The 55,998-nt window shown below is 71.4% G+C and carries 50 protein-coding genes (1 of these 50 only partly in view); 26 read left to right on the top strand and 24 right to left on the bottom strand.

The genetic code is table 11. The features are described 5' to 3' along the window. Nucleotides 1-376, top strand: partial view of a methyltransferase gene (locus tag AB0F17_RS48595; protein WP_358038137.1) — the 3' portion only. The gene continues 860 nt to the left of window position 1, outside the view; only the last 376 of its 1,236 coding nucleotides appear in the window; the start codon falls outside the window, past its left edge; it ends in the stop codon at nucleotides 374-376. Between the two features lie 40 nt (nucleotides 377-416). On the opposite strand, the gene AB0F17_RS48590 is transcribed toward AB0F17_RS48595, so the two are convergent. Then, on the bottom strand, nucleotides 417-2,372 hold the full coding sequence (locus AB0F17_RS48590) for an AfsR/SARP family transcriptional regulator (RefSeq protein ID WP_358038381.1): 1,956 nt from the start codon (nucleotides 2,370-2,372) through the stop codon (nucleotides 417-419). Nucleotides 2,373-2,465: 93 nt separating this feature from the next. Here AB0F17_RS48590 and AB0F17_RS48585 point away from each other — a divergent pair, with 93 nt between their 5' ends. Both AB0F17_RS48585 and AB0F17_RS48580 read left to right on the top strand, forming a co-directional pair. After that, nucleotides 2,466-3,344 (top strand): alpha/beta hydrolase, encoded by an 879-nt coding sequence (locus AB0F17_RS48585; protein WP_358038134.1) that lies wholly within the window; start codon nucleotides 2,466-2,468, stop codon nucleotides 3,342-3,344. A 209-nt stretch (nucleotides 3,345-3,553) separates the two neighbouring features. Beyond that, a complete protein-coding gene (locus AB0F17_RS48580; RefSeq protein ID WP_358038131.1) occupies nucleotides 3,554-4,162 on the top strand; it encodes a TetR/AcrR family transcriptional regulator in 609 nt (202 codons plus the stop codon). Between the two features lie 8 nt (nucleotides 4,163-4,170). Here the strand turns inward: AB0F17_RS48580 and AB0F17_RS48575 are convergent, their stop codons facing one another. Both AB0F17_RS48575 and AB0F17_RS48570 read right to left on the bottom strand, forming a co-directional pair. Beyond that, on the bottom strand, nucleotides 4,171-4,827 hold the full coding sequence (locus AB0F17_RS48575; protein ID WP_358038126.1) for a response regulator transcription factor: 657 nt from the start codon (nucleotides 4,825-4,827) through the stop codon (nucleotides 4,171-4,173). Next, nucleotides 4,824-6,008 (bottom strand): HAMP domain-containing sensor histidine kinase, encoded by a 1,185-nt coding sequence (locus tag AB0F17_RS48570; RefSeq protein ID WP_358038123.1) that lies wholly within the window; start codon nucleotides 6,006-6,008, stop codon nucleotides 4,824-4,826. The genes AB0F17_RS48575 and AB0F17_RS48570 overlap by 4 nt, the downstream gene beginning before the upstream one ends. A 109-nt stretch (nucleotides 6,009-6,117) precedes the next feature. On the opposite strand from AB0F17_RS48570, the gene AB0F17_RS48565 reads away from it, so the two are divergent. From AB0F17_RS48565 to AB0F17_RS48555, 3 genes are read left to right on the top strand one after another with little or no spacing between them, the layout of a single operon-like run. Beyond that, the gene (locus tag AB0F17_RS48565) at nucleotides 6,118-7,047 is read left to right on the top strand and encodes an ATP-binding cassette domain-containing protein (RefSeq protein WP_358038120.1); all 930 of its coding nucleotides are present in this window, start codon (nucleotides 6,118-6,120) and stop codon (nucleotides 7,045-7,047) included. Next, nucleotides 7,044-8,588, top strand: coding sequence for an ABC transporter permease subunit (locus AB0F17_RS48560; RefSeq protein ID WP_358038118.1), 1,545 nt, complete (start codon nucleotides 7,044-7,046; stop codon nucleotides 8,586-8,588). Before AB0F17_RS48565 ends, AB0F17_RS48560 begins: the two co-directional genes overlap by 4 nt. Then, complete coding sequence (locus AB0F17_RS48555; protein ID WP_358038116.1) at nucleotides 8,585-9,361, top strand: ABC transporter permease; 777 nt, start codon at nucleotides 8,585-8,587, stop codon at nucleotides 9,359-9,361. The genes AB0F17_RS48560 and AB0F17_RS48555 overlap by 4 nt, the downstream gene beginning before the upstream one ends. Before the next feature lies 1 nt (nucleotide 9,362). On the opposite strand, the gene AB0F17_RS48550 is transcribed toward AB0F17_RS48555, so the two are convergent. From AB0F17_RS48550 to AB0F17_RS48525, 6 genes are all read right to left on the bottom strand, one after another. Then, entirely contained in the window at nucleotides 9,363-10,463 is a 1,101-nt protein-coding gene (locus AB0F17_RS48550) for a hypothetical protein (protein ID WP_358038113.1), read from the bottom strand. Further along, nucleotides 10,460-10,978, bottom strand: coding sequence for a SigE family RNA polymerase sigma factor (locus AB0F17_RS48545; protein WP_358038110.1), 519 nt, complete (start codon nucleotides 10,976-10,978; stop codon nucleotides 10,460-10,462). Before AB0F17_RS48545 ends, AB0F17_RS48550 begins: the two co-directional genes overlap by 4 nt. 108 nt (nucleotides 10,979-11,086) lie before the next feature. After that, nucleotides 11,087-11,647 (bottom strand): GNAT family protein, encoded by a 561-nt coding sequence (locus tag AB0F17_RS48540; protein ID WP_358038107.1) that lies wholly within the window; start codon nucleotides 11,645-11,647, stop codon nucleotides 11,087-11,089. Between the two features lie 91 nt (nucleotides 11,648-11,738). Beyond that, nucleotides 11,739-12,839, bottom strand: a complete 1,101-nt coding sequence (locus tag AB0F17_RS48535; RefSeq protein ID WP_358038104.1) for an alpha/beta hydrolase — start codon at nucleotides 12,837-12,839, stop codon at nucleotides 11,739-11,741. Between the two features lie 117 nt (nucleotides 12,840-12,956). Continuing rightward, nucleotides 12,957-13,280: a hypothetical protein gene (locus AB0F17_RS48530; protein ID WP_358038101.1), complete on the bottom strand. Its 324-nt coding sequence runs from the start codon at nucleotides 13,278-13,280 to the stop codon at nucleotides 12,957-12,959. A gap of 100 nt (nucleotides 13,281-13,380) precedes the next feature. Then, nucleotides 13,381-14,034, bottom strand: coding sequence for a TetR/AcrR family transcriptional regulator (locus tag AB0F17_RS48525; RefSeq protein WP_358038098.1), 654 nt, complete (start codon nucleotides 14,032-14,034; stop codon nucleotides 13,381-13,383). A 108-nt stretch (nucleotides 14,035-14,142) separates the two neighbouring features. On the opposite strand from AB0F17_RS48525, the gene AB0F17_RS48520 reads away from it, so the two are divergent. The 3 genes from AB0F17_RS48520 (at nucleotide 14,143) to AB0F17_RS48510 (ending at nucleotide 16,514) form a co-directional block, all read left to right on the top strand. After that, complete coding sequence (locus AB0F17_RS48520; protein WP_358038378.1) at nucleotides 14,143-15,090, top strand: NAD(P)-dependent alcohol dehydrogenase; 948 nt, start codon at nucleotides 14,143-14,145, stop codon at nucleotides 15,088-15,090. Nucleotides 15,091-15,198: 108 nt separating this feature from the next. Further along, entirely contained in the window at nucleotides 15,199-16,044 is an 846-nt protein-coding gene (locus AB0F17_RS48515; RefSeq protein ID WP_358038095.1) for a universal stress protein, read from the top strand. Then, the gene (locus AB0F17_RS48510; protein WP_358038092.1) at nucleotides 16,041-16,514 is read left to right on the top strand and encodes a CBS domain-containing protein; all 474 of its coding nucleotides are present in this window, start codon (nucleotides 16,041-16,043) and stop codon (nucleotides 16,512-16,514) included. The genes AB0F17_RS48515 and AB0F17_RS48510 overlap by 4 nt, the downstream gene beginning before the upstream one ends. Nucleotides 16,515-16,535: 21 nt before the next feature. Here the strand turns inward: AB0F17_RS48510 and AB0F17_RS48505 are convergent, their stop codons facing one another. Further along, the gene (locus AB0F17_RS48505) at nucleotides 16,536-17,576 is read right to left on the bottom strand and encodes an amidohydrolase family protein (RefSeq protein WP_358038090.1); all 1,041 of its coding nucleotides are present in this window, start codon (nucleotides 17,574-17,576) and stop codon (nucleotides 16,536-16,538) included. A gap of 86 nt (nucleotides 17,577-17,662) precedes the next feature. Here AB0F17_RS48505 and AB0F17_RS48500 point away from each other — a divergent pair, with 86 nt between their 5' ends. Beyond that, on the top strand, nucleotides 17,663-18,394 hold the full coding sequence (locus tag AB0F17_RS48500; protein ID WP_358038087.1) for a TetR/AcrR family transcriptional regulator: 732 nt from the start codon (nucleotides 17,663-17,665) through the stop codon (nucleotides 18,392-18,394). A 45-nt stretch (nucleotides 18,395-18,439) separates the two neighbouring features. On the opposite strand, the gene AB0F17_RS48495 is transcribed toward AB0F17_RS48500, so the two are convergent. Continuing rightward, nucleotides 18,440-18,934, bottom strand: coding sequence for an FBP domain-containing protein (locus AB0F17_RS48495; RefSeq protein ID WP_358038084.1), 495 nt, complete (start codon nucleotides 18,932-18,934; stop codon nucleotides 18,440-18,442). A gap of 74 nt (nucleotides 18,935-19,008) precedes the next feature. Here AB0F17_RS48495 and AB0F17_RS48490 point away from each other — a divergent pair, with 74 nt between their 5' ends. Next, the gene (locus tag AB0F17_RS48490) at nucleotides 19,009-19,584 is read left to right on the top strand and encodes a WHG domain-containing protein (RefSeq protein WP_358038082.1); all 576 of its coding nucleotides are present in this window, start codon (nucleotides 19,009-19,011) and stop codon (nucleotides 19,582-19,584) included. Nucleotides 19,585-19,607: 23 nt separating this feature from the next. On the opposite strand, the gene AB0F17_RS48485 is transcribed toward AB0F17_RS48490, so the two are convergent. Next, a complete protein-coding gene (locus tag AB0F17_RS48485; protein WP_358038079.1) occupies nucleotides 19,608-20,459 on the bottom strand; it encodes an NAD-dependent protein deacetylase in 852 nt (283 codons plus the stop codon). A 109-nt stretch (nucleotides 20,460-20,568) separates the two neighbouring features. On the opposite strand from AB0F17_RS48485, the gene AB0F17_RS48480 reads away from it, so the two are divergent. Then, nucleotides 20,569-22,128, top strand: a complete 1,560-nt coding sequence (locus AB0F17_RS48480; RefSeq protein ID WP_358038077.1) for a PucR family transcriptional regulator ligand-binding domain-containing protein — start codon at nucleotides 20,569-20,571, stop codon at nucleotides 22,126-22,128. Nucleotides 22,129-22,160: 32 nt separating this feature from the next. On the opposite strand, the gene AB0F17_RS48475 is transcribed toward AB0F17_RS48480, so the two are convergent. The 3 genes from AB0F17_RS48475 to AB0F17_RS48465 form a co-directional block, all read right to left on the bottom strand. Continuing rightward, nucleotides 22,161-23,288, bottom strand: coding sequence for an NADH:flavin oxidoreductase (locus AB0F17_RS48475; RefSeq protein ID WP_358038074.1), 1,128 nt, complete (start codon nucleotides 23,286-23,288; stop codon nucleotides 22,161-22,163). Beyond that, nucleotides 23,285-23,893, bottom strand: a complete 609-nt coding sequence (locus AB0F17_RS48470; protein ID WP_358038071.1) for an urea carboxylase-associated family protein — start codon at nucleotides 23,891-23,893, stop codon at nucleotides 23,285-23,287. Before AB0F17_RS48470 ends, AB0F17_RS48475 begins: the two co-directional genes overlap by 4 nt. A 164-nt stretch (nucleotides 23,894-24,057) precedes the next feature. Beyond that, the gene (locus AB0F17_RS48465; protein WP_358038068.1) at nucleotides 24,058-25,014 is read right to left on the bottom strand and encodes a hypothetical protein; all 957 of its coding nucleotides are present in this window, start codon (nucleotides 25,012-25,014) and stop codon (nucleotides 24,058-24,060) included. A 261-nt stretch (nucleotides 25,015-25,275) separates the two neighbouring features. Between AB0F17_RS48465 and AB0F17_RS48460 the strand changes: the two genes are divergently transcribed. Both AB0F17_RS48460 and AB0F17_RS48455 read left to right on the top strand, forming a co-directional pair. Next, on the top strand, nucleotides 25,276-27,459 hold the full coding sequence (locus tag AB0F17_RS48460) for an NACHT domain-containing protein (RefSeq protein ID WP_358038065.1): 2,184 nt from the start codon (nucleotides 25,276-25,278) through the stop codon (nucleotides 27,457-27,459). 499 nt (nucleotides 27,460-27,958) lie between these two features. Beyond that, nucleotides 27,959-28,495, top strand: coding sequence for a MerR family transcriptional regulator (locus AB0F17_RS48455; RefSeq protein WP_358038062.1), 537 nt, complete (start codon nucleotides 27,959-27,961; stop codon nucleotides 28,493-28,495). 75 nt (nucleotides 28,496-28,570) lie between these two features. Here the strand turns inward: AB0F17_RS48455 and AB0F17_RS48450 are convergent, their stop codons facing one another. Next, complete coding sequence (locus AB0F17_RS48450; RefSeq protein ID WP_358038059.1) at nucleotides 28,571-29,602, bottom strand: saccharopine dehydrogenase NADP-binding domain-containing protein; 1,032 nt, start codon at nucleotides 29,600-29,602, stop codon at nucleotides 28,571-28,573. Between the two features lie 101 nt (nucleotides 29,603-29,703). Between AB0F17_RS48450 and AB0F17_RS48445 the strand changes: the two genes are divergently transcribed. After that, nucleotides 29,704-30,696 (top strand): helix-turn-helix domain-containing protein, encoded by a 993-nt coding sequence (locus AB0F17_RS48445; protein WP_358038056.1) that lies wholly within the window; start codon nucleotides 29,704-29,706, stop codon nucleotides 30,694-30,696. Nucleotides 30,697-30,717: 21 nt separating this feature from the next. Here AB0F17_RS48445 and AB0F17_RS48440 read toward each other — a convergent pair whose 3' ends face one another. Next, nucleotides 30,718-31,482: an SDR family oxidoreductase gene (locus AB0F17_RS48440; RefSeq protein WP_358038054.1), complete on the bottom strand. Its 765-nt coding sequence runs from the start codon at nucleotides 31,480-31,482 to the stop codon at nucleotides 30,718-30,720. 136 nt (nucleotides 31,483-31,618) lie between these two features. Here AB0F17_RS48440 and AB0F17_RS48435 point away from each other — a divergent pair, with 136 nt between their 5' ends. Both AB0F17_RS48435 and AB0F17_RS48430 read left to right on the top strand, forming a co-directional pair. Next, nucleotides 31,619-32,158 (top strand): helix-turn-helix domain-containing protein, encoded by a 540-nt coding sequence (locus tag AB0F17_RS48435; protein ID WP_358038051.1) that lies wholly within the window; start codon nucleotides 31,619-31,621, stop codon nucleotides 32,156-32,158. Nucleotides 32,159-32,417: 259 nt separating this feature from the next. Then, a complete protein-coding gene (locus tag AB0F17_RS48430; RefSeq protein ID WP_358038048.1) occupies nucleotides 32,418-37,907 on the top strand; it encodes a biotin carboxylase N-terminal domain-containing protein in 5,490 nt (1,829 codons plus the stop codon). Between the two features lie 43 nt (nucleotides 37,908-37,950). Here AB0F17_RS48430 and AB0F17_RS48425 read toward each other — a convergent pair whose 3' ends face one another. Continuing rightward, entirely contained in the window at nucleotides 37,951-38,940 is a 990-nt protein-coding gene (locus tag AB0F17_RS48425) for a hypothetical protein (protein ID WP_358038045.1), read from the bottom strand. Between the two features lie 264 nt (nucleotides 38,941-39,204). On the opposite strand from AB0F17_RS48425, the gene AB0F17_RS48420 reads away from it, so the two are divergent. After that, entirely contained in the window at nucleotides 39,205-39,507 is a 303-nt protein-coding gene (locus AB0F17_RS48420) for a hypothetical protein (protein WP_358038042.1), read from the top strand. 262 nt (nucleotides 39,508-39,769) lie between these two features. After that, nucleotides 39,770-40,597: a hypothetical protein gene (locus AB0F17_RS48415; RefSeq protein WP_358038039.1), complete on the top strand. Its 828-nt coding sequence runs from the start codon at nucleotides 39,770-39,772 to the stop codon at nucleotides 40,595-40,597. A 121-nt stretch (nucleotides 40,598-40,718) separates the two neighbouring features. On the opposite strand, the gene AB0F17_RS48410 is transcribed toward AB0F17_RS48415, so the two are convergent. From AB0F17_RS48410 to AB0F17_RS48390, 5 genes are read right to left on the bottom strand one after another with little or no spacing between them, the layout of a single operon-like run. Continuing rightward, on the bottom strand, nucleotides 40,719-41,567 hold the full coding sequence (locus AB0F17_RS48410; RefSeq protein ID WP_358038037.1) for a phytanoyl-CoA dioxygenase family protein: 849 nt from the start codon (nucleotides 41,565-41,567) through the stop codon (nucleotides 40,719-40,721). Further along, entirely contained in the window at nucleotides 41,564-43,402 is a 1,839-nt protein-coding gene (locus tag AB0F17_RS48405; protein WP_358038034.1) for a trehalase family glycosidase, read from the bottom strand. The genes AB0F17_RS48410 and AB0F17_RS48405 overlap by 4 nt, the downstream gene beginning before the upstream one ends. Next, on the bottom strand, nucleotides 43,399-45,297 hold the full coding sequence (locus AB0F17_RS48400; protein WP_358038031.1) for a beta-L-arabinofuranosidase domain-containing protein: 1,899 nt from the start codon (nucleotides 45,295-45,297) through the stop codon (nucleotides 43,399-43,401). Before AB0F17_RS48400 ends, AB0F17_RS48405 begins: the two co-directional genes overlap by 4 nt. Continuing rightward, nucleotides 45,294-47,378 (bottom strand): exo-alpha-sialidase, encoded by a 2,085-nt coding sequence (locus AB0F17_RS48395; RefSeq protein WP_358038029.1) that lies wholly within the window; start codon nucleotides 47,376-47,378, stop codon nucleotides 45,294-45,296. Before AB0F17_RS48395 ends, AB0F17_RS48400 begins: the two co-directional genes overlap by 4 nt. A 44-nt stretch (nucleotides 47,379-47,422) precedes the next feature. Continuing rightward, nucleotides 47,423-48,391, bottom strand: coding sequence for a dihydrodipicolinate synthase family protein (locus AB0F17_RS48390; protein WP_358038026.1), 969 nt, complete (start codon nucleotides 48,389-48,391; stop codon nucleotides 47,423-47,425). 185 nt (nucleotides 48,392-48,576) lie between these two features. Here AB0F17_RS48390 and AB0F17_RS48385 point away from each other — a divergent pair, with 185 nt between their 5' ends. The 7 genes from AB0F17_RS48385 (at nucleotide 48,577) to AB0F17_RS48355 (ending at nucleotide 55,154) form a co-directional block, all read left to right on the top strand. Then, nucleotides 48,577-49,623, top strand: a complete 1,047-nt coding sequence (locus AB0F17_RS48385; protein ID WP_358038023.1) for a LacI family DNA-binding transcriptional regulator — start codon at nucleotides 48,577-48,579, stop codon at nucleotides 49,621-49,623. Between the two features lie 43 nt (nucleotides 49,624-49,666). Continuing rightward, the gene (locus AB0F17_RS48380) at nucleotides 49,667-50,596 is read left to right on the top strand and encodes an ABC transporter permease (protein ID WP_358038020.1); all 930 of its coding nucleotides are present in this window, start codon (nucleotides 49,667-49,669) and stop codon (nucleotides 50,594-50,596) included. Continuing rightward, entirely contained in the window at nucleotides 50,593-51,465 is an 873-nt protein-coding gene (locus AB0F17_RS48375) for an ABC transporter permease (protein ID WP_358038017.1), read from the top strand. Before AB0F17_RS48380 ends, AB0F17_RS48375 begins: the two co-directional genes overlap by 4 nt. An 83-nt stretch (nucleotides 51,466-51,548) precedes the next feature. Next, nucleotides 51,549-53,087 carry an ABC transporter substrate-binding protein gene (locus AB0F17_RS48370; RefSeq protein WP_358038014.1) on the top strand — a complete coding sequence of 513 codons (1,539 nt, stop codon included), beginning with the start codon at nucleotides 51,549-51,551 and terminating at the stop codon, nucleotides 53,085-53,087. Beyond that, a complete protein-coding gene (locus tag AB0F17_RS48365) occupies nucleotides 53,084-54,160 on the top strand; it encodes an ABC transporter ATP-binding protein (RefSeq protein WP_358038011.1) in 1,077 nt (358 codons plus the stop codon). The genes AB0F17_RS48370 and AB0F17_RS48365 overlap by 4 nt, the downstream gene beginning before the upstream one ends. Beyond that, nucleotides 54,157-54,975 (top strand): ABC transporter ATP-binding protein, encoded by an 819-nt coding sequence (locus AB0F17_RS48360; protein WP_358038008.1) that lies wholly within the window; start codon nucleotides 54,157-54,159, stop codon nucleotides 54,973-54,975. The genes AB0F17_RS48365 and AB0F17_RS48360 overlap by 4 nt, the downstream gene beginning before the upstream one ends. Nucleotides 54,976-54,977: 2 nt before the next feature. Next, entirely contained in the window at nucleotides 54,978-55,154 is a 177-nt protein-coding gene (locus tag AB0F17_RS48355) for a TetR family transcriptional regulator (protein WP_358038005.1), read from the top strand. A 74-nt stretch (nucleotides 55,155-55,228) separates the two neighbouring features. Here the strand turns inward: AB0F17_RS48355 and AB0F17_RS48350 are convergent, their stop codons facing one another. Continuing rightward, nucleotides 55,229-55,834, bottom strand: a complete 606-nt coding sequence (locus AB0F17_RS48350; protein WP_358038002.1) for a CHRD domain-containing protein — start codon at nucleotides 55,832-55,834, stop codon at nucleotides 55,229-55,231. Nucleotides 55,835-55,998 lie beyond the last annotated feature (164 nt).

Here is a 55,998-nt window from a genome sequence, read left to right as displayed (position 1 = left end):
GAGCTATCGTGACCAGGTACGCCCCTGGCTGCCCCGGATCCGCCCCTACACCGGCCTGCCGCACGCCGACGTCTACGTGGCCGCGACCTGCGATCGATGCAGCGCACTCGGCCGTTGGATCGCCCACCGGCGGCCGGTCTCGCTGCGGATCCGGCCCGCCGAGGGCTGTCCGCACGGCCTGCGCCGGATGACCTACGAACGCGCCGACGGGCTGCGCGCCCAGGGAGTGGCGGCCTTCGCCCACGTGGCCCAGCACCTCCACCTGGGCTGGGCGCTCCTCGGCTGGCTGCTCCTGCTGCCGGGGCTGGGCTGGTTCGCCCAGCTGTGCGCGGACGCCTTCGGCGCCGGCCCCGCACGGGCCGCGAGACCAACCTGATACGCAGCGGGGTCACAGTCGCTGCCTGTGTGGTGCGAGCTCACAGCGGGCGGCGGAGGGCGGTGGCGAGGTCGTTGAGATGTCCGGAGACCGGGCCGAGGGTGAGCAGGCCGCTGCCCGCCCCCGCCAGTTCCGCCGCCGCGGGGAGGAGCTCGGTGTGGGCGCGTTCCATCGTCTCCCGGTCGCCGACGGCGATGGCCGCCCGCGCGGTGAGGCACCACAGCGCCTCGTACAGCAGGTCGCGGGGCGGTTCCGGGACCAGGCGCAGTGCCGCCGCGGCCTCGCCCGGGCGGTCTCGGGCCAGCAGCACCAGGGGACGGGCCCACGGCTCGTAGGGTCCCCAGTCGATGCCCGCGTCGGCCTGGGCGGGCCGTGCGTGCCGCAGGCGCAGGCACAGCAGCGCAAGCGGCAACAGCCCGGACCGCAGTCCGGGCATGCCGGCGCCGTCCAGCCGCGCGGCGGCGTCCCGGTAGGCAGCCTCCGCCACCGGTGCCTGCTCGGTGGCGGCGAGCCGCAGTGCCCGATACCACTGGGCGAACACGCCTGCCAGTGGCAGTTCGTGACGTTCGGCCAGGCGGTCGGCGGCGGCCGCGTGCTCGTCGGCGCCGGGGAAGTCCGCGAGCGCGCTGCGGGCTTGGAGACGGATGAGGTGCCCGAGCACCTCGAAGGTGACCAGGCCATGCCGGGCTGACAGGGTGACCAGCTCGGCGCCGAGCTCGTCCCGGCGCGGTGCCAGACCCGCCCGGTGGAAGGTCTGCATGAACACGCCGTTGAGGGCGAACGCCAGCAGCGCCGGATCGTCCAGGCGGCGGGCGATCGCCTCCGCCTGCCCTGCCGCCCGGGGTCCGCGCTCCGCACGGGTGCCGCGCGACTCCAGGGCGATCGTGGCCAGCAGCCGGGCCCGCGCCGCCTGGTGCGCGGCGGGCGGGAGGGCGGTCAGGGTGCGTTCGGCCGCCGCCACGATCTGGGCCGCCTGTTCCGGGTCGTCCGAGCGGGTCCAGATCGCCGGTACGTCGTACGCGCCGATCACGCGGGCGGTCAGCTCCGCGTCGCCCAGTTCCTCCGCCGCCGCGACGGCCGCCACGCGATACCGGCGGGCCGCCTCCAGGCCGCCACCCCCGGTCACCGCCAGATTACGCAGCAGGCCAACCGTCGACTCCAGCCGCGCCCGGGCGCCGGAGGCCACGGTCCGGTCATAGGCGGCGGCCGTCTGCGCCCACACCCGGCCCGCCGACCCAGCCGGGTCGAGATGGCCGGACTGGTGCAGGATGTCGCTCTCCAGGCCGCGCAGTGCCGGGCCCGGATCCACCCCCAGCTGCTCGACCAGGAGCGTTCGTGCCCGGCGCAGCACCGCCAGCGCGTCACCCTGGCGGCCGGTACGGTACAGCGCGAGGGCCAGCAGCCGCCACGCGTCCTCGCGCCAAGGATGCTCGGCCACGTGCGCGTCCAGATCCGGCACCGCCTCGGCGGCAAGGCCCAGGTCCAGGCGGGCCTCGGCCCGGCGTTCCACCGCCCGCAGCCGCAGCTCCGCCAGGCGGGCACGCTCCGCCCGGGCCCAGTCCTCCTCGGCGAACTCGGCGTAAGCAGGCCCGCGCCACCATCCCAGCGCCTCCTCCAGCCGGGCGAGCAGACCTTCGGGCGGCAGCGTCGCGGCCACCGCCTCCTCGAACCGCCAGGCGTCCACCGCGTCCGGCTCGGCGCGCAGGGCGTACCCGGGCCCCTCGGTGACCAGCAGCCGGGCGGCGGCGCGCGGCGGGCGCTCGGGCTCCAGCGCGCGGCGCAGCGCGGCCACGAAGGTGCGAACGGCACCCACCGCGCCTGGCGGCGGATCGAGCCACAGGTCCTCGACCAGGCGGGAGACCGGGACGACGCGGCGGCGGGCGACGATCAGCCGGGCCAGCACCGCGCGGTGCCGCGGCCCCTTCAAGGCGATCGCGCCCCCGGCATCGTCCCAGGCCGTCACCGGCCCCAGCACCCCGAACACCTTCCGCGTCATCGCCACCCCGGCCACGCTATAGCGCGCTCATCCGATGCTCATCGGCGCCCGGCAGTCTGGAGACACCCGCTCACCCACGGAAAGGGCTCGACCATGACGCCTGCCATCGCCGGCTTCGACCACCGGCGCGTCCCCGTCGCCGACGGCGTGTCCCTGAACGCGGCCGTCGCCGGCTCGGGCACACCGATCGTGCTGCTGCACGGCTTCCCGCAGACCCACCTGATGTGGCGGCACGTCGCCGCCGACCTCGCGGCCGACCACACCGTGATCTGCCCCGACCTGCGCGGCTACGGCGCCAGCGACAAACCCGCCGAGACCGACGGCACCACCTACGCCAAGCGGACCATGGCCGCCGACATCGTCGCCCTGGCCCACGCGCTGGGACATGAGCGCTTCGCGCTGGCCGGGCACGACCGCGGCGCCCTGGTCGCCTTCCGCGCCGCACTCGATCACCCCGAGACGATCACGCACCTGGCCTGCCTCGACGTACTGCCGACCCTGGACATGTGGGACGTGATGCACGGCGCCGGCGCCGCCGTCGGCTTCCACCTCTATCTGATGGCCCAGCCGCCGGGCCTGCCCGAGAAGCTGATCGCCGCCGGCTCGGACGCCTTCTTCGGCCACTTCCTCGACATCTGGGCCACCGACCCGCAGGCGATCCCCGCCGAGGTCCGGGCCGCCTACCTGGCCGCCTGCCGCGAGGCGGTCCCCTCGATCGTGGCCGACTACCGCGCCTCCGCCGGCATCGACGTCGTGCACGACCAGGCCGACCGGGACGCCGGCAACCGGCTGCGGATGCCGGTCACCGTGATCCAGCAGGACTGGGGCGCCGCCCTCGGCTTCGACGCGGCCGCCCGGTGGCGCGCCTGGGCGCCCGACCTGCGGCATGACACGGTCACCTGCGGTCACTTCATGGCCGAGGAAGCCCCCGCCGACATCACCAAGGCCCTCCGCGACCTCCTCACCCGCTGAACGCCTGCTGGGGGCTGCTCACCCTGCTGGTGGTCGCTTCGGCGGGGGCGGCTCGCCGTACCAGACGCAAGATCTGACAGCGTTACCGGCACCTGCCCACGCGGCAGGAGTGGACCTTGCCCTTGGGTGAAGGCGCAGGATCGTGGTGCCGGCCGCCCTGGCGCCTCAGCTTTGGCGCTACAGGTCGCCCAGCGCCTATAGTTAGTTAGGTGACTGACTCGAAAACTTCCCGGGTGCAGGCCGCGTCCGCCAAGCGGCAGCGGCTGATGGCCGCCGCCGCCCGTGTCGTGCACCAGCAGGGCGCGGAGCGCACCACCATCGCCGACATCGCCCACGCCGCCGACGTCCCGGTGGGCAACGTGTACTACTACTTCAAGACCAAGGACGACCTGGTCGCGGCCGCGCTCACCGAGCACGTCCGGCAACTGGGCCTGCTCACCGGTCAACTGGATCTCCTTGCCGACCCGAGGGAGCGCCTCAAGGGACTCGTGGAGGGGTGGGCCAGTCAGCGTGAGATCGCGGCCCGCTACGGCTGCCCGACCGGGACATTGGCCGCCGAGCTGGACAAACGCACCGAGGGTGGCCTGGACGTGGCGGCGGGCAAGGCCATCCGGGTGCTGCTGGACTGGGCCGAACGCCAGTTCCGCGAGCTCGGGCTGCCTGATCCCGACGGGCTCGCCCTGACCCTGGTGGGCGCCTACCAGGGCATGTCGCTGCTGGCCAACGCCCTGCGTGACCCCGAGATCATGACGCGGCAGTGCGCGAGCCTGGTCGGCTGGCTGGACTCCTTGTCCGCCGAAGGCTCCGAGCGGAGCTGAGCAGCCGCCTAACCGATGCGGTAGCCCACGCCGGGGGTGGTGATGATGATCGGGGGGTCGCCGAGTTTGCGGCGCAGGCGGCCGATGGTGACGGTCACGGTGTTGGTGAACGGGTCGGCGTGCTCGTCCCAGACCTGTTCCAGCAGGTCCTCGGTGCTGAGGAAGGCCGGGGTGGCGCGCAGGAGGGCTTCGAGGAGGGCGAATTCCTTGACCGACAGGTCGAGCCGGTCGCCGTCGCGGGTGGCCGTACGGCGCAGGGGGTCGAGTTCGAGGCCCGCCGCGCGCAGGATACGGGCGCGGGCGGCGGGCCGTCGGCGGGCCAGGGAGCGGATGCGCAGGACCAGTTCGGGGAAGTGGAACGGCTTGGCGAGGTAGTCGTCGGCGCCCAGGGTCAGGCCGCTGACCCGGTCACCGGGCGAGCCGGCCGCGGTCAGCATGAGGACCATGACGCGGTCGTCGCGTTCGGTGATCATCTGGCAGAGGGTGTCGCCGTGGATCCCCGGCAGGTCCCGGTCGAGCACGACCACGTCGTAGGTGTTGAGGTCGAGTTTGGCCGCCGCCTCCAGTCCGTCGTACGCCACGTCCACGGCCATGCCCTGATCACCCAGGCCCTCGACCAGGACGGCGGCGAGGGAGCGCGCGTCCTCGACCACCAGCACCCTCATGCCGCGACACCGGCCCGCGCCGACGCCAGAGGCAGCGAGATGGCGACCCGGAGGCCGCCTTCGGGCCGGGCACGCAGGTCCAGGCCACCGCCGTGCGCCGCGGCGATGGCCGCGACGATCGACAGCCCCAGCCCGGAGCCGTTGCCGGAGCCGGTCCGGTCCGTGCCGAGCCGCTGGAACGGCTGGGCCAGCCGCGCGACCTGCTCCTGGTCGAGCACCGGACCGCCCGTCTCCACGACGAGCAGCGCGCTCGCGCCGTCGGCCGTGGCGGTCAGCCGGATCCAGCCGCCGTCGTGGTTGTGGGTGATCGCGTTGTCGATCACGTTGCCGGCCATGCGGGTCAGGAGCGTCCGGCTGCCCTGCGTCCAGGCGCCGTCATGGACGTCGTCGTCGTGGACGGTCAGGTTCTTGGCCGTGATGTCAGTGGCCCGGGCGACCAGGGCCGCGGCCACCACGCGGCCGAGCGAGAGCGTCGCCCGGTCGGAAAGGGCGCCGTGCTGGGTGCGGGCGAGCATGAGGAAGCCTTCCAGAAGCTGGTCCACCTGGTCGAGTTCGGTGCGGATCCGGTCGGCCAGCGCGATCGTCTGCGCCGGTACGGGCTCCGGCTTGGCCACGGCCACGTCCAGCGAGGCCCGCATGGTCGCCAGCGGGGTACGCAGTTCGTGGGAGGCGTTGGCGACGAAGCGGCGCTGCGCGGCGAAGGAGCCCTCCAAGCGCTCCAGCAGCCCGTCGATGGTGTCGGCCAGGTCCTTCACCTCGTCGGCGGGGCCCGGCGCGGCCAGCCGCTCGTGCAGGTTGTCGGCGGAGATCCGCCGCGTGGTCGCGGTGATCGTCCGCAGCGGGCGCAGCACCCGGCCCGCGACGATCCGGCCCAGCACGACCGACACCACGGCCATGACGGCGAGCGCGACCGCCGAGCCGATCAGGAGCTGGCGCGCCTGGAGCGCCTCGATCTCCGACAACTGGGTCTGGAGCCGGCCGATGAGGTCCTGGGCGGCCCCGAGCGTGAGTTGCTCGCCCGCCGGCATCTGGGCGGGGGAGGCGATCCGCGACCCGAGGCTCACGAGGTTGGTGATGGCCAGCAGCCCGACGCCGGACAGCAGGAACAGGGCACCGTACAGGGCGGTGAAGCGCAGTCGTACGGTGCGGTCGGCCAGCGCCAGACGTCGCAGCTTCCTCATCGGTCCTCTCTCGTTCCATGCCGGCCTCCAGGATGCCGCGCCGGACCTAACAACGACATGACGGCCTCCGTTCGGCCCACGTTATGGCCACGCACGTAGAACCGAACCCATGCAAGCAACCATCGAAGTCGCCGGGCTGCGTAAGCGGTTCGGCCACACCATGGCGCTGGACGGGATGTCCTTCACCGTGACGCCGGGGCAGGTCACCGGTTTCGTCGGCCCGAACGGCGCGGGCAAGTCCACCACGATGCGGGTGATCCTCGGCCTGGACGCGGCCGACGCGGGCACCGCGCTGGTGGGCGGGCGGCCGTACGCCGGTCTGCGCGACCCGCTGCGTCACGTCGGCGCGCTGCTGGACGCCTCGGCCCTGCAGCCCAGCCGCACCGCCCGTAACCACCTGCTGTGGCTGGCCCACTCCCAGGGCCTGGGCGCCGGACGCGTCGATGAGGTGATCGAGCAGGTCGGGCTCGGCTCGGCGGCCCAGCGCAAGGCGGGCGGCTTCTCCCTGGGCATGCGGCAGCGGCTCGGCATCGCCGCCGCGCTGCTCGGCGACCCGCCGGTGCTCATGCTCGACGAACCGTCCAACGGCCTCGATCCCGAGGGCATCATCTGGATGCGCGGTTTCCTGCGGTCGCTGGCCGCCGAGGGCCGCGCCGTGCTGGTCTCCAGCCACCTGATGAGCGAGCTCGAGGACACCGCCGACCACCTCGTGGTGGTGGGCCGCGGCCGGGTGGTCGCCGACACCAGCGTGGCCGGCCTGATCGCGACCGCCTCCGGCGGCCGGGTCGCCCTGCGTACCTCGGCGCCGTCGGAGGCGATGGCGGCGCTGACGCACGCCGGCGCCACCGCGACCGCCACCGGCCGCGACACCCTGACCGTGACCGGTCTGGCGGGCGAGCACATCGTGGCGCTCCTCAACCGGTACGCCGTGCCGTTCTCGGAGGTGTCGGCGCATCGCGCGACGCTGGAGGAGGCGTACATGGAGCTGACCCGGGACGCCGTCGAGTTCCGCGCCGCCGGGCAGGAGGCGGCACGATGACCACCACCGCCCCACACCGAGCTGGGCGTGGCGGCTTCGCGCGGCTGCTGCTCGCCGAGTGGACCAAGTTCCGGACGGTCCGCGGCTGGGTGCTCGCCATGGCGGCCGCGGCGCTGGTCACCGTGCTGCTCGGGCTGCTGTCCGCCTCGGGCAGCCACCAGTCGTGCGACGGTGTCTGCCCCGCGGTCCCGGTGGGGCCGGGCGGCGAAGCGGTGGAGGACAAGTTCTACTTCGTCCACCGGCCGCTGGACGGGGACGGCAGCATCACCGTCCGCGTGACCTCCATGACCGGCCAGATCCGCCTGCCCGACGTCACTCCAGGGAACCGCCGCGTCATCTCCGGGGTCGTGCCGTGGGCGAAGGCCGGAGTCATGATCAAGGAGAGCATGAAGCAGGGCTCCGCCTACGCGGCGGTGATGGTCACCGGTGAGCACGGGGTGCGGATGCAGCACGACTTCACCCAGGATGTGGCCGGCCGCCCGGGCGGCGTCTCGAAGCAGTCCCCGCGCTGGCTGCGGCTGACCCGCTCCGGCGAGGAGCTCACCGGCTACGAGTCCACCGACGGCCGGCAGTGGACCAAGGTCGGCACCGCGCGCCTGACCGGGCTGCCGGCCGCGGTGCAGGTCGGGCTTTTCGCCGCCTCTCCCGGCGACCTGACGGTGACGCAGGGCGACTTCGGCGGGTCCAGCGCGGCATCGCGCTTCGCCGAGGCCACCGCGGTCTTCGACCAGGTGAGCCTCCAGGGGCCGGTCGGCGGTGGTGCATGGCGCCCCGACGATGTCGGAGTCACCCTGAATCCCGATGGGTCGGCGCACCATCCGGGCGGGTTCAAGGAGTCCGGCAGCACGTACACCGTGACCGGGGTCGGCGACATCGCGCCCCTGTCGGACGGCCAGCAGATCGAGAACACCCTCAGCGGTGTACTGACCGGGCTGATCGTGGTGATCGTGGTGGCGGTCATGTTCATCACCGCCGAGTACCGGCGCGGACTGATCCGCACCACCCTGCTCGCCGGGCCGCGACGCGGCCGGACGCTGGCGGCCAAGGCCCTCGCGATCGGCATGGTCACCTTCGTCGCCGGACTGGCAGCCACCACGGCCGCGGTCACGTTCGGTGGGCAGGTCCTGCGCGCCAACGGCAACTACATCCTCCCGGTGACCGCGTTCACCGAACTGCGCGTCATCGTCGGCACGGCGGTGCTGTTCGCGGCCGCCGCCGTCCTCGCCCTCGCGGTGGGCACGTTGTTCCGGCGCAGCGTCGCCGCGGTCATCGTCGCCATCGTGGTGATCGTCGTCCCCTATATCCTCGCGACCGCCTCCGTCCTGCCCGCGGGTGCGGCGCGGTGGCTGCTGCGGCTCACCCCGGCCGCCGGCTTCGCGATCCAGCAGAGCATTCCCGAGTACGCGCACGTGCTCGGCAACTACGCCCCGTCGGCCGGCTACTACCCGCTGGCACCCTGGGCCGGCCTCGCCGTGCTCTGCGGCTACGCCGCGCTCGCGCTCGGCCTGGCCGTCTTCCAACTCCGTCGGAGGGACGCATGAGACAACAGCTTCACGCGGAGTGGACGAAACTCCGTACCCTGGCGGGCACCGGCTGGCTGCTGCTCGGGCTCATCATCCTCACCGTCACCGTGAGCGTCGTGGCGGCCGCCGCCGTGTCCTGCACATCGGCCGGGTGTGACTACGACCCGGCCAAGATCAGTCTTTTCGGAGTCCAGGTAGGCCAGGCGATGGTCGCCATCCTGGCCGTCCTGGCGATCAGCGGCGAGTACAGCACCGGCATGATCCGCACCACTCTGGCGGCGCGGCCGCGCCGGGTCACCGTCCTTGCCGCCAAGGCGGCCGTCGTCACCGGGCTGACGCTGGCCGCGGGCACCGTCGCCGTGCTCGCCTCGATGACGGTCGGGCGGCGTATCCTGCTCGACAACGGCTTCACCCGCGGTCCCGGCAGCCCGATGCTGTCCCTGGCCGAAGGACCGATGCTGCGCGCCGCTTTCGGCTCGATCCTCTACCTCGCGTTGATCGCGCTGCTCAGCCTCGGCATCGCCGCCGCCGTACGGGATTCGGCGACGGCCATCGGAGCCGTGCTCGGCCTGCTCTACATCCTCTCGATCCTGCCCTTCATGATCGCCGACCCGGCCTGGCAGAAGCTCCTCTGGCAGCTCTCACCGATGAACGCCGGGCTCGCCGTCCAGGCCACCACCCACCTGTCCACCCTGCCCCTCAGCCCATGGGCGGGGCTCGGCGTACTCGCCGCATGGGCCGCAGCGGCGCTCCTGGGCGGCGGCCTGCTGCTACGGCTGCGCGACGCGTGACCTACCGATCGGCGGCGCCCGGCAAGGTCACGCGCGGGAATTTGCCGGGGTAGCGGGCCAGTTGCCGGAGCCGCCCAGTGCGGACGTCGACGGCATAGATGAGCTTGGAACCCTTGGTGTCGGAAAAGGCGATGGTGACCTCGGATCCGCTCTCCCAGATCGAGGTGCCCCCGAGGCTGCCGTTTTCCGGCAGGCCGCGGATGGCCACCTTCCGCAGGGTCCGCCCGCTCTTGGTGTCGAGAAGGGTGAGCGTGCGCTTCTTCAGGTCCCGGAACTCGACGGCGGCCACCGTACGGCCGTCCGGGGCGAGCTCGCTGAACATGATGAACGTGCCAGGGAAGCGCACCGGCGCGCCTCCACCGGTGACGGGCATCAGCCACAAGTCGGTCTTGATGTACCGGACCAGTTCGGCGACGCCGTCCTTGACGCTGACCGCCTCGTATTTGCCGGGCACCTGCACCGTCTTGCCCGTGTGCATGTCGATCAGCGATCCGGGCTCCTTGCTCCCCACATGAGGGTCGAAGACCACGTAGCGGCCGTCGTCGGAGACCACGAGCATCGAACCTAGGCCGATCCGTTCCTCCTTCACCGTGACCGGGGAGGTCACCTCGGATCCGGTCATCAGGTCGCGGACCACATGCGCCTGGGCTTGATGGCTGTAGTAGGCGAGCATGCGCCCGTCCCGGCTGATCGCGACGGGCACGCGCCGCTGCTTGGTGGTGTTGACGAGGGCCTGCGGCACCCGGTAGGTCGTGCCGGCGCGGGTGACCACCCGCCACTCGACGGCACTGCAGTCGACTCGCCGGGCCATGTCGTCGACCTCGCAGGGTGTCTGGTAAGCGCTGCCGATCAACCCCACCTTGCCGTCGGGCAGGTCGGGCACCGTGTCGGCGCCGCGCGGCGTGGCGGTGCGGTCGCCCCACGACCACGGCAGCGCCGCGGCGGTGGTCCCCGCGCCCAGCAGCACCACGACCGCGGCGACCGCGGCCACTGTCCGGGTGGTGCGCCGCCTGCGCCGGTGGCCCGCGATGGCCAGGTCGACCAGGCTCACCATGGGGGCCTCGTCGGCGAGGTCGTTCAGCGCCTCACGCAGCCTCGTCATCGGATCACCTCCTCGATCTCGGAATCGGACAGCAGATGCGCCAACTCGGGCGCGACCATGCGCAGGCGGGCCAGCGCGTGATGGACCTGGCTTTTCACGGTGCCGACCGCGCAGCCGAGCACCTCGGCCGTCTGCGCCTCGGTGAGGTCCTCCCAGAAACGCAGCACGACCACGGCACGCTGCTTGGGCGTCAACTTGGCCAGCGCCTGGCGCAGCACGATCCGGTCGAGTGCGGCTCCGTCGTAGGAGGTGCCGCGTTCGGGCGGGTCGGCGCTCGGTGACTCGGGACGTGGCCGGCGCCTCCAGGAGATGTACTGGTTGACCAGTGCCTTGCGCGTGTAGGCCTCGGGGTTGCCGCCTTTGGACAGCTTGGACCACTGCCCGAGAACCTTGATGAGGACGCTCTGCAGCAGGTCCTCGGCGAGGTGGGCGTCTCCCGTGAGCAGGTACGCGTTCCGCATCAGCGCTTGCTGGCGGGCGAGGACGAACTCGCGGAAGCCGACATGACGATCCAATGTGATCTCCTCTCGCTCGTTGCCAACGCGACTCGGCGGGCGAAAGGTTGCAGTCCCTCCTCGCTTTTCTCCGGCTGTGCGATCGACGTGGCCTCCGGCGCTGAGGTTCTAAGAGGCCGGCCGGGCCGCCCGCCACTCCGGCGCGAGTACCGACCAGACCTCGATGTCGTGCCGCTTCCCCCGGTACCAGTAGCTCTCCCGCAGCACGCCGTCCTTGGTCATCCCGAGCCGCCGGGCCACCGCGATGCTGGCCGCGTTCGCGGCCGAGACCTGCCACTCCACGCGGTGGATGCCCCGCTCCTCGACGGCCCAGTCGATGATCACGCGGATGGCCCTGGTCACCAGGCCCCTGCCCGCCGCCGACGGCTCCAGCCAGCAGCCCGCCTCCGCGGTGCCGTGCTCGAGGTCCATCGTCCGGAAGATGACCCCGCCGACCAGCGTGCCGTCCGCCCAGATGCCGTGGATCCGCCCGGCGTCGGCCGCGGCCTTCTCCGCGTACGCCCGCAGGAACGAGCGGCTCGACTCCAGATCCGTGACCCTGTCCGGCATCGCGACGTGCTGCCCGATGAACTCCCGTCCCCGATCTATGTGGGTCAGGAACTCCTCGGCCTGCCACGGCTCAAGCGGCCGCAACTCCGCGCCGTCGTCACCCAGGGATATCGCGTACATGGCCCTCTTCCACCCTCGAAACCATCACCTATCGCCACGGATCTTCTCACGTGGGCGATGCGGAGCCTTCACCTGGCCGGAGCAGGACGAACTACAGACGCAGCTGGGCGGCGGTCGCCCGCCAGATGCCGGAGGCGGGATCGATGACGGCGAAATGGTCGCCTCGCTGCTCGACATGGACCAGCTCGTCACCGGCCTGCCGCCCCCTGGCGGCGTAGCGGCGGTTGAAGTCGACGAGGTCGAGGTCGTCGTCCAGCCCTTGCACGATCAACTGCGGCACGCCCAGCGGCAGCCGGGTCAGCGGGTCGGCGGCCGCGTACACCTCGGGGATCTCGTCCGGAGCGCCGCCCAGGGCAGCCGGGACGGCGCCCGAGCTGATCCGCCGCCGGGCGCCTTCGCCGAGGTCCAGCACCCCGGCCAGCGAGACCGCCAGCGCGATCCCGGCCACGTCGGCGGCCAGTCGCAGGGCGAGCTGCCCGCCCGCCGAATGGCCGATCACCGCGGTCCGGCCGAGGTCGAGCGGGTGCTCGCGGGCCGCGGTGGCCAGCGCGGCGAATCCGGCGGCGACGTCCGCGGTGGTCGCGTCCCAGCCATGCCGGTCCGGGCGGCGGTATTCGAGGTTCCAGGCGGCGTAGCCGCGCCCGGCCAGATCGATGCTCAGCGCGTCCATCAGGTCGGCGCCCCAGATCGAGCGCCAGTATCCGCCGTGCAGCATGACGGCGACCGGCAGCGGCCGGGTGTCATGATCGGGCGGCAGGCGGAGCTCGGCCCACTGGTCGGTGTGCGGGCCGTAGGAGATCCTGCGCGCCGGGTGGCGCAGCCGGTGTACGGCGTGCCGGATCGCCCAGGTCAGCCCCGCTATCCCGCGGCCGAAGAGGTGAACGGAGCCGGCGGCGACCTCGGCCGGCCCGGTGTCGGTCACGTCGTACCACACGGTCCGGGAAGTGTGGGATCCGGGCCGCGTGAGCATCGACCGGATGGCGGGGTCGGCTCCCGGCAGCGCCACGATCGCGCAGGTGTCGTCACGGCCGCCGTCGAGGAGCAGTTTCCCCAGCGCCTCGACGTCGGCGGCGGCCTCCAGCCGGCCGGGCAGCCCGAGCGCGTCGCAGGCGGTCGCCACGATCTGCCGGAGCAGCCCCAGGTCGGCGACGAGCCGCGGGCCGGTGACGACCACGAGATGAAGGTCCGTCACGGTTTCTCCAGACAAGGGCGAGGAAGCGCGGCGCGTTGCCGGACACCAGTCTGCCGCGCCGCTCGCCCGCCAGGAAGCCGGCCGTACGCACGACGCGCCGGGCGGGGCCGGTGGGCTTCAGACCCAGAGGTAGCTGACTCTGACCTGCAGCGCCCCGTTGAACTCGATGCTGACCCGGGTGTCGACGCCGCCCTCGAAGGCGCGGACGTTGTGCACGGTCATACGGGCGCCGCCGATGAAGGGGCGACCGTTGGCGTCGACCTCCGTGATCGACACGGTGACCGGGGTGAACGGTGTGACTCCGATCAGCGGGGCGCGGAGGATGACCTCGCCGCCGGCGTTGAAGAGGACGTTCCAGCCGGTGGCCTGGTCGGTGGCCGTGGCGGGCGGGTTGGTGTCGGCTTCGATGATGGGGATGACGCCGACGGCTTCCGTGGACATGGGGGCCCCTTTCTGGACGAGCCCGTCTGGCTCTCTCCCATAGTCGGCAGCTTCCTGGTCTTCCACATCCCCCCTGATCTGGGGGGATAGGGCGCTGGAGCTAGTGGCGGCGCGGGGGGTGGTGGATCTGGTGCAGTTCCAGCGGTGCGGGCGGCGCCAGGGGTTCGGCGTGGCCGGCCCGGAAGGACTGGAGGAGGTAGGTGACCAGGCGCCGGGACGCGGCCGGCGAGACCTGCTGGGACCCTTCGACGACGCCGCAGTTGGCGAGGAGCAGGAGAGGGATGTCGGTGGGGTCGAAGTCGTCGCGCAACTGCCCGGTGTCTTTGGCCCGCCGTACCAGCTCGGCCAGGCCGTCCTCGGCGCGGGTGCGTTCGCGGTCGTAGTCGATGGCGTCGGGGAACTGGGAGAGGAACGCGCCGGTGAAGCCCCGGTCGGTGGCCTGCATGGCGCACACCTTTTCGATGACGGAGCAGAAGCCGCGCCAGGGATCGGGGTCCGCCAGCGCCTCGTCGAGGATCGCGACGCAGTGGGCGAACTGTTCGGCGAAGGCTTCGTTGATGAGTGTGGCGCGGGTGGGGAAGTGCCGGTAGAGGGTGGCCGCGCCGACGCCGGCCCGGCGGGCGATCGTGGTGACGGGCACGTCGATTCCCCGGACGGCGTACGCCTCGCGGGCGGCTCGGAGGATGCGCTCGCGGTTGTGCCGGGCGTCGGCACGCATGGCCGCAGGGGGCTTCTGAGAGGGCTGAGCGGGCATATCTCTCACTTTACCGTAAATGGAATGGGTCATCCGTTTAAGGCTTTAGCTTGGGCGAGCAAGCGGAACATCCCTCCGCTGACAGAACAGGATGAGATCGTGAACGAGATGCGCGCGGCCCTCTACGACCGGTACGGGCCCCCGGAGGTGCTGTACGAGGGCAAGGTCCCCGTGCCGGCCGTCAAGCCCGACCAGGTGCTGGTCCGCGTGCACGCGGCCAGCGTCAACGGCGGCGAGCTGCACGGCCGGGCCGGGCGGGTGCGGTTGGTGACCGGGCGCCGCTTCCCCCAGCGCACCGGGATCGACTTCGCCGGCGAGATCGCCGAGGTCGGCTCCTCGGTGACCGGACCGCGGGAAGGGGAACGGGTGTGGGGCGCCCTGCCGCGGCGGTTCGGCAGCGCGGCGGAGTACGTGGCCGTCCACCCGCGGCAGATCTCCCTCGCCCCCGCCGACCTCACCCCGGTGCAGGCCGTCTCCCTCCCGGCGGGCGGAACGACCGCGATCACCGCCCTGCGCGCCAAAGCCCGGCTCAAGCCCGGCGAACGCCTTCTGGTGCGCGGCGCCAGCGGCGGGGTCGGCAGCGTCGCGGTCCAGCTCGGCAAGGCCCTCGGTGCTCACGTGACCGCTCTCGCGGGTTCGCGGAACCTGGACTTCGTCCGCGGCCTGGGTGCCGACGAGGTGCTCGACTACCGGACGGCCCACCCGTCGGAGCTGGGCAGGTTCGACGTCATCATGGACACCGTCGGCACTCAGCACTCCCTCTACCGCGGGCTGCTGGCTCCGGGCGGACGCATGGTGGCCATCGCCTTCGACATCGAGAACGTCCTCGCCAGCCTCTCCTACGTCCTCGCCTCGACCGTCCACGGCTCCCGGCGGGTGCGTTTCTTCAGCGGCAACCCCCGGCACGAGCTGTTCGCCGAGCTGACCCGGTACGCGGAGAACGGCGACATCCGCCCCGTCGTCGACACCGTCCACCCCCTCGCCGGCATCGCCGCGGCCCACCGCGCCCTGGAGGCCGGTGGCGTACGCGGAAAGCACATCATCCAGATCGGGTGAGCGCCCTTGGGACCAATGGCACCCGAATTCGGGACTTCGTCCTCCGGTGGCCGGGTCCCTGTTTCGCGAGCCTGGAGGTGGAAGGCGGGCTCGTGAAGGGAGACCGGGATGAACGGACGGATCGTTGCCGGGGTGGACGGCTCCGCTCCGGCGACGGCGGCGGCGGAGTGGGCCGCCGCCGACGCGCGGCGCCGGGGGCTGGATCTGCGGATCGTGCACATCTGCGAGCAGTGGCCGCACGGAGTCGGTGACTTCAGCACGGAGTACTGCGCGGGTGCGCTGGAGGCCGCCGCCGATCGGGCCCGCGAGCTGGCCGGTGAGGTCGAGGTGACGACGGACCTGCGCGCGGGGAACGTGATCGACGAGCTGATCGGCGAGTCCGCGTCGGCTGACAGCCTGGTGCTGGGCAGCCGGGGGCTCGGCGGCTTCGAGGGCATGGTGCTCGGCTCGGTCAGCACGGCCGTCGCGGGCCACGCGCGGGGTCCGGTGGTGATCGTACGCGGGGCCAGGCGGGAAGAGTACGGCCGGATCGTCGTCGGCTACGACGGGTCGGCGCATTCCGAGGCGGCCATGCAGTACGCCATCGAGCAGGCCCGCGCGTGCCATGCGCGGCTGCACGTCCTGTACGCCTGGCAACTGCCGGTCTTCTCGCCGTACGCGGCCGCCTACGACAGCCTGCTGGAGAAGGCCTTCCAGCACGAGGTTCATGCGGCGGGCGAGCGGGTAGCGCCTTGGCGGGAGAAGAACCCGGATGTCGAGATCACCGACGAGAACCTGTGCGAGCACCCGGCCGGCGCCCTGATCAGGGCCGCGGCCACGGCCGACCTGGTCGTGGTCGGGTCGCGGGGGCTGGGCGGCTTCGCTTCGGCGGTGCTGGGCTCGGTCGGTCACGCCGTGCTGCACCACGTGACCTGCCCGGTCGCGGTCGTACGGGCCCGCCAGGAGGGACCATGAACCTGAGCATCGAGTCGCTGACCGCCGAGCTGGTGATGAGCCGCATCCTGGTGGCCGTCAGGGCGGATGAGTCGCCGCTGATGGCCTGGGAACTGATGCGCCGCGCCGACGTGCGCCATCTGCCGGTGGTCGAGGGGCAGCACGTCCTGGGCATCCTGTCGCGCGAGCAACTGGCGGCCTCCTGGTCGGGCGGTCCGCAGGAACAGTCGAACCGCCGGGTGAGCGAGCTGCTGGCCGGCGAACGCAGGCCGCGCGTGCAGCCGGACGACCTGCTGACCCGGGTCGCGGCCGTCATGATGGACGCCGGCTGTGACGCCGTACCCGTCGTGTCCGACCGGGGACTGGTCGGGATGATCACCGCTCGCGATGTCGTGTCGGCGGTGGCGGGCCGTACCCAGCACGTGAAGGAGCGCGGCGAGGTGGTGACCGGCATGTTCCACCTCGAGCCCGTCATACCGGCGCGGAGCTGAGTCCTGAGGAGAAGCGTGGCGCTAGTGATGCCCGCCAGTGGCTGCGACGTGCCCGGTCAGCCGCTCCCAGTTGCCGGACCCGATCGCGGCCTTCTGCTCCTCGGTGAACGGCGCTCCCTCCAGGAACGACCGTGCGACCCCGCCGCTGGTGTCGAGGTACGGGAAGCCGCCGGGCCGCGTCCCGTAGGTGTAGGGGTAGTCGGTGGAGTACAGCATGCGTTCGGTCCCGACGACCTCCGCGGTCCACCGCAGGTAGCGCTCGCTCACCGTGCCGCTGCCCGCTACCCAGAAGTTCTGGCGGAAGTAGTCGGCCAGGGGCCGCTCCAGCTTCGCGTCGCGCGCCAGGATGCCCGTGTGGTCGAGGTAGAAGAGGATGACCTCACCCCAGTGCCCGGCGATCACCTGCAGCTCGGGGTGGCGGTCGAACACCCCGGAGAAGATCATCCGTAGGTACTGAACGCCCAGGTCGTAGTACCAGCCCAGCCCCGCGGTGGCCAGCCCCATGCCGACGTCGCCCAACCCCGAGTAGTACGCGTCCAGGACCGGCTGCGCGGGGGTCTGCGGGTGGAAGTGCAGGGGTACCCGGAGCCGCGCGGCGGCCGCGTAGAGGTCGTCGAACTCCGGCGCGTCGGCCAGCCTGTCCCCGGTGCGCCCGTACAGCATCGCGCCGCGGAAGCCGAGCCGCGTGACCGCGCGTTCCAGCTCCTCGACGGCGGCTTCGGGCGCCGGCGTCGGGATGGCCGCGAGCGCCTGGAACCGCTCCGGGTTGCCGGCGACGACCTCGGCGAGCGCGTCGTTCGCCTCACGCGCGACGCTCACGGCGTCCGCCGCCGCGAGGTTCTGTACGCCCGGTGTGGCCAGGGACAGCACCGCGACGTCCACGCCCTGATCGTCCATGTCGGCCAGGCGCCGATCGGAGACGTCGCGCAGCCGCCGCGCGATCGGCTCGTCGCCGTAGCCGCGCTGCGGAATCTGCGGCATCCCCGCCCGCGTCCAGGCGTCGAGCACCACCGGCAGGGCGACGTGTTCCTCAAGCCCGATGATGCGGATTTTCGCTGGCATCTCATACTCCTGACATTTCCAGTGGCAACACTTTGACGGTATCACTGATACTAGCGACGGTACATCGATGGCCGTATCATTGATTCATGCCTCGAGGAGCGAAGGACGACGCGTCCGAGACCGCGGCCGGCGGGCGCGAGCTCATCCGCCGGCGCGTGATCGAGGCCGCCGCGGACCTGCTCGCGCGTGAGGGCCGCGACGCGGTCACCACCCGCGCGGTCGCGGCGGCGGCCGGGTTGCAGCCCCCGGCGATCTATCGCCACTTCGCCGACATGGACGCGCTGCTCGAGGCGGTGGCCGAGCACGGCTACGTCACCTTCCTGGCGGCCAAGCGCGTCGATCCCCACCCGCCCGACCCGATCGAGGACCTGCGCGCGGGCTGGGACCTCGCCGTCGAGTTCGGCCTCGCCAACCCCGCGCTGTACGTGCTGATGTACGGCGAGCCCAGACGCGGCACGACGTCAGCCGCTTTCCAGGCCGGCATGGAGATCCTGCTGGGGCGCATCCGGCGCCTCGCCGCCGGCGGCTGGCTGCGCGTCGACGAACGGCTCGCGGCCGCCCTCATCCACGCGACGGCGCGCGGCGCCGTGCTCACCTGGCTGTCGCTGCCCGCCGATCAACGCGACCCGGCCCTGCTGACCGCCATGCGGGAGTCGATGGTCACCGCCGTCACCAACGAGAAGCCCGCCGTGCGGGACGCGGGCCCGGCCGGCGCGGCTCGGGCCTTGCGTGCCGCACTGCCCGAGCAGACAACGCTGAGCGGCGCGGAGCGGCACCTCCTCAGCGAATGGCTCGACCGCCTGGCCGCCGACGGCTAGGAGTTCAGAGCGGTCGTCTTTGTACGACGTCGGCGATGACCGTGGTCACCCGACCACCTTGTCCAGGAACCCGGCCAGGTTGGCCGTGGTCCGCTCGATCTGCTCCTCCAGCGTGAGCGACTCGTGCAGCCGCCCGCCGGGCCCGGCCTCCTTCTTCCCGCGCAGGTAGAGCGAGCAGGCCAGATCGGTGCAGATGTAGGCGCCCACCGAGTTGCCCTGCTGCCCGGTCCGCCCCGCTCTGCGCGCGGTCATCAGCGAGACGCCGTCTCCCGTGTGCATGGTCAGGCAGAACGAGCACATGCTGCGCCGTACATGCCCGGCATGCGGCGCGGCCCGGCGCAGCGCCACCCCCACGAACCCGTCGCCGGACTCGGCGACCAGATAGGCCCGTTCCGGCGAGGCGGGGTCCCGCCACCCGAGGAAGTCCAGGTCGTCCCACGGCCGCGCGGCCAGATCCCTGGGCACGGACAGGCGCTTCGCCTCGCCCTTGGTGCAATTGACCAGTGAAGCGCGGATGTCACGCTCGGAAACCGCTCTCATAGGTGGGGAAGCTAGCTTCCCTAGGAGTATTATGCAAATACTTAATGCCTCTAGGTAAGCGAGAAGGGCGGCACATGGCACGCGCGGGGCTGACCGCCGAACGCCTGACCCAGGCGGCGGCGGAACTGGCCGACGAGGTCGGCTTCGAGAACGTGACCGTCTCGGCGCTCGCGCGCAGATTCGGCGTCACGGATCCGAGCCTGTACTCCCACATCAAGAACGCGCGGGACCTGAGGACGAGGGTGGCGGCACTGGCCCTGGCGGAGCTCGCCGACAGGGCCGCCGCCGCGCTGGCCGGCCGCGCGGGCAAGGACGCGCTGGCCGCCTTCGCGGGCGCGTACCGGGACTATGCGAAGGAGCATCCGGGCAGGTACGCCGCGGCGCAGATCGAGCTCGACCCCGAGTCGGCGGCCGCCGACGCCGCGCGCCGGCACGCGGAGATGACGCGGGCGATACTGCGCGCCTATGAGCTTCAGGAGCCCGACCAGACGGATGCGGTACGGCTGCTGGGCAGCACGTTCCACGGGTATGTGAGCCTGGAGCGGGCGGGCGGGTTCAGCCACCACCCGCGCGACGTGGACGCCTCGTGGTCCAGAGCTCTGGACGCCCTCGACTCCGTTCTCAGAAACTGGCCGCCGGCTGACGAGTGACCGCGCCCTGGGCTCGGTGTGTTTCAGAGCCGGGCGGCGAGGTGGGTCAGTGTCACGCCGAGGGGTGCGTCCAGGGTGAGCACGGCTTCGGCGTCACCGCCGGTCGGCCCCTGGTTCACGATGGCGATCGGGATGCCGAGCGCGGCGGCCTTGGTGACGAATCGCAGGCCGGATCGGACCGTCAGCGACGACCCGAGGATCAGCAGCGCCCGCGCCCCCGCGACGAGCGCGAAGCACTCGTCCACCCGGGTCCTGGGCACGTTCTCGCCGAAGAACACCACGTCGGGCTTGAGCAGCCCCCCGCACGTCGCGCAGTCCACCACCCGAAACCTCTCGACCTGCTCATCGGCGAGCACGGCGTCACCGTCAGGGTTGATCTGCCCGCTGGCCTCCCAGCCGGGATTGGCTGAGCGCAGGCGGTCCTCCAGCTCCGTACGGGAGGTCCGCTCCCGGCAGGTCAGGCACACGACCCGGTCGAGCCCGCCGTGCAACTCGATCACCCGCCGCGCGCCGGCCGCCTGGTGCAGGCCGTCCACATTCTGCGTGACGATCCCCTCGATGAGCCCGCGCCCCTCCAACTCGGCCACCGCCCGATGCCCCGCGTTGGGCGCGGCCAGGCCGATCTGCCGCCACCCGACGTGACTGCGCGCCCAGTAGCGCCGCCGCGCCTCCGCGCTGCCGACGAACCGCTGGTACGTCATGGGCTCCGCCCGCCGGGCCCGGCCTGTCGGCCCCCGGTAGTCAGGGATCCCCGACTCCGTCGACAGCCCCGCCCCGCTGAGCACCGCCACACCGCCCCCGGCCACCAACTCGGCCAGCGACGCGAGCGGCGAACGGCCGAGCACGCTCCTGGGGCCTCCCGCACTTTCGGTCACAGCACCATGGTGCCCGACGCGTCACGATGCCCGGGTACGAGCCTGCCGATCTCCAGAGGGGGTGGACGAAGTTCCACAGAAATAGCTGTCTGCTGTATAGAGTCACACCGTGTTCACGATCCAATCCCTGGTCGATCGCTCCTCGCTCGAACTCGGCGTGCTGGTGCCGGGCCGTCCGGGCGCGCTGGAGGAGCCCATCGCCTGGGTGCACAACACCGAGCTGCCCGACCCGTCGGCTTACGTACGTGAAGGCGAGCTCGTGCTGACGAACGGCGTGTGGCTCGACCGGGTGGATCCGGAGCGGTTCGTCCGCCACGTCAAGAAGGCCGGGGCCGGCGGCATCGTGTTCGGCCTCCGCGCCGAGCTGCCCGCCACTCCGCCCGCGCTCATCGAGGCCTGCCGCGAGGAGGAGCTGCCGCTGCTGGAGATCTCCATCGCGGTTCCGTTCACGGCGGTCTCGGAGGCCGTCGCCGACATGCTGGCCGACGAGCGCAAGCAGTCGCTGGTTGGCATGGTGCGCAGGGGAGACGCCCTGGCCACGGCGATCTCCCGGGGCGCCGGCGCCTCCGGCGTGCTCGACGTCCTGCGGCGCGACCACGACCTGCCGCTCGCGGTGGTCGACCGGATGGCTCGCTCGCTCGCGGTGGCCGGCGCCGACCTCGCGGCGGACCAGCTGCACGCCGTGGCCGCGGGGCTGGCCAGGCATCCGCCTGCCCTGGAGGTGGATCTGGGGGAGGTGGGACGCGTGGCGCTGTTCCCGGTGGGCGCCGTCGGCGACATCGACGCGGCCCTCATCTGCCTGCGCCCCTTGCGCGAGCTCGCGGCGGCCGAGCGGGCGGCGCTGGAGCAGACGGCCCGGTTCCTGAGCCTGGAGGTCGCCAAGCAGCAGGCCGTCCAGGCGATCGAGATGCGCTTCGCGTGCGAGCTCCTGGAGATGATCCTGTCGGGCGGCCGGCGCGCCACGGAGGTCCCCGGCCGGCTGCGCGCCTTCGGGGTCGATCCGGGCGGCCCGCTGGCCGTGTGCGCCGTGGCGTTCGCGCAGGGCGAGGCCGCCACGATGCACGGGCTCGCCGAGGTGATCGGGGAGCTCTTCGCGGCCGAAGGCGTGCCGGCGGTCGTCGCCGGCGGCACGCAGGACGTAGTCGCCGTGCTGCCCTGGCGCCATCCCGAGCGCGAGCTGCCGCTGCTCGCCCAGCGCCTGGTGCGCGGCGTCGAGCGGCGCTTCCCCGGCCGCCGCCCGGTCGCGGGGCTGAGCGGCATCGCCGCCCAGACGGCCGAGCTGCGACCCCGGCTCCTGCAGTCCAGGGAGGCCTGCCGCGTGCTGCGGCGCACCTCCACGGGACCTTCCGTACGGGCCTTCGCCGAGCTGGGGACGCACCGGCTGCTCCTCGGAATGCTCGACGCGGAGACTACGCACCAGTTCTCCGGCGAGCTCCTCGGGGCGATGAAAGACCATGACGCGCGGCGGGATGGTGAGCTCGAGCTGACGCTACGGACGTTCCTCGATCACGATGGGCAGTGGGGGGCGACGGCCGCAGCGCTGCACGTCCATGTCAACACGCTGCGCAACCGGCTGGCCAAGATCACCGAGCTCACCGGCCGGGACGTGGGCCGCACCGAGGACCGGGTGGACCTGTTCCTGGCGCTGACCATCGACGCGATGGACTGAGCTCCACCGGGGAGACCCGCCTGCTGCCGTGCTCAAGCGGTCACCCCGGCGCCCTGCCGCCACTGGCGGGCGTTGCTCAGCGTCGCCATCGGCTGGAGCATCTGATCGTCGAAGGGTGCCATGGGCAGCCCTTGGGCCAGGCGTCGCGGGAAGTCCGGGTTGGCGAGCGCCCCCCGGCCGACGGCCAGGACGTCGGCGTGGCCGTCCGCCAGCGCCGTGGCCGCCTGGGCCGGGTCGTGCATGCCGCCGTTGGCCAGCACGGGCAGCCCGGTGACCTTCCGGGCCAGGCCCGTGATCGTCATCGCTCCGTCCAGGGTCGCCGTCTCCACCCAGTCCCGGCCTTCGCTGGCGATGTGCAGGTAGCTCGCGCCTGCCTCGGCGAGCGCGGCGAAGATGGTCTCCGCGTCCCTGGAGCCGCCCGCCCATCGGTGCGTGAAGTCGTTGACCTTGCCCTGCGACAGCCGGATGCCCACGCAGAAGTCCGGGCCGAGCTCCGCGCGGATGGCGGAGACGATCTCCGCCGCCAGCCGTACCCGGTGGGCGACCGTGCCGCCGTAGCGGTCGTCGCGCCTGTTGGTGTAGTCGGTCAGGAACTGGTCGACCAGGTAGCCGTTGGCGCCGTGCACCTCGACCCCGTCGAAGCCGGCCCGCCTGGCGCGGACGGCCGCGGCCACGAAGCCCCGCACCGCGCGGTCGATGTCGTCCTGGTCCATCGCCCGGGGCGTGGGCCACGGGCCGTGCCCGCCGTATTCGGGCATCTTCGCACCGCGCGGCCGGACGGCCGACGGCGCGACGGTGTCGTCGCGGTGGCGGTTGCCCTGCGACAGCGCTCCGGCGTGCATGAGCTGGAGGACGAAGGCCGCGCCGGCCGCGCGCACCTGGCCGGCGATCTCCCGCCACGCGGCCTCGTGGCCGTCGGTGACGATGCCGGGCTGGTTGGCGTACCCCTGGCTGTGCCAGATGTCGGTGTAGGTTCCCTCGGTCACCACGAGGGAGAAGCCGCCGCGGGCGAACTCCGCGTAGTAGCCGGCCATCTCGCCGGTCGGTGTGCCGTCGGCGGTGGCGGACACCCTGGTCATGGGGGAGACCGCCAGCCGGTTGGCGAGGCTGAGACCGCCGATGCGCTCCGGGCGCAGAGCGGGGTGCAGGACGTCGTTCATCGTTCACTCATTTCTTGGCCGGGGTTGAGCAGGTCGATCGCCAATGCCGTCGGGTGGTGCCCGTTGATCCCCTTCAGGTCCTGCGGACAGGCCGAGACCACGAGAACGCAGTCCATCGCCGCCTCGAACGTGATCGCGTCACCGGGGCGGCTGATCGAGCTCAGCCAGCTCAGCCGGCCGTCGCCGGCCACCGGGATCCGCATGAACACGTTGACGGGCTGCGGGACGACCGGCACGGACAGGCCGAGCGCGGCCAGGCTCGCGCGCAGGTTGTCCGCGCACGAGGCGTGGCCGGGCACGCCCAGGGCGCGATAGCGCTCCGGGTCGCAGGCCGCGATGAGCATGTCGTGGCAGCCGGGGGAGGTGTCCTCCACCAGGGTGAGGATGGGCCTGCGCCGGCTGGTGACGAACTTCTCGCCGGCCACCGGGAACAGGCGGCTGGTGGCGGCCCGCGTGTGCGACGCGCTGAGGTGCTCGTCGACGTCGTCCGCGGCGACCGCGAACACATCGCCGACCTGGCCGCCTTCGAGGTCTGTGACGCGTACGCGCCGGCCGGCGCCGACCCTTACCGCCCGCCCTTCGGCGGCGGGCACGATGACTCGCATGCCCACAGCCAACCAACCGGGACACGAGCCGGACCATGGAGATTGCCACCGCATTCAGCGCTGCTGAAAGAGGAATCTCCATCATGGGAGGTCGTCCATCGGCCGTCAGGCGACGAGCTACTCGCTCTGAGTGGAGTCCGGCCAGTACGGGGGCGGGGACTGAGTCAGGGGCAGTCCGCGAGTTCGGTCACCGTGATGGCGCGCATCAGGTGCGGGCGCAGGAGTTCGGCCCGCTGCCTGCGCACACCGGCGGCGAGGGCGGCGTCGGTGAGCGCGGCCCCGATCCACTCGGCATCCACGCTCCGGCCGTCGCCCCGGCAGATCAGCGGCTCTCCAGCGGCCCGGCTGCCGCACAGCGCGCGCAACAGGTGGCGGATCTCTGGCGACACCGGGAACGCGACGATGCCGTCACGGCCACCGCGCAAGGTGATCAGGGCGAGCTGGTCGTCGCTCGTCAGGGGGTGGACGTCGTGGGCGGTCAAAGCGGCCAGCGCCTCCACGGAGGTGCCGGTGGCCTCCAGCAGCGCGACGGCGAGAGCCTCGGCCCAGCGGCCGTCGTCGGCCAGCCGCATGACCCCTTTTCGCAGCAGGCGCCGCTCCGCCGGGGTGGGCGGAGGCGTGCCGGTCACGTCGCGGCGGGGCCGCACCGCGCCGTATCGCCGGGCGAAGGCGTAGAAGGAGGCCAGCGTGGCGCGCCGCCTGATCACCGTCGCCCTGGCCAAGGGCTTGCCGGGCGTGCCCACGCCGGTGATGAGGGCGGCATAGCAGTACGCGTCCAACTGGGCGTCGGTGGCCGTGAGCAGTTCGAGGGCCGGCTCGGTCGCGTACAGCCAGCGCAGGAACGAGGCCAGGACCCGCAGCCGGGTCTGTCGCTGGGGGGCGGAGGGGTTGTCGCGCAGCCAGGCCGTCACCACGTGCCGCGTCAGGGGATCCAGCGCGTCCACCAGGTCGACGTCGGCTCCAGGGACGTCGCCCCCATCGCGGGGGCGCAGGCGTGGCCGCAGTCCCGCGATCCGGCCGACGCTGGCCGGCTCTGGATCGCTCGCGGGCCACATGGGTGCGGAAGCGAGGTCGTCCCCGGACATGCGGGGGACCCGCGTGGCGGTGTCCGCTTCGATCATGCTCAGCACGCGACCGACGCAGCGACCGGGGCGGCGTTGAACATCGCGGAGGCCCCGCCGGCCGACCCGGAGGCGTGAAGGAAGCGGTGGCCCATGCCTGACAGACCCATCATGATCTAGATGATCTCATGAAGCGTCACCAATAATCCTCGTCACCGGAGTTGTCGCCGCAAACGATGATGACCCAGTGCGTCGGCTCGATTACCCAGAGCGTGCGGAGTGCGGCATCCTGGTCCCGTGCGAAGTCGACGTCTTCGTCTCATGCGCTCGCGGTGGGCCGTGACCGCGGTGGTGGTCGCGGCGGCCGGCGGGCTGCTCGGCCTGGGGTTACTCCTCCATCTGGAAGGGCCGGCGGCGGCCGACCAAGGGTCGAGCATGCTGTCGGCGTCCGTCGCCGTCCTGGTCGCGGCCGCATCGCTGATCGGGTGGCTGCGCCGGCGTGGCGAGGACCACACCGCGACTGGCGCGCCGGACGACGACAACGGATCACTGAAGGAGCAGCGCCTGCGGTCCCTGGCCGCCAAGGTGTCCGAACAGTGCGACGCCGAGAAGCGGCAGCGACGGCTCCTGGACCCCCTTCCGATGCCGGTCTCCTGGCACACGGTCGGGCCGCCGGCCTGCGACCACTGGCGGGTCATCCGCCAAGGCGATGGCGATGCCCCGCTGCGGCTGGATGGCACCCTGGACGACCTGTACCACGTCGTGAGCACGTCAGTGCCGACCCGGCGACTGGTCGTGCTCGGCGCACCCGGCTCAGGCAAGACCAGCTTGATCATCCGCTTCGCCCTGGCCTGCCGGTCCGCACCCGCCGCTGAAACGCGGCCAGTACCCGTGATCTTGAGGTTGCCCACCTGGGACCCCACCGCGCAGACCCTGCGGCAATGGATCACCGAGCGGCTGGACCAGGACTATGGCGTCAGCGGATTCACCTGGATCGAGTCGCTGCTGCCGGTGCTGGACGGACTCGACGAGATGCCCGCCAGGGTCCGCGGGACGGCCCTTCGGGCCATCAACGCCGCGTTCACGCCCGGCGCTCCGCTGATCGTGACCAGCAGGAGCGGCGAATACCACGAGGCGGTACGAGACGCCGATGTGATCACAGGGGCCGCGGTGATCGAACTCGACCCGCTCTCCCCCGAGGAGATCTGTGCCTACTTGAGTGACGCGACGCGGCCTGACCGGGTCGCGCGGTGGGAGAAGGTGTTCGCCCGCATACGCCGCGAGCCTCGCGGCGAACTGGCGGCGACGCTGTCGGTGCCGCTGAATCTGTCGCTGGCCCGCCTGGCCCACGCCGACGGCCATGGCGATCCCGATCATCTGCTGACCCTGCCCAGCGCCGCCGCCCTGCGGGAGCATCTGCTCGACCGGCTCCTCGGCGTCCTGTATCCCGACCTGCCCGAGGCCACTGCCGGCGAACGCCCCTGGAACGGCCGGGACGCGCACCGCTGGCTCGCCTTCCTCGCCCGTCACCTGCACCGCCACGACGTCCACGACCTGGCCTGGTGGGAGCTGGCCCACGCCGTCCCCCGACGGGCCCGCGTCCTGATCTGGGCCGTCGCGGCCGGGATCGTGCTCGCGCTCGCCAACACGCTCGTGGGACTCCCCTGGAGCCTGGCAGCCGAAGACACCGCCACGAGAGCAGGGCAGGATCTTTTATGGGGGTTCGGGGGTGGGCTCGTGGTCGGAGCCGTGAACAGCTTCTGGACGCCGTTGTTCCCGAAGATCCCGAAGTTCCGCCGATTCGTCATCCGCCGGACGGGCCGGTCAGTGCGCCTGCGCATAGGCCTGGGTCTCGGCTCCGGGCTCCGGCGCGGGCTGAGGGGCGGGGTGGAGAGCGGCATCCCCGCCATGCTCATCATCACCCTGATCACCTGCTTGACCAGGCGCCCGCCCGGCGTGGCGAGTGTGTCCGGCTACGTGCAGGACGCAGGTTCCCTGCTGCTGATCGCCTTCGCCTTCGGCTTCTGCTGTGGCTTCTTCTACAGCTTCGTCACCGGGCTCGGCGCCGAGTTCGTCACGGTCTTCGATGACATCGACACCGAGCGCGGGGCGACGCCCGCCGAGGTGCTCCGCTCGGACCGGACCTGGACCACGACCGCCGCGCTCCTGGGCGCCGTCATCACCGCGCTCATGACCGCCATGTTCGTCCCGCTCATGGACGAGGAGCCGTACGATGCGTGGCAGCTCGCCGGCCAGGCCGTTCATGTCGGGGTGGCGGGCGGCCTCTGCTCGTGGCTGTGCACGGCGTACACCCAGTTCCTGCTCGCACTGCTGTCTCTCGCGGCAGCCGGAAGGCTGCCCTGGCGGCCGATGGCGTTCTTGCAGGACGCCGCGCGGCGGGGGGCGCTGCGCCAGGTGGGCGGAGTATTCCAGTTCCGCCACGCCCTGCTGCGCGACCGCCTGGCTCTCGGCGGTCCCGGCAGCGGGGGAGGGGCGGACCGGTGAGGGGGCATTGAGGGTGTTACTGCGCCCCTTGGCCGGCCGGGAGCTTTTCGGCTTGTTCGGAGCGCTCAGGGGTGGGCTCGGGGCCGGAGGAGTGTCCTTTGCAGAAGCCATTGGTCACGATGAGCCGCCCACGAGCAGGCGTATAGGAGTCGGTTTGGGAGGAGACGATCACGCCCTGGCAGGTCGGGCAGACGATCGGGTGGTTGGCTGACATGAAAGCCCTTTCGGCATCATGGTAAGAGCGCTGAGACGCGTTCCCGGGGGAGGCTTCTATCCTGGAAACGAGTGTTCACACGCCTCACAGGACACCTTGCGATGTCCTCGGCAGCGGGCCGCCGAGATCATCGTGTCCCGCGCACAGTGCGGGGGTGCCGCTGCGGCTGCCACTCGGGCGCGAGAACGCTGAGCATATCTCGGGTACGTACCGGCGTGGTCAGGCGGGGATCGCCCGCGGTGCCGGATTCGAGGGCATCGGTCCGGCCCATCTAGGCTGGCTGTCATGGCCACCGACGATCTGATGTCCAGGGCGCTCGAAACGCTCGGGGACGATGGCCCGCTGTCGGTCGAGGCGATCCGCCGTCTCGCCGACCTGGCCGACACGCCCGAGTCGATGATGATCCACGAGGTCGCCGACCTGCTCGACGTCTCGCCTCACACGCTGCGCTACTACGAGCGGGCCGGGCTGGTCGAGGTGGCCCGCGACGGCAACGGTCATCGTGTCTACGACGCCGGAGCGGTGCGGCGCCTGGTGTTCGTCACCCGGATGCGGCTGTCCGGCATGCCGATGCGTGACCTGCAGCACTACATCTCGCTCATCGACGACGGGGAGCGCACGGTGCCCGAGCGGCTCGACATGCTGCTCGAACATCGCGACACCATCCGCCGCCGGATCCGTGAGCTGACCCTCTCCCTCACGGCGACCGAGTACAAGATCGCCACGTACGGGGGCTCGACCGGGTCGGACGTCCGGCACCTCGACCCCGCCACCGGCATCGACCGCACGACGCTGCCGCACCGGGCACTACCGGCGGAGTGAGGGACGCCGACGCTCGCTCCCGCGTGCCCGCACGGTCACGCCCTGCCCGGCGAGCACGTGACGTGAGGGCCGGCGCTACCGATGCAGTTCGAGTGAAAGGTGCGCGGACAGCGCGCGGAGGAAGTCGGGCGCGTCGAAGATCTCCCCGGCGGAGGCGACCCCGGTCGTCGTGGTCTGACCGGCGAGGATGCGGCGGACCGCCTCCACCGCGAGCGGCGCGCTGACGGCGTAGATGTCCTGGCCGCTCGCCGTGGCGCGCCGTTCCGCGCCGCCGGAGCGCACGACGACATCGACGACGAACCTCTGGTCGGAGCGTCCGCGCTCGTCGGCCGCCGCCGGTGCCGGAGTGTCCGGGGCCGACAGGTCCTCGACCGCCTCGACCGTCATGTACGAGCGCACCTCGGGGACCGCCAGGTGGCTGGGGATCGTGACGACGTCGGCCATGCTGAACTCCCCGAAGACGGGCCGGACGCCCATCGGATCGGGGAACGTCCACTTCAGGGACGGCAGAGCGTCCTGGTGGTACTCCAGCTTCCCGTTGGTGAAGCGGACCCGCCGGCCGTCCCGCCGTTCCCGGGAGACCTTGCCCGCGTCGCGCGTCCCTGCGGTGGGGTGCCAACTGCTCAGCGCGTACGCGACGTGCGCCTCGTCGGCGGCCGTCCAGTCGCCCATCGCGGCGGTGGCCAGCAGGTCGCCGAGACCGCCGAAGAAGGCCATCGCGGGGACGATCACGGCTCCGGCGGCGTGGGCGCGGTCGGCGAAGTGCGCGAAGGTATCGACGTTGGCCTCGATCTCGGCCGCCACATCCACGTACGGGATCCCGGCCCGCAGAGCCGCCTCGATCACCGGGGCGGCGGTCGTGGCGAAGGGCCCGGCACAGTTGATCACGGCCGCCGTGCCGGCCAGCGCACGGTCGAGCGAGGCCGGATCGTCGACCGACGCCGGCCGGACATCCAGCCCCGGATCGGACGCGGCCAGCGCCCGTAGCTTGCCGGCGTCGCGGCCGGACAGAACCGGGACGAACCCGCGATCCCGCAGCTCCGCCACCACAAAGCGCCCGGTGTGCCCGTACGCGCCGAACACCGCGACCGCGTGACCCGTTCCCATCAGTTCTCCCACCGTCTTCGAATGATGCGCTGAGGACATCCTGGCGATGGCGGCCGCCCGGTACGAGTGGCTGGAACGCCGTTATGCGTACAATTTCGGACATGGGTACTGTCGCGGTTGCCGTCACCGACGGGATGCTGCATTTCGAGCTGTCCGTGGCGTACGAGGTCTTCGGTTCCGACCTGTCCCACGTGGCCGACCCCTGGTATCGCGTGGTCACCTGCGGGCCGGGCGTCGTACGGGTCGGCCGGTTCCGGGTGGAGCCCGACCGCGGGCTCGACCAGCTCTCGCGCGCCGACACCGTGATCGTCCCCGCGTGGGCCGATGTCGACGAGGACCCGCCCGCCGACCTGGTCGACGCCGTGCGCGCGGCCCATGAGGCGGGCGCGCGCGTGGCCGCTCTCTGCACGGGCGCGTTCGTGCTGGCCGCCGCCGGCCTGCTGGACGGGCGGCGCGCGACCACGCATTGGGCGCACGCCCAGGTCCTGGCCATGCGCTATCCCCGGGTGGAGGTCGATCCGGACGTGCTCTACGTGGACAACGGCAGCGTGCTCACCTCCGCCGGCAAAGCCGCCGCGATGGACTTGTGCCTGCACCTCGTCCGCCTCGACCACGGCTCGGCGGTCGCCAACACGGTGGCCCGCCGCCTGGTCGTGCCGCCGCACCGGCCCGGCGGCCAGGCCCAGTTCGTCTCGTCCCCGGTGCCCGCCCAGGAGAACCACCCGCTCGCCGAGTTGTTCCCCTGGGCGATCGAACGGCTGGACCATCCGCTGACCGTGGAGGACCTGGCCCGCCAGGTGACGATGAGTTCGCGCAACCTGGGCCGGCAGTTCAGGTCGGTGACCGGGACGACCCCGCTGCAATGGCTGCTGACTCAGCGGATCCGCCGCGCCCAGGAGCTGCTGGAGACCACCGACGACAGTGTCGACGCCATCGCGGAAGCCACCGGCATGGGCACCGCGACGACGCTGCGCCGGCACTTCAACCGCACCGTCGGCGTGCCCCCGGACACCTACCGCCGCACCTTTCGCAGCTCGCGCCCCGGGCTGGGGTTGCCGACAGCACGGCGACCGGCCGCCGGTGTTCCTGGGTGATGATCAAAAGCCGCAGGGAGGTCAGGCGCGCATGTTCGCGCCGCCGTCGATGGCCCACACCTGGCCGTTGATCCATTCGGCGTCGTCGGACAGCAGGAAGGTCACGACCGCGGCCAGGTCGCTCGGGCGCCCCAGCCGGGTGGTGGGGACGTGCTCCAGGAACATCTTCTGGAGCTGGACGTCGTTCTGCGCCTCCTGCGTCTCGCCCATGACCAGGCCGGGCATCACTCCGTTGCAGCGCACGCCCTTGGGGCCGAAGCTCCCGGCGATGTGCCGGGTGAGCGCGTTGACCGCCGACTTCGATGCCCCGTAGGCGGGGCGCTTGCGGTCGCTGGCGCTCACCGCGGCGCCGGAGGAGCAGTTGACGATGCTGCCGCCGCCGTTGTCCAGCAGGTGCGGCAGGACGGCGCGCGCCGTACGGACATAACCCAGGACGTTGACGTCCAGAGTCCGTTCCCACACGTCCAGGTCGGTGTCGAGCAGCGACTTGTCGCGCCCGAGGTTGCCCGGCGACAGGTCCGCGCCGACGTTGAACAGGCCGTGCACGCCGCCGAACTCCTCGAGGGTCTTGGCGACCATCGCGTTGACGGAGTCCTCGTCGGCGAGGTCGAACCGCAGCCCGAGCGCCGAACCGCCGGCCTCGGTGATCTTGTCGGTGGTGGCCTGCGCGCCGGACAGGTTGATGTCGCCGACGACGACGTTGGCACCTTCCTCCGCGAGCCTGATCGCGGTGGCCGCGCCGATGCCGGTCGCCCCGCCGGCCACGATGATCGTCTTCTCCGTCAAGCCGCGCATTGTCCGCTCCGATCGATGGGGGTCCGCCAAACCGTACATATGTGTACGTTTCTAACGGCGCTAAACGTACAATCATGTACGGTTCATCGCAAGTTAGGGTTGGACCGTGCGTGAGAGTGGGTTGCCAGTGACACGGAAGGACGCCGCCCGCAACCGGGACCGGCTGCTCGCCGCGGCCCGGCGGATGTTCGCCGAACACGGCCACGACGTCGCGCTGGAGGAGATCGCCCGGGCCGCCGGGGTGAGCCGCACCACGATCTACCGCAACTTCGCCACCCGCGAGGAACTCGCGGCCACGGTCTTCGCCGACAACGTCGCCCAGATCGAGCAGCATGCGGCCGGACTACGGGAACGGCCCGACGGCGCGGTCAAGCTGTTCGACTTCGTCCTGGACATGCAACTGGACAACCGCGGCCTGGCCCAGGTCCTGTCCGGCGTCGACCTGGAATGGTTCATGGAACATCACCGCCGCATCGCGGCCTGCTTCGAGCCGCTCCTCGGCCGCGGCCGCGCGGCCGGCATCGTCCACCCCGTCGTCGACATCGACGATCTGATGCTCGCCATCTCCATGGGTGAGGCCGCCGTCACCAGCCGCGACGCCGCGCAGCGCGACATCCGCCACAAACGCGTACGGGAAATGCTGCACCGCGCCCTTTTCACCCGCTGACGCCCTCGCGCCCTGCCTGGGTGGCCAGGTCAAACCTGACCGTGCCGTGCTTTGTCGCAGACCTTACGTGCGACGGCGGCCGGGCGGTGTGGTCCGGATAGCATTTTGTAGGTTCCCTACAACGAAGCGGCTCCGGCACGCGCCATGCGGACCATTGGTTAACCGCACGGTAATCGAGCAGGGTATAGAAATCAGGGTGCAGGCGACGCTCCGGGACCCGGACGTCGCCTTCTGTGCGGGTACTTGGGAGGCTCAGCCGGTGTTCAGTCGTGTCGCCATCGTCAACCGTGGAGAGGCCGCCATGCGGCTCATCCACGCCGTCCGGGATCTTTCTGCGGAGACCGGGACACGGATCGAGACGGTCGCCCTCTACACCGACGCCGACCGCAACGCGACCTTCGTCCGTGAAGCGGACATCGCCTACTCGCTGGGCCCCGCCTCGGCCCGCCCGTACCTCGACCACGCCGTCCTGGAACAGGCGCTGGTGGAGACCGGGGCCGACGCCGCGTGGGTCGGCTGGGGGTTCGTCGCCGAGGACCCGGCGTTCGCCGAGTTGTGCGAGAAGATCGGCGTCACCTTCGTCGGGCCGAGCGCGGAGGCGATGCGCAAGCTCGGCGACAAGATCGGCGCGAAGCTGATCGCCGAGGAGGTCGGCGTCCCGGTCGCGCCGTGGAGCCGCGGCGAGGTCGCCACCCTCGAGGACGCGCTGCGCGCCGGCGACGCGATCGGCTACCCGCTGATGCTCAAGGCGACCGCGGGCGGCGGCGGGCGCGGCATCCGCATGGTCGCCTCGGAGAAGGAGCTGGCCGACGCCTACGAGCGCACCAGCCAGGAGGCGCTGCGCGCGTTCGGCTCCGGCGTGGTCTTCCTGGAGCGCCTGGTCACCGGCGCCCGGCACGTCGAGGTCCAGGTCATCGCCGACGGGCAGGGCACCGCGTGGGCGCTGGGCGTCCGGGACTGCTCGGTGCAGCGGCGCAACCAGAAGATCATCGAGGAGTCCGCCTCCCCGATCCTGGCGATCGAGCAGATCGCCGAGCTGAAGGCGTCGGCCGAGCGGCTCGCCGTGGCCGTCTCATACCGCGGCGCGTGCACCGTCGAGTTCCTCTACCACCCCGGCCAGAGGCTGTTCGCCTTCCTCGAGGTCAACACCCGGCTGCAGGTCGAGCACCCGATCACCGAGATCACCACCGGCACCGACCTGGTCCGGCTGCAGTTGCACGTGGCCAGCGGCGGGAAGCTCGAAGGCGCCCAGCCGGTCGAGGCCGGCCACGCCATCGAGGCCCGGCTCAACGCCGAGGACCCCGACCGCGACTTCGCACCCGCTCCGGGTCGCATCGCGCGCCTGGTGCTGCCCGCTGGACCCGGCATCCGGGTGGACACCGGTGTCAGCGAGGGCGACGTCATCCCGGCCGACTTCGACTCGATGATCGCGAAGGTCATCGCCTACGGCCGCGACCGCGGGCAGGCGCTGGGCCGCCTGCGCCGCGCGATGGCCGAGACCACGGTGATCATCGAGGGCGGCGCGACCAACAAGAGCTTCGTCCTCGACCTGCTCGACCAGCCCGAGGTGATCGACGCGAGCGCCGACACCGGCTGGATCGACCGCGTCCGCGCCGAGGGCCGCCTGGTCAGCCACCGGCACTCCGCGATCGCCCTGGCCGCCGCCGCGATCGAGGCGTACCAGGACGAGGAGGAGGTCAGCCGCCAGCGGCTGCTGTCCACCGCGCACGGCGGCCGCCCGCAGGTCCAGCACGACTCGAGCCGCCCGCTGAGCCTCAAACTCCGCGGCGGCGGCTACCGGGTGAGCGTGGCCCGGGTCGGGCACAAGCGGTTCCGCGTCGGCATCTCCGGCGGCGGTGACACCCCGGCGGACGTCGAGGTGGAGCGGTTCGACGCGCACAGCGGCCGGATCGTGGTCAACGGCCGCCGGTTCCGGCTGGTGTCGGCCACGCACGGGCCGATCCACCTGGTCGAGGTCGACGGCGTCACGCACCGGATCAGCCGCGACGAAGGCGGTGTGGTCCGTTCTCCCGCGCCCGCGCTGGTGGTCGCGACGCCGGTGTCGGCCGGCGACGAGGTCGAGTCGGGCGCGCCGCTCCTGGTGCTGGAGAGCATGAAGATGGAGACGGTGCTGCGCGCGCCGTTCCGCGCCCGCGTCCGTGAGTGCTCGGTGTCGGTGGGCAGCCAGGTCGAGACCGGCGCGCCGCTGTTGCGGCTGGAGCCGCTGCTCGACGAGGGCGCCGAGGAGGCGGAGTCCGCCGCCGAGACCGTGGAGATCGAGCTGCCCGCGGAGCCCGCGGCGGCATCCGCGGCCGAGCGCGTCGAGCGCGGCCTTCAGGACCTGCGCAGCCTGCTGCTCGGCTTCGACGTCGACCCGCACGACCACAAGCGGGTGCTGTCGGCCTACCTGGCCGCGCGCGCCGAGCTGGGCGGGCGGCTGCTCGAGGGCGAGCTGGACCTGCTCACCGTGTTCGCCGACCTGTCCGAGCTGAGCCGCAACAAGCCGGTCGGCAAGCTCGACGTCGAGCCGGACAGCCAGGTGCACAGCCCACGCGAGTTCTTCCACAGCTACCTGCAGAGCCTCGACGTCGAGCGCGCGGGCGTCAGCGAAAGCTTCCAGGCCAAGCTCACCAAGGTCCTCGGCCACTACGGCATCGCCGACCTCGACCGCACGCCGGAGCTGGAGGCCGCGGTCTTCCGGATCTTCCTGGCCCAGCAGCGGATGAGCACCGACGTCGCGATCGTGTCGGAGCTGCTGCGCCAGTGGCTGGCCGGCGCGCCGCCGCTCGAGTCGCTCAGTGAGCGCGCCGGCCTCACCCTCGAGCACCTGGTCGAGGCCACGCAGGTGCGCTTCCCCATGGTGTCCGACCTGGCACGTGGCGTGGTGTTCCGCTGGTTCGCCCAGCCGTTGCTGCGCCGCAACCGCGCCAAGGTCTACGCCGCGGTACGCGACGACCTGCGTTACCTGGACCGCGAGCCGGACGCGCCGGACCGCGCCGAGCGGATCCAGGCCATGGTGGCCAGCGCCGAGCCGCTGGTCCGGCTGATCGGCCAGCGGATCGGCCGGCCAGGACGGGACCACGCGCCGCTGCTGGAGGTGCTGACCCGCCGCTACTACGGCAACCGCGGGCTGTCCGAGGTCACCACGCGGGAGAGCGCGGGCTGCCGGTTCGTCACCGCCGAGCACACCGGCTCAGGCGGCGCGACACGCGTGGTCACCACCGCCGTGGACATCGCCGCCCTGCCCGACGCCATCGGCGCCGTCTCCGCGTTCGCCGCCGACGTCCCCGAGCGCGGGCTGGTCGCCGACCTCTACGTCACCTGGGAGGACCAGCCGGACGCCGACGCGATGGCGGTACGGCTCGGACAGCTCCTCGCCGAGTACCCGCCGCCCGCGGGCGTCCGCCGGATCACCACCACCGTCGCCGGCACCAGCGGCGCCGTGATGCACCACCACTTCACCTTCCGGCCCGACGGAGCTCGCGACGCGGGCTTCGCCGAGGATCGGCTGATCCGCGGCCTGCACCCGCAGATCGCCCGGCGCCTGCAACTGCAGCGGCTGCGCGAGTTCGACCTGACCCGGCTGCCGTCCGCCGACGAGGAGATCTACCTGTTCAAGGCCGTGGCGCGGAGCAACCCGGCCGACGAGCGGCTCATCGCGATGGGCCAGGTCCGCGACCTGACGCCGCTACGCGAGGCGGACGGCAGGCTGGTCGCGCTGCCCGCGGTGGAGGACGCGATCACCGCGGGCCTGGACGCGATCCGCAACATCCAGTCGCAGCGACCCCAGAACAAGCGGTTCGACACCAACCGGATCATGATGTACGTCTGGCCGTCGACCCAGCTGACAACCGACGAGCTGAACATGCTGGTCCAGCGCATCCTGCCGACCACGGCGGGCGCGGGGCTGGAGGAGGTCCAGTTCGCGGCCCGCCAGCGCACCGCCGCCGGCGAGCTGACCGAGGTCGCCGTGCGGATCACCCTCGATCCCGGCAACGGTGCGCGCCTGCACGTCGGCGAGCCGTCGACGGAGCCGCTGCAGCCGCTGGACGACTACCGCCAGAAGGTGCTGCGCGCGGCCCGGCGCGGGAACGTCTACCCGTACGAGCTGACCGGCCTGCTCACCGGGGCGGAGGGCGGCTTCGTCGAGCACGACCTCGACGAGCACGGCGCGCTCGTGCCGGTGGACCGGCCGAAGGGGAAGAACTCCGCGGCGATCGTGGCGGGCGTCGTCACCACGCCGACCGAGCGGCACCCCGAAGGCGTCACCCGCGTGGTCCTGCTCGGCGACCCGACGAAGGCGCTGGGCGCGCTGTCAGAACCGGAGTGCTCACGGGTGATCGCCGCGCTCGACCTCGCCGAGCGGATGCGGGTCCCGCTGGAGTGGTTCGCGCTGTCGGCGGGCGCGCGGATCTCGATGACCTCGGGCACCGAGAACATGGACTGGGTCGCGGCCGCGCTCAAGCGGATCGTCACGTTCACCCAGGCGGGCGGCGAGATCAACATCGTGGTCGCCGGGATCGCCGTCGGCGCCCAGCCGTACTGGAACGCCGAAGCGACGATGCTCATGCACACCAAGGGCATCCTGGTGATGACGCCGGACTCGGCGATGGTGCTCACCGGCAAGCAGTCGCTGGACTTCTCCGGCGGCGTGTCGGCCGAGGACAACTTCGGCATCGGCGGATACGACCGCGTCATGGGGCCGAACGGCCAGGCCCAGTACTGGGCGCCTACCCTGACGGCCGCCCGCGACGTGCTGATGGCGCACTACGACCACACCTACATCGTGCCCGGCGAGACGGCGCCGCGGCGGGCCTGCACCGGCGACCCGGCCGACCGCGACGTCTCCGGGTTTCCGCACGCGATCGCCGGCAGCGACTTCACCACCGTCGGCCAGATCTTCTCGGCCGAGCACAACCCGGACCGCAAGAAGCCGTTCGACATCCGCACGGTGATGCGCGCGGTGTCCGACCAGGATCACCCGGTGCTGGAGCGCTGGGCGGGCATGGCCGACGCGGAGACCTCCGCGGTGCAGGACGCGCACATCGGCGGCTGGCCGGTGTGCCTGATCGGCATCGAGTCGCGGTCGGTGCCGCGGCGCGGCTTCCCGCCCACCGACGGGCCGGACACCTACACCGCGGGCACGTTGTTCCCGCGGTCGTCGAAGAAGACCGCGCGGGCGATCAACTCGGCGTCCGGCAACCGGCCGCTGGTGGTGCTGGCGAACCTGTCCGGGTTCGACGGCTCGCCGGAGTCGATGCGCAAGCTCCAGCTCGAGTACGGCGCGGAGATCGGCCGGGCGATCGTCAACTTCGACGGGCCGATCGTGTTCTGCGTGATCTCCCGTTACCACGGCGGCGCGTTCGTGGTGTTCTCCAAGGCGCTCAACCCGAACATGACCGTGCTGGCGCTGGAGGGCTCGTTCGCCTCGGTGCTCGGCGGTGCCCCGGCGGCGGCCGTGGTGTTCTCCGGTGAGGTGAACAACCGCACCGCGACCGACCCGCGGGTGACCGAGCTGCAGACGCGGGTCTCGGCGGCCAGCGGCGCCGCGCGGGCGGCGCTGAACGCCCAGCTCGCCGAGGTGCGGTCCGCCGTCCGGGCGGAGAAGCTCGGCGAGCTCGCCGCGGAGTTCGACCGGGTGCACAGCATTCAGCGCGCGGTCGAGGTCGGCTCGGTGGACGCGATCATCAGCGCCGCCGAGCTGCGGCCGCGGATCATCGAGGCCATCGAGCACGGCATGAAGCGCTGACGCTTCGGGGCCCGGCCTCGGCCGGGCTTCGAGGTCGTGGGCGTCAGTACGTCTCGTCCTGGGCGGGCCGGGCGGTGCTGTGGCGCAGCATCAGATCGGCGCAGAAGTAGCTCTTGTAGATGATGGTCGCCACCTCCCGCCAGTCCCGGCGCAGCACCAGCAGCCGCAGCACGACGTACGGAATGCGCGTGTCCAGCTCGTCCAGCAGCACCGCCCACTCGTGCCGGTCGGGCAGGGCCACCCGCTTACGCGCCAGCGCCCGGAGCAGGTCCGCGTCGATGCCGGGAAACTCCTGCGGTACGGAGTCCGCGAGGGCGCCGATCTCCCGGTCGCAGCGCAGGTGAATGTCGTGGATCTCCTCGCGCAGGTCGTGGAGGCCGGAGAAGTAGAAGCGCAGGAGGTCCCCCGGCTGGTCGGAGTCCGGCATGGCGTCCTCCAGCAGGTCCGCCAGCGCGTCCGGCAGCGCCTGGAACCGGGCCACGCGGTCCGCCTCCGTCCCCTCGGGATCGAGCCTGGGGACGTGCCCGAACGAGCGCCGGCGCACGGGCGGGGAGGCGAAGAACATCACGAGGACCGCGGCGATGACCGCCAGCGAGATCACGACCACCGCGACGATGAGCCAGATCAGGACGGTCCCGGCGGCCTGGAACGCCGACGAGACGATTCCGCCGACCGCCGAGTAGCGGATCGCCGCCCACACCAGGGCCGCGACCGCTCCGCAGAACGCCAGCAGCTTGGTCAGCCGCCACCCCGACTGCGAGCCGATGAACGCCAGCAACACCGCGAGCAGGAGGGCGACCAGCGGCCGCTCCAGGAAGGACACCACCCCGTCCCATTTCAGCTCGCGCAGCAACTGCCCCGGGGACTTGCCCAGGGCCGCGTACCTGATGCCCGTCCACACCAGCTCCGCTATGGCGAGGCCGAGCAGGACCACGCGCAGCAGGCATGATCTGCTGACTGACGCCAGCACCGCGAGGAGCACGACGACGACCACGGCTGTGAGCGGGTCGGCCAGCGCGTCGGTCAGAGCCATGACGGCACCACCCCGTAGACGACTTGCTGGCATTGTCGGGCGGCCGGTACGCGGTGGCAAGGGGCTGGCCGTCCTGGGCCGCGACCCTGGCCTCGCCCACGTGACGCGCGCTCCCGCGGCTCGCGGTAGCGTCGGGATCAGGTTCGCTGAGCGGCAACGTCGCTTTGGGCGGGATATGTCGTGCGGGAAGTCGGAGGTGATCACGGTGCATCCGGTCTCATGACAGCCCCATCCCGGGGTGTCACGGAGCCGAAAGGTGACCGTATGAGCAAGACCGACAAGACCCGGCCCTGGTGGGTGCGGATGGCCGACGCGCCGATGGCGACCTGCCTGCCCGTACACGATCACCGGTTCGGGTCGTGCACGCTGCCGGACGAGATCACCGCCGGCAGCGCGTCGCTGAGCCACCGCACGGGCGGCTGTTACTGGAGCGCCACCGCCTACGCCTACCACCTGTTCGGTTATGGCGATGGGGGCCGGGAGCGGTACTACTTCCGGCGCGAAGAGCGCCGCCGCGGCCGTCGCCGGGCACGCCGCGAACTGCGCGCCTATCACCGCGAAGACTGAACGAAGACAAGGGCCCGCCGCACGCCGCGCGGGCCCTTTTCTTTCTAACGCGGAAATGGCCGGATGTTCGGGCCGAAAACAAGCCCGCCTTTCCATGGATATCGTTGTGGCAAAAAGGGGTCACACGCCTTGTTCGGCCGCACTTCTGGGCGCACAGTCGAGGCACCGCCAACAGGAAAAGGAGTCCTTTATGGACGGCACGGTCGCGCCACATCGCCGCGTGAAAAACCTCGTACGACGTCTCTTATCGGCCTGCCTCGCAATGTTCACGGTAGCCTTTCTCGTCGCGCCGCCGGCCCGGGCCCAGGCACTGCCGACGCCGAAGGAATTCGTGACGAACCTCGACCTGGAATGCTTCAGGACCACCGTGTACCAGCCGCCGGCCACCACGCTGCTGTTACGGCACCTCAACCCCGTACTCGCCAATCAGCCGACCGTGCAGGTCACGCTCGGACAGCGCGAGCAACTGTGCGTCCCGGTGGCCAAGAACAACGTGATCCCGCCGTCGCCCGCCCTCGATTTCATCAGGTTCGTCGACCTGTCGTGCTACCGGGTCACCGGCCCCTCGATCAACCTGCCCCTGGCGCTGCGCCATCTCAACCCGGTCCTGCAGAACGTGCCGGGCATCGGCGTCACCCTGAACGCGCCTCAGCACCTGTGCGTCCCGGTGGCCAAGAACGGCGTGATCCCCGCCCCGGACGTCCTGCGGCTCATCTCGCACATCGACCTGTTGTGCTACGCGCACACGCCGAACCCGGCCATGAACGTCGGCCTTTCCCTCACCCAGCTCAACCCGGTGCTGACCAACCAGATCCCGCCCGCGGACGTCCGGGTCGCCAATGCCCGCCAACTCTGCGTACCGGTGCAGAAGTCCGGTGACGACATCCCGGCGGACGTGCTGCCCATCGTGCAATGGGTCGATCTGGAGAAGTTCGACATCGTCGCCCCGACCATCACGACGGTGGGGCTGACCCTCACCCACCTCAACCCGGTGCTGGCGAGGGTGCTGCCGGCCGAGGACGCGAGACTGACCGGTGCCTTGCAGTTGGCCGTACCGGTTTCCAAGAACGGGCTGATCCCGCCTGGCTGAACCACTGCGACCGGCCTGGATCGGGATATCCTGATCCAGGCCGGCCGTGCTTATCGCCATTCTTGGGTCCGTGTTCTCATCGCCGCTCGATATATATTCGGCGTTTTTCTTTTTCCGTGGGTCATCTGTCACAGCCGCCGTCCCTGTTCGGGCGGATCCGCGGTCGGCGTACCTCCCGCAGGCCCTTGTACGCGTACGGGTCGGCGCCGGCGACCAGGACGATGTCGCGGTGGTCCGCCTGCGCCATGGGCGTCCCCGCCGGGGGAGTGTCCCACGGCAGCAGCGACTCGGCGCTCATGTAGTGATTGACCAGCGCCCGCCGATAGCCGCTCCTGGCGGTGTTGGGCAGCGACTTGTGCAGCAGGTAGCCGTTGAACACGACCGCGGAGCCGGCCGTGACCTCCACGGGCACCGCGTCGGAGTCGTCGAACGGGAAGCCGTAGGACTCCACCGTGCAGTCATAGCGCGGATCATCGTGCTCACGGTTCGGGTACACCACTCCGGACCGGTGCGAGCCGGGCAGCACCCAGAGGCAGCCGTTCTCGACGGTGGCGTCGTCGAGCGCGAGCCAGACCGCCGTGAGCGAACGGTCGCGGGTCGGGATGAACATCTCGTCCTGATGCCAGGCCTGTCCCGGCTCCCCTTCGGACTTGATGAACAGCATCGACTGCATGGACTTCACGTTCGGGCCGATGATCGTGGTGAGCGGCGAGACGATCGCCGGATGACGCATGGCGGCGAGCATCACTCCGGAGAGCTTGTGCGGGTAGTGGACGCAGAGGAAGCGGCGAAGGACGTCGTCGTCGGTGTCGGCGGGCTCGGCGGGGAGCGCCCCCTGGACGTCGCCGAGTTCGCCGCGGCAGATGCGGACGGCCTCTTCGACCAGCTCGCCGACCTCGCCGGGACTGAACGCGTCCCGGAGGACGAGAAAGCCGTCGCGCTCGTACGTGCTCTTCAGTTCGGTGTTCACGCCGCACCGCCTTTCTCGAAGAAGCCGACCTCGCCGCGTTCCATGAGGACGATGAGGCTGAGCAGCGCGCCCCAGGTCTGGAACGGCTCGCTGTTCGGTTTGTCGCACGCGCCGCCGTGGCTGCTGGAGTAGTTCTCGTGTACGTGGCGGTGCTCGTTCCATTCCTTCAGCACCAGCCTGGAGCTGCCTTCGGCGAGCCACGCGGCCGCGGACCGTTCCCCGGCGCGCAGCAGGCCCAGGTAGACGAGGAAGTTCACCGGCGGCCACGCGCGTCCCGCCCAGTAGCTGCCGTCGCCGAGGTCGACCGGCTCGCCGCGCGGTGAGGTCGGCAGCACCCACGCGCCGCCGAAGCCGTCGTCGGTCATCAGGTGCTCGGCCACCATGCGCCGGGTCCGTTCTCCCGCGCCGACGCCGGCCATCAGGGGGTAGAAGCTCATCGTGGACAGGCGTTCGGTCGGCAGCCCGGTGTCGGTGCGTCTGCTGCGGTAGATGCCGCTCGGCTCGTCCCACAGGGATTCCATCGCCGCCACGACGGCCGCGTGCCGCTCGCGCAGTTCCGCCGCGGCCTCCCGGTCGCCGAGGACGTCGGCGAGGTCGGCGAGTGCCTCGCAGTCGGCCGCGTACAGGCTGTTCATCCCCACGTCGTGGGCGGCGAGCAGGCTCTTGGCCTGGTCGAAGGGCACGTCCTCGAAGACGGGGTGACCGTCCCAGCCGGTCTCGCAGGTCGCGCCGAAGTGCTGGTGGACGCGGGGGATGTCCTGCGGTGAGGGGAACTCGGGGTCGAAGTACGTCGAGCCGGCGCACAGCAGGTCGCCGTCCCTGCGTACCCGCCACCACCAGCGGTTCCAGGACAGCAGCGGCTCGAAGGTCTCCTCCAGGAACCACCGGTCGCCGAACCTGCGGTAGAGCTCGCGGACCACGATCGAACCCACCGGCGGCTGGGATCCGTCGTAGGTCCTGCGGCCGGTGCCCTGCTCGACGTTCGGGACGAAGCCCTCCGGTGTCAGGGCGCGCAGCATCTCGACGGTGTTGACGTAGGCGAGTTCCCTGCTCGACACGGCCGCCAGCAGCGCGTTGAAGAACGCGTCCCAGCAGAACAGGGCGTAGCCGCCGCGCTTGCCGACGTTCCAGAGCCGGCTGACGGTCGTGAGCACGCGGGACCGCGCGGGTTCGTAGATCGTGTTCCACGAGATGGCGTCCCTGACGATCTCGCGGTGCTGCGCCACGGGGTCGGTGCCGGCCGTGCCGATCTCGGCGGCGGCGCGGGCCACGATCTCCGCGATCTCCGGCAGGTCGCGGGCGCGGCCGGTGCTGATCCCGACGGCGCCGGTCAGCTCCATCGCCAGGTACGGCCCGTCGATGTCGGTGTAGGGGTCGTCGACGTGCGGGGCGGTGCAGAAGATCTGGACGGTTCCGCCGGGTCCTTCGGCGGTGATCCGGCCCCCATCGCGGGTGACGGAGCCGGGCCGGTTCCACAGGTAGCCGACGCCGGCGGTCAGCAGCGCGCTCTTGCGCTGGTTGGCGGTGGGTGTCACCAGCACGACCAGGTCGGCACCCGCGTGCGCCGCCTGCGCCCGGATCGTGATGCCCGCCCACGTCACGGTCGTCTCGGTGTAGCGGCCGTCGTAGGCGTGCCGGCCCAGGGTGACGGTCTCCGCGCCTTCGGTGCGGCGGCCGATCTGGGCGGCGCGCAGTGAGGTGCCCCGGTAGTACTCCTTCAGGCCGAGGGACAGGCCCAGGGCGTCGGGGAGGAGCACGTGGGTGAGCACGCTGCGCGTGTCCCAGGTGTTCCACCCTCGGGCGAGCGAGGCCTGGACATGGGCGTAGTTCGTCATGCGTTCCTTCGGGGAATCCACACGCGCATGGCGTGCGGGCCGCGGTTGGCCCAGGCGTAGTAGGGGATCAGCGTGATGTCCGTGGATCGCGCCGGCGCCACCGGCTGCCCGTAGGGCCGGTACGGGGACTCCGCCGGTCCCCGCGCGAGCGCGCCGTCCGCTCTGAGCACGATCACGCCATCGAGCAGGTCCGGCCGGTGTTCGGGCCGCGGCGGCGTGGCAGGATCGATGCGGAGGTCCTCCAGGATGACGCCGGACGGCTGGTCGGGCTGTTCGACCGCGTAGACCAGCGGCCCACGGGTGACGGCGACGCACCCGCGCGTGGCATCCACGCGGTCGTCGGCCACCAGGACCCGGGCGGGCATGGGCATCCGCAGCAGCACCCGATCGCCGGCCTGGAACACCCGGCGCGTACGGGCGTAACCGCCGGACGCCACCGGCTTGTCGTCCATGGTGGATCCTTCGGCCCAGTCCGGTACGCGCAGCGCCAGTTCCACCTCACGCCCCGGCGCCTCTCGTACGGTCACCGTGACCAGGCCGTCCCATGGGTAGCCGGTTTCGACGTCCACGGTGAGCCCGCCCGAGGTCAGCGTGCTTTGGGCGTACAGGTGCACCTGGAGCCCGTCTTCCGTGCCGGTCGCCAGGTAGGCGGGGAGGCCGGCCAGCGTACGCATCACGTTGGGCGGGCAGCAGGCGCAGTTGAACCACGGACGGCGGCCGTACGCCGGCGACCGCTGCACATCACCCCGTGCGCCGGTCCGCCGGTGCAGCGTGTTGACGTAGAAGTAGTCCGCCTCGCTTAGCGACACCGCGGGCAGCAGGGCGTTGTACACCAGCAGTTCGATCTGGTCGGCGTAGGCCGATTCGCCGGTGGCCAGCAGCAGCCGCCACGCCCACTGCATCGCCCCGATCGCGGCGCAGGTCTCCGCGTACGCCCGATCCGGCGGCAACTCGTACGCCTCGCCGAACGCCTCGCCATCCCAGCGTGAGCCGACCGCGCCGGTGATGTGCTGCTTCTGGCGGCGCATGGTGTCGTACTGCCGGCGTACCGCGGCCAGCAGTTCGGCGTCGCCGGTCTCGATGGCGACGTCGGTGGCGCCCGCGGCGAAGTAGAGGGCGCGCACGGCGTGCCCCTCCACCGTCCCGGCCTCGCGTACGGGAAGCCGGTCGGAGTAGTGGGCGGGGTCGCCGTAGTGCGAGGGGTCGAAGCCTGGTTTCGCGGCACGACCGTACCCGCGGGCTTCGACGAAGTGACGAGCCAGGTCCAGGTACCGGTGCGCACCCGTCTGCCGGTACAGCTCGACCAGCGCCATCTCCACCACGGGGTGCCCGTCCAGCTCACCGCGCCGATCGGGGCCGAACGTCTCGGTGAGCTGGTCGGCGAACCGGGTGGCGACCCCCAGCAGCTCGACCTGGCCGGTCGCGCGGGCCGCGGCCACTGCCGCCTGGATCAAGTGGCCGGCGCAGTAGAGCTCGTGGCTCGTCCACAGTCGCGCGTACCGTTCCTCGCCGCGGATCTGGACGGCGGAGTTGAGGTATCCGTCGTCGCGTTGCGCCGCCGCGATCGTCCGGCTGAGCTGGAGCAGGTGGTCCAGCAGCCCTTCGTCGGGGCTGCGCGCGTACTCCCAGGCGACCGCCTCCAGCCATTTGTAGACATCGGAGTCCCGGAAGGAGGCGCCCTGGGCCGTGCCGGTGGCCTCCCCTGCGGCGATCCGGAGGTTGTCGATGTTGCCCGCTTCGAGCAGCCGTTCATGTCCGAGGGGGATCGCGGCGCGGTTGGCCTCCAGCCGCCGCGCCCAGAACCCGCCGACCACCCGGCTGCCCGAGAGCGGCAGCGGGCACAGGGCCACCGCGGCGGTCGAGGTGGGCGCGGCGGGGCCGCTGGCGGCCGTCACGCTCGCGCCTGCCGGCGGAACCGGACGGCGTCGGCGATGACCACACCGTCGGCCGCGTCGCTCAGCTCGACATAACCGTCGAGACCGGCGCGGAAGGAGAAGGTGCCCAAAGACGTCCACTCGCCCATGCGGACGTCGGGCACCCCGCGCACCCGCTGGTTGACGGGCACCGGAGTCGTGCCTTCGGCGTGGTGAACGACGTAGGGGGCGTTGGTCGCCCGGTTGGGGTCGGCCGAGTAGGAGACGAGCACCTCGTAACGGTCGTCGCCCGGGAGCGCCGGTCGCCACCGTGCGGTGTTGGCGCCGGTGCCGCGAGCGTGCGTCAGGTAGTTGAATCCGTAGTAGCCGGTGACGCCTCTGCTGCTCGGCCAGGTGCCGGTGGCGTCGAAGCCGAGCCCGCCGTTGTCGACGGTGACCTCCTCGCGCACGTCCGGCGAGGCGGACGCCTGGATGAGGCTCAGCTGGTCGAGTGAGATGGCCGTGCCGCCACCCCGGCCGGGGCCGGCCAGCGTGAAGCGGATGGTGTGCCGGCCGGGCCGCAACCGCTTCCGGTCCAGCAGGACGACGTCGTAGCCATCACCCCGGAACGACGTCAGATCCACCGTGGAGGTACGCGGCGTCTTGCCGTCCACGGTCACCGCGATGAGGCCGCCGTCCCCGGATCGGTAGTAGCGCAGCCATAATTCCTGCTCACCGCGCTGAGTGACGATGAAGGGGTACTCGATGAAGTCCCCGGTCACGGCGGGGGCGAAGGCGGCGCGGGCACCGCCGCGCGCGGTGGCTTCGCGGACCACCGTCACCGTTCCGCCTGACAGGCGTGCACGAGCCGTGTGACCCAGGTCGTACGTCCTCTCGGTCAGCTTCGGGCCGATGGCCAGGCTGTCCCGGCCCTGCGTCAGCCACTCCAGGTTGAACCGGGCGGCGGCCACGCGCCGCGGGGTGCCGTCGAGGTCGCCGTCGCAGCCGTACAGGAGAACGATCGTGCCGTCGGACAGACGCGCCAGGTCCGAGTAGTAGCCCCGGCCCGCGTTGACGGAGCGGGCATACCTGAAGGAGTCGCCTTCGTCGTAGCTCACCGCGACCGTCATGTTCCAGCGCATCGGCGCGTCGGGCCGGCTGAACAGCACGCGGTTGACGTCCCCGCTGCGCGGTCCGCCGGTGTGGCGCAGGAGGCCGGTGTCGACGCCGTTGAAGAGTCCGGGGCTGAAGTTCATGGTGGGGGGCGACCAGGTCAGACCGCCGTCCGAGCTGACCGCGATGTCGCGCGGCCAGTCGTTGCCCGAACCGGGCCGGCTGTTCATCAGCACCGTGCCGTCCTCGCGCTGCACCAGCCTGGCCTCCCCGACGACGGGATAGCCCGTGGCCATCGGCACCTCGCCGCCGGCCTGCCACGTGCGGCCGTGGTCGTCGCTGTAGACGGTAGAGGCGCCGTAGTGGCGATCGGCGGCGGGGACGCCGCTGATGATGGTCCGGTGGGAGACGGTGAGGAGCAGCCGGCCCGAGTCGAGCTGGATACCGTGACCGGGTCCCGGGCCGTGCATCGCCCAGTTGTACGGGAAGTGGTCGAAGAGGCCGGCCAGGCTGCGCGGCTCGCTCCAGGTGGCGCCGCCGTCCTTGCTGGAGATGACGTACACCGTGCTGGAGTCGGCGGAGCAACTGGTGTTCTCCGGCAACTGCACGCAGAGCCCGTGGAACAGGAACACCTCGCCCGTCACCCGGTCCACCACGAAGGTGGGGTTGGACCAGGACTGGCCGTCGACGGAGAGCGCCACCGCCTGGGACGGGCTCCAGGTCTGCCCCTTGTCGGTGCTGCGGCGGACGAGCAGGTCGTGCGGCCCGGCGTCGCACACCAGGTGCCGGCCTTCGGTGCAGGCCAGGATCGTGTCGTCGGGCAGTACGGCCAGGGCGTGCACGTGGTAGCTGGCCAGCGGATCCACGGCGGAGTCCCACAAGGTGGCCTCCGCGAAGAACGGCGCGGCCGCGGAGGCCGCGGAGGCCGCGGCGGGGGAGGGTAAGGCGGTCGTGGCGGCACCTGCGGCGAGCCCCAGGGCGAACGTCCGTCGGCTGATGGGCATGGGCATACGACTCTCCTCGGATGAACTTCCTGAGGACAGGACTGGGCGGTTTACTCGGGTTGACGCGCAGCCCGCAGAGCGCCTGGCCGCACGAGGTCGGGCAATTCGGCCAGCGCGGTGCGCAGCGCGGTGAGCTCGGATTCGGTGAAAGGCTGGAACGGCGCCGCGGCGTGGGGCGGGCAGAGCCCCAGCTCGTGCAGCGCGGTCTTGATCACGACGATGCCGCTGGACGCCGGCCGGATCGCGAAGAGCGCGGCCAGCCGGTCGACGTCGCCCTGCCGGGCTGCCGCGGCGGCGTGGTCTCCGTCGCGGCCGGCCTGGAACAGCTCGACGCAGAGCGCCGGCGCGAGCATGCCCACGCCCGGCACCAGCCCGGCGGCCCCCAGGCGCAGCCCTTCGGCGAGCTGCCGTTCGGTGCCCTGGGCCACCTGGAAGGCGGGCCGTTCCCGGGCCAGCGCGCAGAACTCGGCGAACAGGGTGGCGTTCCCCGAACTGTCCTTCAAGCCGACGATGGCCGGCTCCTCGAGCAGGCGGCGGATCAGGGATGCGGGGATCGGGTTTCCGGTGTAGCCGGGACTGTTGTAGATCACGACGGGCCTGCCGTGGCGGGCGGCGTCGCGGAAGTGCGTGTGCAGTTCGCGTGCGGTATGCCGGAAGTATGACGGCGCGAGCACGACCACGGCGTCCAGGTCGAGGCCGTCGAGACACTCCATGCGTTGGAGGGTCTCCCGGGTGCCGGTGCCGGCGGCGGTCACCATGATCTGGGCGGACGCCCTGACCAGCTCGCGCCACATGGCGGCCACGTCCACCGCGTACGTACGGACAGCGTCGGCGGGCAGCAGCGGGCCCTCGCCGTTGGTGCCCGCCAGCATCAGTGTGGTGACGCCGCCGGCCGCGAGGTGCGCCAGCAGCGGCCGGACGGCCGGTGGGTCGGGCCGGCCACGCCGGTCGAGCGCGGTGACGAGCGGAATGATCACCCCGGCGACCGGATGGCCGGGCGGGTCGGCAATGGTGGCCATGGGAACCTCCCTCGGCGAGTGCTCCGGACGGTACCGGCGATCAGTCCCGGACGCCAGATGCTTATGGGTATTACCATTTCCGCTGTTTTGCCGAGGGCCGTTCTTGCCCAGGTCCATTGACATCTCACAGAATCGAGAGCAAGACTTTGCGCTCACCGGATCAGGCGTATTAGCAGGAGGCTCGGATGAGTCGCGGACCGGTGCGAAGACCGACCCAGGCCGACATCGCGCGCCTCGCGGGGGTCAGCCAGGCCACCGTCTCGCTCGTGCTGAACGAGCGGAACGACGTCCGGATCAGTCCGGCGACCCGGGAGCGCGTGCTGGCGGCGATCCGTGAGTGGGGCTACGTCGCCAACGCGTCGGCGCGGTCCCTCGCCGGCGGCCAGAACAAGATCCTCGGGGTGTACACCTTCGAACCGGTCTTCCCGACCACCAGCGTGGACTTCTACTTCCCGTTCCTGCTCGGCATGGAGCAGGCGGCCGCGGACCTCGGCTACGACCTGCTGATGTTCACCAGCGTCGGTGGCGAGCGGCAGGTCTTCCGTGACGGGGCGACCCGGCTGTCGCTCGCGGACGGCGCGCTGCTGCTCGGCCGCGACCCGAACGTCGAGGAGATCGAACGGCTGCGCGACACCGGCTACCCGTTCGTCTACGTAGGCCACCGGGAGGTGTCCGGAACGCCGATCTCCTACGTGGCGGCCGACTACGCCGGGGCGACCCGGCAGCTCACGGAACGGCTGTTCGAGCTGGAGCACAGGCGCGTGGCGTACGCCCGCATCGGCGACGGCGGGGCGCAGCCCAGCCGGGACCGGGAGAAGGGATTCCGGCGAGCGATGCCCGCCGGGGAGGCCAGGTGGCTCACCGGCCCGGTATGGACGCTGGAGTCCCCCGACGACGTGCCGGGTCTGCTGGCGGAGATCCGGCACGGCGGCATCACCGCCGTGGTAGCGGAGCAGATCCTCCTGGCGGAGGAGCTCCTGACGTGCGCGCGGCGGCACGGGATGTCGGTCCCGGACGACCTGAGCATCGTCGTGCTGGGTGACTCCACCGGCGCGCCCCGCACCGACACGTCCTGGACCGGCCTGGTGGTCCCACGTGAGCAGATGGGCCGGCAGGCCACCCACCTGCTGGTGCGGCTGCTGGAGACGCCCGAGCAGGAGGCCTGCAGAGAGTACGTCGAATGCCCCCTCATGCCGGGCACGACGGTGGCCCCACCAAGGAGAGAGCAGTGACCAAGCCCGCCCCCGCCGGCTGGAACATCCGGGACGACCTCTTATGATCCGCGTCATCGCCAAACGGCTGCTCATCGGCGTACTGGTGATGTGGGGAGCCGCCTCGCTCATCTTCCTCATCGTCCGGGTGGCGCCGGGCGATCCGACGACGATCCTGCTGGGCCCGGACGCGAACCGGGAGCAGGTGGCCGAGCTCACCACGAAGCTCGGACTCGACCGGCCGGTGTTCACCCAGTACCTCAGCTACCTCGCCGACGTGGCGCGATTACGTTTCGGTGACTCCTACCGCTTCGATCGGCCGGCGATGTCGGAGGTGTTCGAACGCCTGCCCGCGACGGTCGACCTGATGCTCGCCTCCAGCCTCATCGCCGTGGCCCTCGGCCTCGTGCTCGGGCTGCTGGCCGGCGGGCGTCCGGGCGGCGCCGTCGATCGGATGGTCACCGCGGGCACCATCGCCTTGCAGTCCTTCCCCACCTTCTGGGTGGGCATCATGCTGATCCTCATCTTCGCGCTGGCCTTCCGCCTGCTGCCCAGCGCGGGGGCGGGCTCACCAGCGCACCTGATCCTGCCGGCGGTCACGCTGGCGCTGCCGTTCACCGCCATCGTGGCCCGCCTGACCAGGACGAGCGTCGCGGAGACGATGCGCGAGCCGTACATCCAGACAGCTCGCTCCAAAGGCCTCACCGAGCAGCAGGTGCTGCTCGGCCACGCGCTGCGCAACTCCCTCATCCCCGTGGTGACCATCGTCGGGCTGCACATGGCCGGCCTGATGGGCGGCGCGGTCGTGGTCGAGAACGTCTTCGCCTGGCCCGGGCTCGGCACGCTCGTGGTGGAGGCCGTCTCCAACCGCGACTACGCCGTGGTGCAGGCGGCCACCTTCCTGATCGCCGGCATCGTGATGCTGTTCAACCTCGTCGCCGACCTGCTGTACTCCCAGCTCGATCCGCGCATCAAACTGGACGGTGCGGCATGACCGCCGTCGTCAACGTCCAGCGTGAAACCCCGATCGGCGCCCGCCGCGGGCGGTGGCTCAGCCGGATCCCGTACGCCGTGCTCGCCGTCTACGCCGTGGTCGGCGGGGTGGGCCCGCTGGTCATGGACTACAACCCGGTGCGCGTCTCTCTTGAGGACCGGCTGCTCAGCCCGGGAGCGCACGTCGTGTCGGGCGGGATCGCCTGGTTCGGCACCGACGGCCTCGGCCGTGACGTCCTCGCCCAGGTCGTCTACGGCGCTCGCACGTCGGTGATCATCGGGGTCTCGACGGTGGTCGTCTCCTGCCTGATCGGCGTGACCGCCGGCATCGTCGCCGGCTACTTTCGCGGCTGGCCGGACACGGTGCTCGCCCGGGGCATCGACATCCTGCTCGCCTTCCCGGCGATCCTGCTGACCATCGTGATCGCGGGCGCCTTCGAGCGCAGTGTCCTGGTGGTCGTGACTGCGCTCTCCGCGACGCCGTGGATCTCCTTCGCGCGGGTCACCCGCGGCGTCGCCCTGTCGGTGCGGGAGCGGCCCTGGATCGACGCGGCCCGCGTCCTCGGCGTACGGCCGGCGTCCATCCTGCTGCGGCACATCCTGCCGCTCACGGTCGGTCCGGTGGTCGCCCTGGCGACGCTGGAGTTCGCTCTCGTCGTGCTGGCCGAAGCCGGGCTCAGCTTCCTCGGCATCGGCCTGCCCAACTCGGCGGTGTCCTGGGGCCAGACCATCGCGAACGGAAAGCAGTACCTAGAAACCGCCTGGTGGATCTCGGCTCTGCCCGGCATCGCCCTGTCACTGCTGATCATCAACATCGGGATCCTCGGCGACCAGCTCACCGCCCGATACGGCCGCGGACACCTCAGGTGAGGCACCGGCCCGCGTCCGACCGGCACACCTTCCTTCCCTTCACAAGCACCCCCTGAAAGCCCCCGGAAGACGGGAAGACGTCCATGACCAGACCTCTCGCCTCAGGCAGGCCGCGTCGCGCGGCACTGGCCCTTATCGCCGCCGCGGCCATCGCGCTGAGCGGATGCAGCGCCGCCACCGGCGGCGGCACCGGCGGCGCCGCCGGCGGCAGTGAGATCACCGTCGCCGGCACCTACCCCATCGACAGCCTCGACCCGGGCAGTCCCACGGGTGGCAGCGCCACCGGCACCCAGCTGGCGTCCCAGGCGATCTTCAGCCAGCTGGTGCGGCCGCGCCCGGACGGCAGCCTGGAGGGTGACCTCGCCACCGCCTGGAAGCCCGACGCCTCCGCCACCCAGTGGACGTTCACGCTGCGCCAGGGCGTGAAGTTCAGCGACGGCAAGCCCCTCACCGCCGACGACGTCGTCGCCTCGTTCAAGCGGCTCCTCGAGCTCAAGAGCACGAACGCGGCCAACTTCGCCGGATACACGATGACCGCCACGTCGCCTGCTGAGGTGGTGCTGAAGGCCGCGAAACCGGACGCGGCGGTGCCGTACAAGCTGGCCATCTTCTACGTGCTGCCCGGCAGCCTGACCGGCGAGGACCCGGCGTTCTTCCAGCACCCGGTCGGATCGGGGCCGTTCAAGGTCGAGAAGTTCGACCCGTCCGGGACGCTCGTCCTGGTGCCGAACCCCGACCACTACGGCGGCGCGCCCCGGCTCGGCCGGGTGACCATCCGCAAGATGCCCGAGCTCGCGGCCCGGATGACCGCGCTGCGGACCGGCGAGGTGGACCTCATCTGGGGCATCCCCGACGACCAGCTCGCGGAGCTGCAGCGCGAGTCCACCCTCACGGTCGGGACGGTGCCGAGCACCGCCGTGTTCACCATGTGGTTCAACTCTTCCGCGCCGGCGCTGAAGGAGGCCAAGGTACGACGGGCACTGTGGCAGGCGGTCGACTTCGCGACCATCATCAAGCGGCTGTACCCGCAGTCGGGCACCCTGGCCGGCGCCCCGGTCTCGCCCGTCACCCTCGGCTACGTCCCCCAGGAACCCGTCCGCTACGACCCGGCAGCGGCCAAGGCCGCGCTGACCGCCGCCGGCTTCGACTTCGCCACCAAGCTGCGGCTGCAGTTCGCCAACGCCGAGTTCCGGCCGTTCAACCAGGCGATCGTCTCCGACCTGCAGAAGATCGGCGTCCAGGTGGACCTGCTGGAGAAGGAGCAGGCGGTGTTCACCAAGGACCTGCTCGCCCTGAACTGGGACATCAACTTCCAGCAGCTCTCGAACCCCACGTTCGACGCGGCCAACACGCTCGGCCGGCTGTACCCCTGCGCGGCCAAGCGCAACGGCTACTGCAACCCCGAGCTCGACAAGCTGCTGGCCGCCGCCGGGGGGAGCCCGGACACCGGCGAGCGGGTGAAGCTGTACGGCGAAGCCAGCAAGATCATCTGGCGGGACGCGGTCGGCATGTTCCCGATGGCGGTCAAGTACGCCTATGCCTGGAACCGCCGGGTCACCGGCGTCACACCGGATCCGAACGGGCTGCCCAACTTCGCCGGCATGCAGGTCAGCGGTTCATGAGCCGAACGCGGACACCGGCCGAAGGGACGGCATCTCCGGTGCCGGCCGACGGGACGACGGGCGAGGGGGCGGCATCTCCGGTGCCGGCCGAAGCGACGACGGGCGACCCGCTGCTCGAGGTGGACGGGCTGGTCGTCGACCTGCCCGTCGCCGGAGGCAGCGTCCGCGTCGTCGACCGGGTGACGTTCGACATCCCGCCAGCGACGACGGTCGGGCTCATCGGCGAGTCGGGCAGCGGCAAGACGATGACCGCGAACGCCGTGATCGGCCTGCTCCCGAACGGCGCGGCGACCGGCGGCGAGCTGCGCTGGCAGGGCGAGGATCTGCTCCGGGCGACCCCTGCCCGGCGGCGCCGGCTACGCGGCCACGAGATCGCGATGATCTTCCAGGACCCGCTGGCCGCGCTCAACCCGACCCAGACGATCGGCCGCCAGGTGGGCGAGATCCTCCGCCGGGCCGGCCGCCCGCGCGCCGAGGTACGCCTGCGGGTGCTCGAACTGCTCGAACGGGCGGGCATCCCCGAGCCGGCCGCGAGGATGCGCGGCTACCCCCACGAGTTCTCCGGCGGGATGCGGCAACGGGCCATGATCGCCCTCGCCCTGGCGGGCAGCCCGGCACTGCTGCTCGCCGACGAACCCACCACCGCTCTGGACGTGACGGTGCAGGCGCGCATCCTGCGCCTGCTGCGCTCCATCCAGCAGGACCAGGGACTGGCGATGCTCCTCGTCAGCCACGACCTGCGGGTCGTGGCGCACGTCGCCCACCAGGTCGTCGTCATGTACGCCGGCCGCGTCGCCGAGCGCGGCCCCACCACGGCGGTGCTGGCCCGCCCGGCCCACCCGTACACCCGGGCACTGGTCGAGAGCGTGCCCGCGGTGCGAACCCGTGCCGCGCTGGCACACCCCCTGCCCGGCACGCCGGCCACACCGGCGAACCGCCCGCCGGGCTGCGCGTTCCACCCTCGGTGCCCGCTGGCGCGTGACCGGTGCCGCACCGAGGAGCCGGAGACGAGACCCGTCGCGCCCGGCCGGTGGGCCGCGTGCCACTTCGCTGAGGAGCTGCTGCAGCGATGAGACTGCTGGAGGTGAACGACCTGCGGGTCAGCTTCGCCCGCCGTAACACCTGGTTCCGGTCGCGCTCGGCGGACTTCGTCGCGGTCGACGGCGTGAGCCTCGCGGTGGCTCCCGATGAGATCGTGGGACTGGTCGGAGAATCGGGGTCGGGCAAGACCACGGTGGCCCGCGCGATAGTCGGCCTGGTCCGCCCCGTTTCCGGCGCCGTCCTGCTCGACGGCGTGCCCCTGGGACCGGTCGGGCGCCGGACCACGGCGCAGCAACGTGCCGCGCAGATGGTCTTCCAGGACCCTCGGTCGTCGCTCAGCCCGCGCATGACCGTCACCGCGATCATCAACGAGGCCTGGCGCACCCATCCGGAGTCGGCCCCGCCCGGCGACCGTACCGCCGCCCTGCACCGCCTGCTCGACGACGTCGGCCTCGACGCGAGCGTCGCCCGCCACCGGGCCGACGAACTCTCCGGCGGACAGTGCCAGCGGGTCAGCATCGCCCGCGCGCTCGCCGTCAGACCGCGGCTGCTGGTGTGCGACGAAGCGGTGTCCGCCTTGGATGTGTCGGTCCAGGCGCAGATCCTCCGGCTGCTGGTCGACCTGCGCGAGCGCCACCATCTGGCGATGCTGTTCATCTCCCACGACCTCGGGGTGGTGCACCAGATCGCGGACCGGATCGCCGTCATGCGCCGCGGTGTGGTGGTGGAGGAAGGGCGGACGACGGACGTTCTCGGTGCGCCGCGCCACGAGTACACCCGCAGCCTGCTCGATGCCGCCCTTGAGCTGTCCACCACGGATGCCCAGGACTCGGCTACGACAAGCTGACGATGGGCGACGTGGCCGAGGCCGTACTCCTTCACCGCAGGCTGGTCTACCTGCACTTCAAGTCCAAGGACGAGCTGGTCGAGGCGGTCCTGATCCGTGAGCTGGACCGCTACGCCGAAACCTGGCGAGCAGGTGGCGGCCGATCCGCGCGGCGGAAGCGTGATCTTCGTGAGCGGTGAGGCAGGCGTGCGGACACCGACGCCATGCGGGGCACTCCACCCCCTGGGCGGAGTGCCCCGCCGCAGAGCGCGCTCTACCAGTGGCTGCCCGTGTGGAGCTGGCCACGGACCGCGCCGTCGGGGAACTGGGCGGTGTGCATATTGGCGTACCACTTCTTGGGGTTCTTCTTGATGTCTCTGAGCAGGCTGCTGTTGACGCTGACGGAGCCGAAGCTGGTGTTGCCGCGAATGGTGCCCTTGGACAGCAGGTCGATGACGACGGGGCCGTTTACGCCAGCCTTGCCCCTGTGGATGTGGAATGCGGTGGGCTTGCCGGTGTTTTTCCACTGGACGAAGTAGTAGAAGCGGTTGCCATTGATGCGGAACTTGGCAACGGCCACGCCGTTCGGGTCATTGACCTTCTTGCCCGGTTCGCGCACCTCGTTCCTGCCGAGGAGCCCGGCGGCGAAGTAGTACTTCCTGCCCGTGCCGGCCGTGCTGCTTGTGCTGCCCGTGCCGGCCATGTGGGCGTGGCTGTGCGCGGTGGGGGGCGCGGCAACCGTGGTGAGCTGGGATGCGGCGGTTGCGGGGGTGGCGATCACCGTGCCGGCGGCCACCACCGCGACCGCTCCTGCCGCCGCGCCCGCAATTGCGCGCCGCCACGACGTTCGACCCTTGTCCACCTGCGTTAACTTGCTCATCGTGACTCTTCTTTCTTGACGGTTCCTGCGACATTTCTGCCACCGCAGACAGTAGAGATGACGGTAGTAGGTAAGCATTCACGCCTAGAGCATTCCGGTGCTGGATGATCGCGGGGCGTGATCGTCTTCGGGTGTGAGTCGCTGCGGATTGTGGTGGGAATCAG

The organism is Nonomuraea sp. NPDC026600, from assembly GCF_040638335.1.
GTDB lineage: Bacteria > Actinomycetota > Actinomycetes > Streptosporangiales > Streptosporangiaceae > Nonomuraea.
This window is presented reverse-complemented; position numbering and strand designations above follow the sequence as displayed.

Excerpts from the sequence above, each read along its gene's own strand:
- AB0F17_RS48540 (WP_358038107.1), bottom strand. The coding sequence starts at position 11,647 with ATGTACGCGATATCCCTGGGTGACGACGGCGCGGAGTTGCGGCCGCTT.
- AB0F17_RS48395 (WP_358038029.1), bottom strand. The coding sequence starts at position 47,378 with ATGCCCATGCCCATCAGCCGACGGACGTTCGCCCTGGGGCTCGCCGCA.
- AB0F17_RS48565 (WP_358038120.1), top strand. The coding sequence starts at position 6,118 with ATGCAAGCAACCATCGAAGTCGCCGGGCTGCGTAAGCGGTTCGGCCAC.
- AB0F17_RS48590 (WP_358038381.1), bottom strand. The coding sequence starts at position 2,372 with ATGACGCGGAAGGTGTTCGGGGTGCTGGGGCCGGTGACGGCCTGGGAC.
- AB0F17_RS48375 (WP_358038017.1), top strand. The coding sequence starts at position 50,593 with ATGACCGCCGTCGTCAACGTCCAGCGTGAAACCCCGATCGGCGCCCGC.
- AB0F17_RS48520 (WP_358038378.1), top strand. The coding sequence starts at position 14,143 with ATGCGCGCGGCCCTCTACGACCGGTACGGGCCCCCGGAGGTGCTGTAC.
- AB0F17_RS48355 (WP_358038005.1), top strand. The coding sequence starts at position 54,978 with ATGGGCGACGTGGCCGAGGCCGTACTCCTTCACCGCAGGCTGGTCTAC.
- AB0F17_RS48380 (WP_358038020.1), top strand. The coding sequence starts at position 49,667 with ATGATCCGCGTCATCGCCAAACGGCTGCTCATCGGCGTACTGGTGATG.
- AB0F17_RS48530 (WP_358038101.1), bottom strand. The coding sequence starts at position 13,280 with ATGTCCACGGAAGCCGTCGGCGTCATCCCCATCATCGAAGCCGACACC.
- AB0F17_RS48470 (WP_358038071.1), bottom strand. The coding sequence starts at position 23,893 with ATGCGAGTCATCGTGCCCGCCGCCGAAGGGCGGGCGGTAAGGGTCGGC.
- AB0F17_RS48475 (WP_358038074.1), bottom strand. The coding sequence starts at position 23,288 with ATGAACGACGTCCTGCACCCCGCTCTGCGCCCGGAGCGCATCGGCGGT.
- AB0F17_RS48505 (WP_358038090.1), bottom strand. The coding sequence starts at position 17,576 with ATGCCAGCGAAAATCCGCATCATCGGGCTTGAGGAACACGTCGCCCTG.
- AB0F17_RS48460 (WP_358038065.1), top strand. The coding sequence starts at position 25,276 with ATGCGCTCGCGGTGGGCCGTGACCGCGGTGGTGGTCGCGGCGGCCGGC.
- AB0F17_RS48510 (WP_358038092.1), top strand. The coding sequence starts at position 16,041 with ATGAACCTGAGCATCGAGTCGCTGACCGCCGAGCTGGTGATGAGCCGC.
- AB0F17_RS48495 (WP_358038084.1), bottom strand. The coding sequence starts at position 18,934 with ATGAGAGCGGTTTCCGAGCGTGACATCCGCGCTTCACTGGTCAATTGC.
- AB0F17_RS48425 (WP_358038045.1), bottom strand. The coding sequence starts at position 38,940 with ATGGCTCTGACCGACGCGCTGGCCGACCCGCTCACAGCCGTGGTCGTC.
- AB0F17_RS48550 (WP_358038113.1), bottom strand. The coding sequence starts at position 10,463 with ATGACGAGGCTGCGTGAGGCGCTGAACGACCTCGCCGACGAGGCCCCC.
- AB0F17_RS48525 (WP_358038098.1), bottom strand. The coding sequence starts at position 14,034 with ATGCCCGCTCAGCCCTCTCAGAAGCCCCCTGCGGCCATGCGTGCCGAC.
- AB0F17_RS48385 (WP_358038023.1), top strand. The coding sequence starts at position 48,577 with ATGAGTCGCGGACCGGTGCGAAGACCGACCCAGGCCGACATCGCGCGC.
- AB0F17_RS48500 (WP_358038087.1), top strand. The coding sequence starts at position 17,663 with ATGCCTCGAGGAGCGAAGGACGACGCGTCCGAGACCGCGGCCGGCGGG.
- AB0F17_RS48445 (WP_358038056.1), top strand. The coding sequence starts at position 29,704 with ATGGGTACTGTCGCGGTTGCCGTCACCGACGGGATGCTGCATTTCGAG.
- AB0F17_RS48575 (WP_358038126.1), bottom strand. The coding sequence starts at position 4,827 with ATGAGGGTGCTGGTGGTCGAGGACGCGCGCTCCCTCGCCGCCGTCCTG.
- AB0F17_RS48455 (WP_358038062.1), top strand. The coding sequence starts at position 27,959 with ATGGCCACCGACGATCTGATGTCCAGGGCGCTCGAAACGCTCGGGGAC.
- AB0F17_RS48365 (WP_358038011.1), top strand. The coding sequence starts at position 53,084 with ATGAGCCGAACGCGGACACCGGCCGAAGGGACGGCATCTCCGGTGCCG.
- AB0F17_RS48515 (WP_358038095.1), top strand. The coding sequence starts at position 15,199 with ATGAACGGACGGATCGTTGCCGGGGTGGACGGCTCCGCTCCGGCGACG.
- AB0F17_RS48465 (WP_358038068.1), bottom strand. The coding sequence starts at position 25,014 with ATGATCGAAGCGGACACCGCCACGCGGGTCCCCCGCATGTCCGGGGAC.
- AB0F17_RS48415 (WP_358038039.1), top strand. The coding sequence starts at position 39,770 with ATGTTCACGGTAGCCTTTCTCGTCGCGCCGCCGGCCCGGGCCCAGGCA.
- AB0F17_RS48420 (WP_358038042.1), top strand. The coding sequence starts at position 39,205 with ATGAGCAAGACCGACAAGACCCGGCCCTGGTGGGTGCGGATGGCCGAC.
- AB0F17_RS48405 (WP_358038034.1), bottom strand. The coding sequence starts at position 43,402 with ATGACGAACTACGCCCATGTCCAGGCCTCGCTCGCCCGAGGGTGGAAC.
- AB0F17_RS48585 (WP_358038134.1), top strand. The coding sequence starts at position 2,466 with ATGACGCCTGCCATCGCCGGCTTCGACCACCGGCGCGTCCCCGTCGCC.
- AB0F17_RS48360 (WP_358038008.1), top strand. The coding sequence starts at position 54,157 with ATGAGACTGCTGGAGGTGAACGACCTGCGGGTCAGCTTCGCCCGCCGT.
- AB0F17_RS48450 (WP_358038059.1), bottom strand. The coding sequence starts at position 29,602 with ATGGGAACGGGTCACGCGGTCGCGGTGTTCGGCGCGTACGGGCACACC.
- AB0F17_RS48390 (WP_358038026.1), bottom strand. The coding sequence starts at position 48,391 with ATGGCCACCATTGCCGACCCGCCCGGCCATCCGGTCGCCGGGGTGATC.
- AB0F17_RS48370 (WP_358038014.1), top strand. The coding sequence starts at position 51,549 with ATGACCAGACCTCTCGCCTCAGGCAGGCCGCGTCGCGCGGCACTGGCC.
- AB0F17_RS48490 (WP_358038082.1), top strand. The coding sequence starts at position 19,009 with ATGGCACGCGCGGGGCTGACCGCCGAACGCCTGACCCAGGCGGCGGCG.
- AB0F17_RS48570 (WP_358038123.1), bottom strand. The coding sequence starts at position 6,008 with ATGAGGAAGCTGCGACGTCTGGCGCTGGCCGACCGCACCGTACGACTG.
- AB0F17_RS48555 (WP_358038116.1), top strand. The coding sequence starts at position 8,585 with ATGAGACAACAGCTTCACGCGGAGTGGACGAAACTCCGTACCCTGGCG.
- AB0F17_RS48560 (WP_358038118.1), top strand. The coding sequence starts at position 7,044 with ATGACCACCACCGCCCCACACCGAGCTGGGCGTGGCGGCTTCGCGCGG.
- AB0F17_RS48350 (WP_358038002.1), bottom strand. The coding sequence starts at position 55,834 with ATGAGCAAGTTAACGCAGGTGGACAAGGGTCGAACGTCGTGGCGGCGC.